Origin of the sequence: Marinococcus sp. PL1-022 (assembly GCF_033845285.1) — a bacterium.
In the GTDB taxonomy this organism is placed as follows: domain Bacteria; phylum Bacillota; class Bacilli; order Bacillales; family Marinococcaceae; genus Marinococcus.
Genome location: NZ_JAWXCX010000001.1, coordinates 858,427 through 915,019 on the forward strand (window position 1 = coordinate 858,427; position 56,593 = coordinate 915,019).

The window sequence follows — 56,593 nt, forward strand, 5'->3', positions numbered from 1 at the left end:
AGAAGCACCGATAGAAGCCGCGATGGAAGGAAGGACGGGGTCCACGACGCCGATACCCATAAAAGCTAAAAATGTGGCGAAGATCGTAATCCACCGTGCCCTGGTTTGAATATTCATAAAGCAGTCACTTCTCCTTATTGAATGAAGATAATACGTTGTCAGCTTGCTTTTTCAGATTTTCCATTTCCGTTTTAAACGTTGTCATCTGATTGATTTTTTGGTCGAGCATATCAATCTGGGCCTGAAGGCTATCAGAAATTTGTTTCAAATCCTCGTGCTGCATCGTCGTTTCCTGTACCGACTGGTAGTGGCTATAGACTGTTTTTACCTGCTCTTTCAAATCGAGATACTGCTGCAGCTCCTGAAGAGAAAACCCAAGAACCTCCTTTGCGGTTACTACATTCTGCAGACGTTCAATGTCCTGGTCATCGTACACTCTGGTTCCTTTTTCTGTACGCTCTGGTGCTGATATAAGACCAATCTGTTCATAATAACGTATTGCACGTTTCGTTAAGCCTGTGGTTTGAGCGGCTTCTTCAATTTTGTACAGCATGCATCACCCTCCTGATAAATTTCATGATATAACCTTAACGTTAACGTTATATTTTGTAAAGGCAAAATGGGACTTTGACTTTCTGAAATAATGTGATACAGTGTAGACAACTTAATAGGGAATCCGCTAGGGGTGCCGGTAACGGCTGAGATAAGGACTATCCTTAATCCCTTTGAACCTGATCTGGTTAAGGCCAGCGTAGGAAAGTGGAGACGGTAGAATACGTCTATATCAGAAGCAGCAGCTTTATAACAGCGGACGTTTATTCGAAGCCACTCCACCAATGGAGTGGCTTTTTTTGCTCCATTGGTCTTTACTGCCCGTAGTGGTTCCCTCCTAATTTAAAGGAGGAAGTAACAATGAATTTTTCAGAGCTGTTATGGCAGGACACAGAGCACATTTTTGAAGCCTGCTGGGAAAATCCATTTGTGCAGGGCATCGGGAAAGGAGATATCCCAAAAGAAGCTCTTATCCATTACGTGAAGCAGGATTTTGAATACTTAAATGCCATGAGCAAGGCAAAAGCAATTGGGATAACAAAATGCACGTCCAGAGAAGACATGATCATGTTTAAAGATACCATTGATTTTGTGTTAAACAGTGAAACGCACCCGCACCATAATTTATGTGCGCAGGCGGGAGTGGCTTATGAAGAATTGCAGGGCTACGCGCTTGCCCCGGCTTCCCAGCATTATGTGCTTCATATGCTGCACCATGCTGAAAGGGGCACACTTGGCGATGTGATTGCGGTAACGCTCGCCTGCCCGTGGGTGTATTTGTATGTGGGTGAAAGGCTGATGAAAGAAGTGAATCCGAACGCGGGCCATCCGTTTAACGACTGGATTCGTTTCTACGGAGACCGTGAGGAGCGGGAAATGTACAAATATATTGACCGCCTTGATGAGCTGGCAGAAACAGCCACAGAAGAAGAAAAGCAGCGTTGGCGGACGTTATTTATGGAAGGGTGCCAGCTCGAGTATATGTTTTTTGAGGACGCGTATCATGCAAAAGACTGGCCCTTTGCCAGAACATTAACAGACGGAAAAAAAGCTTAATGATAAACAAACGCTTAAACCTCAGGGATATCGTCGTTATCTCATTTATTTCAGCTGTTCTTGGTGTCCTTTATCTTCTTTGGGTACTGCTCGGACAAATTGTTACGGGCGTCCTCGGGCCAGTTGGGGGCGGGCTGATGGCAGGCTTCTGGATTCTCGCTCCGGTAATATGCGCCTATATCATTCAAAAACCAGGAGCGGCGCTGCTGGCAGAGCTTATTGCGGCTGGCACTGAAGTTATGGCCGGGTCTGTGAGCGCGGGAGCAGTGCTCGTTCTCGGCTTCACGCAGGGGATTGCCGCAGAAATTATTTTTGCCATGTTTTTCTACCGAATCTTTCGTCTGCCGGTATTAATGCTTGCCGGAATGGCAGGGACGTCTGCTGCATTTTTAACCCAGTATATTCTTTATGGATTCAGTCAGTACGCAGGTTCTGTTGTTGTATTTATGCTGGTAACCATGCTTATAAGCGGTGCTCTTTTAGCCGGGTGGGCAGGGAAAAGCTTTACAGACGCCCTGGTAAAAACAGGCGTTCTCGACCGCTTTGCTCTTGGCCGCCAGCGTCGGGAAGGGCAGCAGAGGGACGCTGTATGATTTATGCAGATAATGTAACCATTGCATATCCTTACGCTGAGCCTTCGATAGAGGGTTTTTCGGCTGAAATATGTACTGGGGAAAACGTGCTGCTGCTCGGACCGAGCGGCTCGGGTAAAAGTACGCTGGCACTGACCCTGCAGGGAATTCTTCCGCGCTCAGTAGAGGCAGAAGTGTCTGGTAAATTGAACGTATTCGGAAAAAATCCAGCGGTGAAATGCATTACAGAGGCTGCCAGAGAGGCGGCTCTGTTGTTCCAGGATCCCGATACCCAATTCTGCATGCCGACAGTGCGGGAAGAGCTTGTATTTACGCTTGAGAACCTGCGCGTACCTGCGGAGGATATCGAAGGCCGGATGCTTGAAGCCTTGCAGTTCACAGGCATGCTTTCTTGTATTGACGCCCGTATTGACACGCTTTCCGGAGGGATGAAGCAAAAAATAGCTGTGTCCTGTATAGCTGCTGTGAATCCGGAGATCTGGATTTTGGATGAACCGCTCTCCCAGCTCGATCCGGTAAGCCGTGAAGCAGTGGCCGCACTTCTTGGCCGTATTGCAGAAGACCCTGATAAAACATTAATTTTGATTGAGCATCAGCTAAATGAAGTAATGGATTGGGTCAACAGGGTGATTGTATTGGACCGCTGCGGCCGGGTGTCGGCAGATGGAAGCCCGGGCCGTATATTCAGCTCCCACACAGCCGTACTCGAAGCGGAGGGTGTCTGGCTGCCGGAACCAGCAGAAGCTGGAAAGAAGCTGTTGAAACACCCGAAAACGTCTAAAGCCCTCCTCCCCGTCACTTTACGGGAATGGGAGACGTTTGCAGCGGAATACTCTGCTGCCGATGTTCGCGCCTCTCTGCCGCAGCCGGCAAAGATGGCTGATCCTTCTCTGGAGCCGCCTGTCCTGGAGGTTAAACAGGCCGGGTTTGCTTATGGAACGCAGCCGGTTTTCGAAAACGTGTCTTTTTCCCTTTATCCTGGAGAAATGGTAGCGCTGGTTGGTGCCAACGGAGCAGGAAAGAGCACACTCGCGCGGGTTCTTACCGGATGGGAGTCTCTTACAAGCGGTGAGGTCTATGTTAACGGACAAAATATTGCCACTCTGAAGCCGCACGAAATTGCCAAAGCCTTCGGGATTGTTTTTCAGCAGCCGGAGCATCAGTTTATAAAGCAAAGCGTTGAAGAAGAAATACGCTACGGAATGGAGATAGAGGGACTGAGCGAGGAAAAAATTATTCAGCAGACAAACGAGCTGCTGATTCAATTTCAGCTCGTGCATCTTCGAAAGAGCCATCCATTTCGGCTCAGCCAGGGGGAAAAAAGGCGTCTCTCAGTAGCGGTCATGGTTACGAACAACCAGTCCATTCTGATTTTGGATGAGCCAACGTTTGGGCTCGATAAGCGAAATACTGCTGCCCTGTTTGAAGTGATTGAGCAGTGCCGGCGATGTGGAAAAGCGGTCCTCTGGCTGACCCATGATATGGATCTGGTTTATACAAAAGCCGTACGGATTCTTGCGCTGGCAGAGCGGACAATCACCTATGATGGGGGCGTAGAACCATTTTTTAATGGAAGCATGAATTTGGAAAAAATCGGCGTCCGGCCTCCAGTGGTACAGCTGATGCGCCATGGGGAAACAGGCAGCTATGCTTGAAGAACTTCAGATTAAAAATGCTTTTTTGCAGCGTGTCCACCCTACGCTGAAGCTGAGCAGTCTTTTCGTCGTATTTATCTGTATGATTTTCGTTTATGATATTTGGCGCCCGCTCGCTGTCCTGCTGCTGACAGTTGCTGCCGTTGCATTTCTGGGAAAAATACCGTTAAAGCTGTTGCTTGTGCTCCTGCTTCCATTTGCTCTCTTTGGTTTCAGCTTTGTATGGCTTCAGGTTGTTTTTCCTGAGGAAAGGGGTTCTACGGTTCTTTTTTATATATTCCAAATGCCGGTCGCTCTTGAGAATATCCAGACAGGGGTCTCGCTCGGCTTAAGGACAATGGTATTTGCCTGCTGGTCGCTTCTTTTTGTTCTTACTACGTCTCCCGTGGGTTTAGTGATGAGCCTGATACAAAAATGGCGCATGCCTCCGAGTATCGGCTACGGGATGATGGCGGCTTACCGTTTTCTTCCACAGCTGCGGGAAGAACTGACTGTCATCCGCAGAGCCCGGCAAATCAGAGGGATGGGCTCGAAGCCCAAAATGAGAGAGTGGAGGGGAATGGCAGTTCCACTGATGGCTGGGGCTGTAAGAAAAGCAGAAAGAACAGCCCTGGCGATGGAATCCAAAGGATTTGACGGGTCCAGAAATAGAACTAGGTACTTGCAGATGAATTATAAAAAAACAGACATGTGGTTTGCTGCTGGATTTATATTGTTTATTACTGTCGTTTTTCTGCTGCCACTGCTGTAGCGGGCATCAAAGCTGGTTAAAAATAACCCCGGGGGCCGTGCCTCCGGGGTTGGTCGTGCTGACTATTATTTTACTAAAAACTTTTCCTCGATGCGGTCCACATAGCTTTTAATATCTGCAGCAATATTATCCATTTCATCCACGTCAACCTTCATAGTGGGAATATCACCTTTATGTCCGCGTTCGCGGAACTGCCCGATCATTTCATCAACAGCTCCGGCGAAGTTTTCATACGCATGGTCTCCGGAGCCAAAGATGGAAATCGAAAGGGTTGAAATATCATAGGCAAAAAGATCTTCCAGAAAGTCCTCTGTTTCTTCGGGGATATCGCCTTCGCCCCACGTGTACGTGCCCATAATGAGCAGGTCGTGCGGGAGGGGATCTTCGTTTGGAAGGCCGTCGGCGATCATGTCCATCAGTTCTACTTCATGTCCGCGGTTGATGAGCTCTTCCTCCGTATCGATCGCCATATCTTCAGTATTTCCAGTCATCGTGGAATAGAACAAAAGTATTCGCATATGTCCATTCCTTTCTTTTATAGTTTCGTGCATAAAATACATATCTAATATACTTATTATATATTTGGCTGCCTGCTTGTGCAATTACTCCGGTAAATAGATGTTCATCCAAATATGTTAAAATATATATCGATAATATATATTAATAATTTTTGTGAAGGGGGAGAAAAATGAAACAGATAGGTATTATCGGCGGCCTTGGTCCGGAATCCACAGTAGAATATTACCAATCCATTATTAAAAAATATCAGTGGAAAAAAGGCAATCTTCAGGTGCTTCCGGAATTGTACATTACCAGTATTAATATGTACAACATTTTTAAGTATATTTCGGAAGAACGAATGGATGATCTGATTGAGTATCTGGGCAATGCAGCCCGGAAGCTTGAACTGCTGGACGTCGACGGCATCATTATTGCAGCGAACACTCCGCACCTTGTATTTGAGGAAGTACAGAAGCAGGTCGACGTCCCGATGCTCAGCATTGTTGATGCAGCGGTGGAAGCAGCAGAAAATCAGGGTGCTGAAAATATTGGCCTGCTGGGCACAAAGTTTACGATGGAGCAGGAATTTTTCAGGAAACCGTTCAAGGAGAAGGGGAAGAATATCTATGTGCCTGAGGAAAGCACACAGCAGTATTTACACGAAAAAATTGTAAGCGAGCTTGAGAATGGTATCGTAAATCCTGGGACGCAAAAAGAATTTGAACGGATCACCAGGGAAATGATCGAACAGCATCAACTTGATACTGTGATTCTTGGCTGCACCGAACTCCCGATGATTCTTTCTGATGAAGATTTTTCGATCCCGTTTTTAAATACGATGCAGGTTCACGTGGATAAGGCCGTAGATTTCATGTTTGAAGAAAAATAAAGCATACGGAGGGCAGCAATGGCCATTCAATTGAAAAGGATTTACGAAGAAGCAGATGAAGGGGAGAGGCACCGGGTTTTAGTCGACGGCGTGTGGCCGCGGGGGATAGCAAAGGATAAAGCTAAAGTGGACGAATGGGCCAGGGATGTTGCTCCTTCAAAGCAGCTGCGGCAATGGTTCTCCCACGATCCGGAAAGGTTTAATGAATTTAAAGAGAAGTATAAGAAGGAGCTCGAGCAGAATGCCGAACAGGCTGAAGCTCTCGATCAGTTAAAGCAGACTGTGCGTGAGCAGAACAAGCAGGTGACGCTCGTGTTTGCTGCAAAGGAAGAAACGTATAATCATGCCCGCGTCTTAAAAGAAATTCTTGACCGCCAGCCGAAGGTTTCTTAAAGAAGAAGGGGTGACAACGATGGAGGAGTATCTGGGCCGGTGCAGTGAGTGCGGTAAAGAAATTTACTGCCGGGACGGGTTTTTGGAAGGGGTTCATGAGAACGGCCGGCTGTACTGCTTTGGATGTGCCAAATAAATATACACCGCTCCGTTTCCAGGTAGAAACGGAGCTATTTTGTATACAAACATTGATTGTGAACGTTTAATGAAGGATTTCTAAAAGTATAGTTTTAAATATGTATTTATAATACACTTTTTATAGAAATTAAAAACGTTTTCACTGGAGGAATTCGATGCTTGCACCACAAACAATTGAAACTGTAAAAGCTACAGCTCCGGCTATTCAGGCTAATGCCTCAGCCATTGGCAACCGTTTTTATGAAATGCTATTTGAAAAAGCTCCCGAGCTGCAGAACATGTTTAACCAGACGAATCAGGAAACAGGTGTACAGCCGGAAGCCCTTGCCTACTCTGTTTACCAGGCGGGAGCGAATATTGACCGGCTGGAAGAGCTTCGGCCGATGATTGAACGTGTGGCAGAGAAGCACCGGGCTCTGGATGTCAGGCCGGAGCACTATGGACTAGTAGGTGAAACACTGCTGGAGGCGGTAGAGGAAGTACTCGGAGACGCTGCGACCCCGGAAATCCTGGGTGCCTGGGGAGAAGCGTATCACGAGCTTGCTGATATTTTCATTCAAAAGGAAGCAGTTAAATATGAAGAAGTAGAAGCCGCCCTCGGCGGATGGACAGGCTACCGCCCGTTTTATGTAGCGGAAAAAGTGCCGGAAAGTGACGTCATCACGTCATTTTACTTAAAGCCACAGGACGGGGAGGCGATTATACCACAGCAGCCGGGCCAGTATTTAACGCTGCAGGCAGATATTGAGGGTGAGCCCTATACACATATGCGCCACTACAGCCTCTCGGATGCTCCGAACGAAGATTATTACCGGATCAGCGTAAAGCGGGAGGATCCCGAGAACGGAAATCCGGCCGGCATTGTGTCGAATTATCTGCACCGGGACGTAAATGAAGGCGATGTGCTGCTGTTTGCAGCACCGGCAGGAGAATTCGTGATGGAAACAGAGGAAATGCCAATTGTGTTAATCAGCGGCGGCGTTGGGGTGACCCCAATGATGAGCATGCTGAATACACTCGTGCAGGAAGATACGAAACGAAATGTGACGTTTGTTCACGCTGCTGACAGCAGCAGGGTGCATGCCATGAAAGCACATGTGGAGCAGCTCGCAGATACGTATTCAAATATTGAGGCCTACACCTGTTATTCCGTCCCGACAGAGGAAGACCGCACGCATAAAATGTTTGATAAAGAAGGGTTTATAGACGCAGATTGGCTGGAAACCGTCCTTTCTGATGAGCAGGCAGATTTTTATTTCTGCGGCCCAATACCTTTTATGAGAGCAGTTAACGAAATGTTAAAGGATAGAGGAGTGCCGGCTGAGCATCGACATTACGAAGTGTTTGGACCGGAAAGCACGATTGAATAATTAAACCCCGGGGCTAAAACTGATTCAGCTGCGGCATCTCCATTTGGATTCTGCCGCAGCTGTTTTGTTCAATTTTCCACCTGGGCAATGCCCCATCATGCATGATCATTCGTTCATTCAAGCATTTATATTAGTTATAAGGGGGAGAGTAATAAATTTATTAGTAAGTAAAGCGTTAAATACTGAAAAACTGCTACTGACGTTCACTGACGCTCACTGGCATCCACTGGCACAGCTTATAGAGCCGGGCGCCTTCTAGAGCGCTTTGTTTATTCCAGGTCCAGTCTGGTACGGTTAGGAAGTAGATGAAAGGAAGGATGCTGATTTATGCAGACTTTAAACAATGAAGCTAAAACTAACCAAACAAAAAAGTACAGCCTGATCGACACTGATATTCATGAACGGGTAATGTATGAAGATTTATTTCCATACTTAGAGCAGCCGTGGAGAAGATATATTGAAGATTGCCATTGGCAGCAGGAAAAACATATGCCGTTCACCCAGCCTGCCGTGGCCGGAGTGGACCGGGCCGACGCAAAAACGCCGGACGGTAAACCAGCGGGAACAAGCCTTCCGTTTATGCAGGAGCAGCTGCTTGACGCCAACAATCACGAATTCGGTATTTTAACCGGAGCGCTTGATCCATCCCCGTCTTCGATGCACGGATGGTATGAAATGGCCACAGCTCTCGCCAGTGCTTATAATGACTGGCAGATTAATGACTGGCTAGATAAAGACAGCCGCCTGTATGGCTCCGTTCACATTGCAGCCCAGGAAGTAGCAAACGCGGTGAAAGAAATTGAACGCGTCGGCTCTCACCCAAAAATGATTCAGGTGCTTTTGCCCATCGATGATATCGCGTGGGGCGACCCGTACTATCATCCGATATTTGAAGCCGCCGAGCGCCATGACCTGATGATCGGCATGCATCATAACGAACCGCCGGCTCCGCTCGGAAAATGGCCGAGATACTTTATTGAATGGCACTCCCTGATCGCAACGTCTCATATGGCACAGATCACGAGCATGATTTTTAACGGGGTATTTGAGAAATATCCAAACCTGAAGCTGATGATGATCGAGGGCGGCTTCACGTATGTGCCATTTTTAATGAAGAAACTTGATCAGCAGTTTAAGGATCTTCGCCACGAAGTGCCGTGGGTAACGACGATGCCGAGTGATACTATCAAAAACCGGATGGCGTTTACGACCCAGCCGCTTGAAGAAATGAGCAGAAAAGAATGGAATCTCCTGGTAGAGCAAATGGGGACCGATGAAATTATCTGCTTTAGTACGGACTATCCACACTGGGATTACGATTCTCCGGATGAAGCTGTGCCAAAAGGACTTGAAGAGGACGTGCTTAAGCGGATCTATGGTGAAAACGCCAGAAAATTCTATCCGAAGCTGCCGGCCCGGGGTGATGTCTGATGGCAGCCGTTATCTGCAGGGAAGAGGAATTGGAAGAACAGGAAATGATCCCGGGAAGCGTCGATAATATTCCGGTTTTTGTGTGCAGGACATCCGAGGGGGAAGTGCGGGCGTTTATCGACCGGTGCCCCCACCAGGGAGCCTGCATGTCGAAGGGGAAAATTGACGGTGCTCCTATGAGTACAGCACCCGGGGAGTATTCCTTTGAGCATGAAGGCGACATTGTCCGGTGCCCTTGGCACGGAAGAGAATACAATCTGCGGGAAAGCGGCAAGCCGCTTGCGCCGGTCAAAGGTAAACTAAAAGAGTTTTCCGCTTATGTGGAAAACAGCTATGTATATGTAGAATTAAAGAGAGGCTCGTAAGCCTCTCTTTTTTTTATTGATATTTAACTGGGGAGTGATTAGCTGTTTAAATTACCGCCGCGGACTTCCTGCAGCTGACGGACAGCTTCAATCTGTTCATCGTTCAATTCAGCGTAGTTGCCGGCAGCATCCAACGTCAATATAACCGACGTTCCGGTCAGGGAGTATTTATTCGTAAGATCCCCGAACTGCTTGGATTCTACTTTGTAATCCGCTTCTTCATACTGATCTTCGTTCGCAAGCGCGTAAACGTCAAGCTCCGGAATCATTTCGAGCATGATGGCGTCATTGCCCATAATACTGTAGATATCATTTTGTCCATCTACTTCGCGGACTTCAATTTCCTCATTAGGCTTACTGATAATAATATTCATCGTGACATTCATCCTTTCTGTTTCCAAATCAATAGTAGTTACCGTACAAAAACGTTCCTCTCCTGCTATAACCGTTTCCTTCTTCCCACAAACATGAAAAAAAGATAAAATCATAATTAAAATAATCAGATTTCTTTAGGCGTATAAGTAGACATACACTGCTGTGGCACATATGATAGAAAAAGATAAAATAGTGGCAAGGGAGATATGTGATTATGATTGATGCAAATCAGCTGACACCAAATGCAACCTATAATTTAATCGAAGAAATGGAACGCTATGATTCTGATCGCCTGGCATTGAAATGGCAGGACGATAAAGGCAGCCGCCGCGAGGTTACATATCATGAACTGATCCAGCAGGCCAATCAGTATGCCAACGTCCTTACGGGCCTTGGACTTTCCAAAGGAGATAAGGTGCTTGTCATGGTTCCCCGGCTTGTGGAAGCCTATGTTGCGTATTACGCTTGCCTGAAAGCAGGACTTGTGATTATTCCTTCTTCAGAAATGCTCCGGGCGGATGATATCAAGTACCGGGCGGACCATTCCGGCTCCCGCGCGATCATTTCGTATGCTCCGTACGCAGAGGAAATCGACCGGATGGATCCTATGCCGGAAACCCTCGAGCATAAGCTGATGATCGGTGGCAGTAAAGAGGGATGGAAAGAGCTTGAATCAATGGCAGCAGAAGAGTCCCAAAGCTTTAACATTGTACAGACTCACCGTGATGACACTGCCTTTCTTCCTTATACTTCGGGAACGACTGGGAAACCAAAAGCTGTCGTGCACAGCCATGGCTGGGCATACGCCCATCTTAGGGTAGCGGCAGACGAGTGGCTCGACATTCATGAAAACGATGTTGTCTGGGCTACCGCCGGACCAGGCTGGCAGAAATGGGTCTGGAGCCCGTTTTTATCTGTTCTGGGCCAGGGTGCCACCGGGTTCGCCTATAACGGCCGTTTTGATCCGGAAACTTATCTGCAGCTGCTTCAGGACGAACAGGTCAATGTGCTTTGCTGCACGCCGACAGAGTACCGGCTGATGGCGAAAATTGACGGTCTCGAAAGATATGATCTTTCAGCGATGCACAGCGCTGTTTCAGCAGGAGAGCCTTTAAATGAAGAGGTCATTCAAGTGTTCCGCGATAAATTTAACCTTCCGGTTCGCGATGGATACGGGCAGACAGAAAGTACGCTGCTTATCGGAACACTGAAGGGTGTCCCTGAAAAAATAGGTTCCATGGGCAAACCAATGATCGAACAGTTTATTGAAATAGTGGATGAAGACGGCCATCCGGCGAAGGCCAATGAAATTGGCAATATCGCTGTACACCGTAATCTTCCATCGCTGTTTCAGGGCTATTACAGAGAGCCCGAACGTACGAATGATTCCTACCAGGGCGATTACTTTTTGACCGGAGACAGGGCGATGAAGGATGAAGATAATTACTACTGGTTCCAGGGGCGCAGTGACGACATTATTATCAGTTCAGGATATACAATTGGGCCGTTTGAAGTAGAGGACGCACTTACAAAGCATCCTTCTGTTAAAGAATGCGCCGCAGTGGCAAGCCCGGACGATATCCGGGGTAACGTCGTGAAGGCTTTTATCGTACCTAACGGCCAGGTGGAAAATGAAGAGGATTTGACGAAGGAACTGCAGAACCATGTAAAGAAAATGACTGCCCCGTATAAATATCCGCGCCGCATTGAGTTTGTGGAATCACTTCCCAAAACAAGCTCTGCAAAAATACGCCGTGTAGAACTCCGTGAACAGGAGCTCGCGAAGGCAAACAAAAATCAATAGCTGAATGAAGCAGCCTGATTGAACTGTCCTGTGCTTGTTGCGCAGGGCAGTTGTATATTTTTGCGAAAATGGTTTCGTAAAAATATAAAGATGAGCAAAGATTAAAAATATTTTTAGGAAAGCGTTTACCTTGCTGATAATTTCAGTTAGAATAAGAACAACCCCGCTGAAGGGGGAGAAATTGAAACAAAATTGAGGTGCTTGTTTCGATTTAAAAAATGTGTGACGGACATAAGACCAAAGGGGGGCTCGTTATTTTATCTCTTATTACATTTGTTATTATCGTCGGGGCTATTTGGCTTTTTGCTTATACCCGCAGCCGCTCAGTTAAAACAGACAGTGCAGAAGGCTACTTTCTGGCCGGCCGAAGTTTAACCGGTATTACGATTGCCGGTACGATTATTATGACGAACTTATCGACCGAGCAGATTGTCGGCCAGAACGGCCAAAGCTACGCTTCGGGTATGGAAGTAATGGCATGGGAAGTAACCTCAGCCATAGCGATTGTACTGCTGGCACTTGTGTTTCTTCCGAAATACTTAAAATATGGTGTGGACACTGTTACTGATTTTATCGAAACCAGGTACGACAAAACGACAAAAAGAATTGCCTCTTTTCTGTTTATTTTCACTTATATGACTTCCTTCTTACCCGTCGTGTTGTACTCCGGTTCACTCGTATTTAATCAAATTTTTGCTGTAGATCAATTACTCGGCGTTGAGCCTTTGACAGCCGTCGCCTTTATCGCTGGATTGACTGGGCTTATCGGTCTTCTTTATCTTTTGATGGGTGGCTTAAGGTTAAGCGCTTTCAGTGATACTGTTTACGGCATTGCTCTTTTGCTCGGCGGACTTACTATTCCGGTCCTTGGACTGATGGCCTTAGGTGATGGGAACTTCTTCCGTGGTATGGAAACGATTCAGGCGAATACTCCTGAAAAATTAAACTCCATTGGCGCCATTGATTCTTCTTATGTACCGTGGCCGACCCTCTTTTTAGGGATGTTTTTTAATAACTTGTTTTTCTGGTGCACAAACCAGATGATCGTACAAAAAGCACTGGCGGGAAGAAACCTGAAGGAAAGCCAGAAGGGTGCTTTGTATGTAGGCTTCTTTAAAATATTCGGCGCTTTGTTTCTCGTATTTCCAGGGATTATTGCGTTTAATCTGTTTGGCGGGGAGCTTAGAACGGCAGATAACGCGTATCCGCGTTTAGTTACAGAAGTACTGCCGCCGTCGGTGGAAGGAATTTTTGCAGCAGTCATTTTCGGGGCTATTTTAAGTTCATTTGTCGGCGCATTGAATGCAACCGCTACGCTGTTTACGCTGGACTTTTATAAGCCGTTAATTAAAAAAGACGCAAGCGACAGACAGGTGGCTCGGGCTGGGAAATTAATTACAGTCATTGTAGCTTTAATTGCTATATTAATTGCTCCGCTCATTTCTTTTGCTCCGTCGGGGCTTTACAACGTCGTACAATCGTTTAATGGATTATACAGCATGCCGCTGCTTGTCATTATTATACTCGGATTTTATTTCAAGTATGGTACTGCCTTTGCTGCAAAGGTGACATTTGTCACTCACGTGGTACTCTACGGTATTTTCTGGCTGTTTATGGATTATCATTATCTGTATGCATTCAGCGTGTTGTTCTTTGTCGACATTTTCGTCCTATGGCTGGTGAGTCGGATGAAACCGATTGATAAGCCGTTTGAGTTCCAGGAAAATATCAACAAAGTGGATATGACTCCGTGGAAGCACAGAAAATGGGTGAGCGCAGTCATCATTATCACTGTCGTAGCTACGTATTTGCTGTTCTCTCCTATCGGTCTTGCCGGGTAAAGGGAAATAGACGTTGAAAGTGCTGGAGTGCCGATGAGGTGCTCTAGCTTTTTTATGGCTGCAGTCCAAGCCATTTTTTAATTTTCTTTCGAAGAAAAAAGCCGGCAGCGCTCAAAATAAAAAGTAAAATAATCGCTATCCAAAGCAGAAGGCGGCTCCCGGAGATGATGCTTTGCCCAAACGTGCCGTACATCAGCATGCCGGGAATGATACCGATCATGGTGGCAGAAATGAAATGCGAATATTTGATTTTCGAGAAACCAGACAAATAGCTCAGCATGCTAAACCCCATCAGTGGGATGAGACGGAGCACTAACACCACAAAAAAACCACGGTTTTCCATCAAATGTTTCATTCTGGGATTCCACGGAATACGGTGCTTGCTGAATATGGTTTTCCCCATAAAACGTCCGATAAAATATCCACTAGTGGCTCCGCCCAGGGCTCCTGTCCATATATAAAGCACACCGGGCCATAAACCATAAGTGATACTGGCAGTGATGGAAAGCAGAGAGGAGGGAAAGTATATAAAAGGACCCAGCGTGTAGGCAAGCAGAAAAACGAACGGTGAAGTCCACCCAAACGAAGTGATGAAGTCCTGAATTTCTGTCGGATGAATGCTCAGTCTGATGTTGAAAAGGTAATACAGTCCGATTAATATGGCAATAAATAAGAATCCTTTGATAATATTTATACGTGAGCGCACGTTTTCCCTCCTTTGACTGCAGAAGCTGGGCAGTATATACCTCTTAATATGTTTAAAACAAGCATGCGCAGCGGGACTGTTTTTACGGGCTTAGACTATTTCAGCTTAACACGCCGGATGCATCCAAACGACAATTAATGAACGGGATCGTATGAATTATTAAAATAACGCATACATGAAGCCGCAGAAGGGAAAACTCACTAACAGCATGCAGATAAACATATGAACAGGAGAGGATGAATGAATATGGTAAATAGTGTAGCAGGAGTAAAAATTCCTGATAGTAAAATAGCAAAAGAAGCAGCTGATCTGCTGCGGGAATACGGATCCGAACTGCTTTGGAATCACTCGAACCGCGCCTATCTTTTCGGGGAAATTCAGGGAAGGGAAGCCGGATTGAAGTATGATTCGGAGCTGTTATATGTGAGTGCATTGTTTCACGATCTCGGGTTGACGTCTCAGTACAGCAGTCCTGATAAACGGTTTGAGGTAGACGGGGCCAATGCAGCCCGCAGCTTCCTGCAGCAGCATAGCATGGAGGATGAGTCTGTTCGTCTTGTATGGGACGCTATCGCCCTGCATACGACAATTGGAGTTGCAGAATACAAAGAGTCTGAGGTTTCCCTTCTTTATTCAGGTGTAGGGCTTGACGTCATGGGAGATGGATACCACCAGTTTCCTGAAAAATTACGGGAGGAGGTAGTGAGCGCGTATCCGCGGAATAACTTTAAAGAAAAAATCCTTCCTGCTTTTTATGAAGGATTCAAGCATAAGCCGGAAACGACATTTGGAAATATTAAAGCGGATGTCTGCGAGCGGTTTATGCCGGATTATAAGAGTCCGGACTTTTGTGAATGCGTGCTGCATTCCCCGTGGAAAGAATAAAAAGAATAAACTAAAGTGCTGCCGTTTCGACGGCGGCACTTTTAAATGTGGCCGGAGCTGCTCTGGGAATAATTATACTGAATGCGGGAAGAACGTTTTTGTACTGACGCTCTGCGGAAAAGCTATTCGAATAATAAATAATTTTTAAAACAAAGTACTTTGGACCCTTGTTGTAAAAGTTTAAGGTCTATTTAAAAAGATATTAATTTTTATTTACCTAATTAATGTATAAAATATTACTTTTATTAAAATGAGATTACAAATGCCCCAATGTCGTTGTTTAACGACGCCGGGTCAGATATACTCGGTCATGTTGAGTCGCTGATTTAACACATATAAAATTTTTAAATTACTTAATGGAGGTGCAGTTTCACTCCGTCGTGACCAGCCGTTGTTACTACAGTCGTGTGGCAAAAGGCAAGTAAACATATAAGAAAAATAAAGAATACCTACTTAATCAAGTTTCGGTGATGGGTGCTTCGACGAGTGAACATTATAATGAAAAAATATCTTTTTGGAACAGCAATTACAGCAGGAGTAATATTTGGTGCCCCGCAGGCAGCAGATGCATCAATCGATGATCACGGATCTTTATCTTACGGCGACACGAATTCGTCGGTAAATGATTTGCAGGAAACCTTAAAGGATGAAGGCTATTTCCACGGATACACCGGCTCACGGTTCGGTCCACGAACGTTAAGCGCGGTAAAAGAATATCAAGCCGATCACGACATCTCATCCCCGGCCGGCAGTTATTACGGCGTAGCCGGTCCAATGACGCAGGGCTCTTTGATGGATGCAGGATCCTCGAGTGAACAGGTAGCCGGCGTATCTACAAGCAGCAACTCTGGTATTACGGGCACCGCTAAGCAATACATCGGGTCACCTTATGTATGGGGCGGCGAGTCTCCAAGCGGCTTTGACTGCAGTGGCTTTATCAATTACGTTTATGAAAAGCATGGGGAAAGCATTCCAAGAACCGTTTCGGGCATGTATAGTGCAAGCTCGAAGGTTTCGAGTCCTTCTCCGGGAGACGTTGTTTTCTTTGACACAAGAGGTGGACCGTCCCACGCGGGTATCTACGTAGGCAATAATGAATTTATTCATTCCGGATCTTCTACAGGCGTGACTACTTCAAGTCTTGACAGCTCCTACTGGGGTCCACGTTATATGGGCGCCGGACAGCTTTAAAGCAAAAATACAAAAACCAGGCATGACGCTTATTAAAGGGTCATGCCTGGTTTTTATATTAGAATATATTCATTATAATCAATCCTCCCAGTCCTGCGAGCACCCCGTAAAGAATGGCCGGACCGAGCGTTTTCCGGATGACGCTGCCTTCTTTTCCCTCCATGCCAACCACGGCACATGCAGCGACTACGTTATGAATACAAATCATGTTCCCGGCGCCAGCGCCTACCAGCTGGGCCCCGAGCACCACCGTAGCGTCTACTCCGGTAGCGTTGGCGATGCTGTATTGCACAGGGGAGAATGTAAGAGTGGAAACGGTGGCGCTTCCGGTAATAAATGATCCAAGCTCTCCGAGAAACGGGGCGACAAGAATCCACATAGGGCCAAAAGCAGCTGCCATGCCGGCTGCGATATATTCTGGCATACTGGTAATATCACTGGTGTTGATCCCGGAGTTACTAAATACATGCACCATCGCAAGCGTGGCAAATAAAGTAATGCCGGTAATTTTGATGGTGGAAAGAGCTTCTTTTGAAGAAGCGGTGAAATTTTTAAACGAACGCCGTTGAATCAGTACGGCCAGCAGGGCAGTAACAGTGAGAATAGTTCCGGGGGAATACAGCAGCTCCCAATTGGAGGTCACACCTTCCACCCCTAAAATATTAGTCCAGGAAAGGTCAAGAAACGAAGTCGTAAACTCCCGCAGCCAGGGAACAATTCTGGTTAAAAGCAGAAGAGCGACTACAATCAAGTACGGAGACCACGCGGTAAGAAGACTCATATCGGATTTTTCTTTATCAACCTCGAAATCGTCCTGCAGGGCTTCTGTCCAGATCTCCTTCGGAAGCAGAATGCCTTTTTTCGCGGTGAATGCTGCCGCAGCGAGTCCGGTGAGTGCTCCTAAAATAGCGACAAATTCCGGCCCGAATAAGAACGCATACAGCAGTGCTGAGGTCGTATACACAGCTCCGATCATTAATGTCCAGGGAAGCATGGGCCATGCGTCTTTCAATCCTTTGCCGTTTCCGAAAAACAGCGTGAGTACCGCAATTAAAATAAAAGGGATAAAAGTGCCGCCGAATAAATCAATTAATGTAACTGTAATGCCAACCTCCTGAAAAAAGGCTAGGTCCGCTGCATCGAGTGTACTGAGTCCGACAATCACAGGCGTGCCTACGGCCCCAAAAGCAACAGCTGAACTATCCGCAATCAGTGCTGTAGCTACTGCAGCCAGCGGCTTGAATCCTAAGGCGAGCATCAGCGGAGCGGTAATCATTGCCGGAGTGCCGAAGCCTGCCGCCCCTTCAAGCAGGGAACCAAAAAGAAAAGCTACAATAATCAACTGCACCCGCATATCCTGTGAAATACTCTGAAAACCCTGGTTAATACGGTCCACAGCTCCATTTCTCCGAAGGGTATTCAGCAGGACGAGAGCTCCAAATAAAATAAGCAGAATCGTTAGTGTTTTATGGGCGCCCTGGAGAATGGAAGAAAAAATAATCTGGCCCCCCATACCCCATACTGTCACGGCAAGCAGAATCACAATAACAGAACTGAGGGTCATTCCTTTAATGGCAGGCATGCGAAGCAGAACAAGAAAAATAAATGGGAAAATGACAGCACTTAGCGCAACGAGCATCAGCATAGACGTATCTCCTTTAGAGGAAGAAATAAGTTAAAATAAAAGTTATTTTCTTTTTTAAGATATGGTCATCAGATGTCTTGATTATATGTTAAACGCTTTCATGGATGTATGCAATAGGGGATTCGGATCCGTAGAGGCGTAGAGTTTTTTGTCGTTATTCAGACATAAATCAGACAATATACTGTCACGGCGGAAGAATGAAAAGTGATAATTAAATAGGTCTGCTATAAATATCTAAAGGTTATTCAGTTTATTTAAGGATAAATTTACCATTTTTATTGCCCTTGAATAGGATTATTAGTATATTGAAAAAAGGTAAAATTATTCATATTACCGACTGCGGGGGAGAGATGCTTTCTTGTCCTTTTTACCATTAATTATGCTCGAAGTAATGCTTCCAATCTTTATTTTACTGCTGCTCGGAGCAGTACTTCATCGAATATACGATTTTCATCTCAGTACGCTTTCAAAGCTGTTAACGGGCCTGTTTCTCCCTGTCGTTATTTTTACAAACATTTCTGCCATGGAGGTGGAGTCGTTTGTTTTGCTTGACGTTGGTACCTTTCTGATTATCCAGTTTTTGCTGCTGGCCCTGCTTGCCGGCGTATGTGCAAAACTGTTCGGGATGGATGCGAAGCTTACGGCGATATTTAAAAACAGTGTAGTACTTATGAATTCAGGGAACTTCGGGCTTCCGGTCAGCCAGCTGGTGTTCGCCTCCAATCCGCTCGGGGTGTCGATCCAAATTATTGTACTGATGTTTCAAAACTTTTTAACATTTACATATGGAATTTTCACTTCTGCAACGACACAGAAATCAGGAATAAAAGAAAATATGGCTCCTTTGTTTAAAACGCCTACGATTTACGCTTTAGCTCTTGGTCTTGTGTTTTACATATTTAATCTATCACTGCCAAAAGCGGCAGAGCAGGTGTTAAATCAGATCGCTGCGGGGTTTACGGCACTGGCACTTCTTGTCCTTGGAGCCCAGATTGCTTACCCGAAGCTGAAATATTTATCTCCTGTCTTCTTTTTTACCATCAGTCTTCGATTAGTGGGAGCTCCACTTATCGCTTTGGGAATTATTTGGCTGCTTCAGCTTGAAGGAACGACTGCCCAGGCGTTATTTATTGCAAGTTCGTTTCCTATGTCCAGAAACAGTGCCCTGTTCGCGCTTGAATATGATAATTATCCGGAATATGCCGCTCAAAGCGTGCTAATTTCTACAATGCTTGGAGGGGTGACGGTTTCCATTGTTATCCTTTTATCGCAGGTATGGTTTGGATGAAACAATAAAGAGCTGTCATAATAACTAAAAATTTTTATAAAAATAGGAAGCCCCTGTTTAATGCTGAGCAGGGGCTTCCTTTGATTACATATCGTTTTTACGTGCCGCAGTAAGTGCGGTAGGGCACAAGCGTAGGCGCGGGCGGTGCTGTATAATCTTCCTGTTCCCTTGTATGGGCATAAGGATCTGCAAGTACATCCAAAAGCTTATTCATGACGCTGTAATCTCCATTTTTCTCGGCAGCTTCAAGTGCTTCTTCCACATGATGGTTCCGTGGAATGACCGCCGGGTTATTGTCACGCATCAGCTGGCGGGAATCTTCTTGGGATTCATTTTGTTTTCTAAGGCGTTCCTGCCAGCGTTCCTGCCAGGAAGCAAACCGATTGTCTGTAAACAGTCCGGTTTTGTCCAGCTTATTAAAGGTGAGGGCCCGGAAGGTATTCGTGTAATCTGCTTCTAGTTCCTGCATAAGGTTGAGCAGGTCGGTAATAAGTGCTTCGTCTTCTGCTTCTTCCGTGAAAAGACCGAGTTTTGCACGCATGCCCTGGAGCCAGTACATATTAAACTTTTCCGGGAAACTGGAGATTTCTGCCTGTGCGAGCTCGACGGCTTTTTCCTGATTTTCGTCAATCAGAGGGACGAGGGCTTCGGCAAATCGGGACAGATTCCATTCTGCCATGATAGGCTGTCTTCCGTAAGCGTAGCGGCCGCGTGCATCAATTGAACTAAAGACGGTTTTCGGATCATAGCTGTTCATAAAAGCACATGGGCCGTAATCGATGGTTTCCCCGCTGAGAGCCATATTATCGCTGTTCATTACTCCGTGGATAAAGCCGGCAAGCTGCCATTTGGCTATTAAGGAAGCCTGACGTGTAACAACTTCCCGGAGCAGCATCAGATACGGATTTTCCGTCTCCCGGACTTCCGGATAGTGCCGGCTGATCGTGTAGTCGGCAAGCGCCCGCAGGTCATTCATCGATCCGCGGTTCAGGGCATATTCAAACGTCCCGACACGCAGATGGCTTGAGGCCGTACGTGTTAACACTGCACCGGTCAGTATACTTTCGCGAAAAACAGGTTCACCGGTTTTGACTACGGCAAGACTCCGGGTAGTTGGTATGCCAAGGGCATGCATCGCTTCACTGATAATATACTCGCGAAGCATAGGTCCAAGAGCAGCCCGTCCGTCCCCGCCGCGTGAATAAGTCGTTCGGCCGGAGCCCTTCAGCTGAATATCAATCCTGCGGCCATCCGGGGTTATTTGTTCCCCGTGAAGCAGGGCGCGCCCGTCCCCAAGCATCGTAAAATGGCCAAACTGATGACCGGCATAAGCCTGGGCAAGCGGCAGGCCGCTATCCGGTGTCCGGCTGCCTGCGAGTATCTGCACGCCTTCCTCCTCTTGTAGCGCCCCGCTGTCGAGACCGAGGGAGTCAGCAAGCTGTTCATTTAATATGATCAGCTCCGGATTCTGGATCGGAGCGGGAGTGATTTTGGAAAAAAAGGTCTGCGGAAGGGCGGCGTAGCTGTGTTCAAGCTGCCAGCCCGCTTGTTTTACAGTATTTTCGTCAGCCATAAAGACTCCTTTAAAATATATTTTTTAAAACGCAGAAAGTTATATTGGATAAAAGCATCATCTTATAGATTGTACATCACTCATTATACAGACCTCCATCCGGGGTCTTCAAATTTTAAGATGTGAAGTATATACATATAAAAACACTTCCTGCTTTCAGCAGAAAGTGTTGGGAAAATATTTAACTGCAGCTGCTCAGGAGCGGTTATACATCTTTATGATGGAAGGGACATTTGCCTTCAATCGGCTTAATATCGTCCCCAATGAAAAACTGCTTCCACTCATTGTGCGTCGGGTCGCCAAAATGGCTGATATCCGGGTGGGTGGGGAGATTGTCCCACTTTTCTACCCGTGCCCGCACTTTTTCCCTCGACATGATGCCGCCTTTTTCTGTCCCCTCGAGCCCCTCAAAAATAGCCCGGGGCTGAAAGCCGAGAATCAAGCTGTTCCCGAGATCTCTTGTTTTTCGCTGCTTATAGGCCGGGGCGTTGCCAAACACGAAAACAGGCTCGCCGGCAAAATGGTAATCCCACAAAAAATGATCGGGATCCTTTGGCTTATCTCCCGGCCAGCTGTACCGGTCCTGTTCATGCAGATGCTGCAAAACGTCCCAGAAATAGGAACGATAATAATCGACGGACTGCGCGCGTGTTTCCGGCTCCACGAAAAGGAACAGGCCATGCCGGGTAAAGGGAGGTTCTTTCATTAAATGCAGAAAGCTTTCGAGTACGCCGCCAAGGTGGTCCCACTGGTCATGAGTGATATAAGAGTAGCGGAGCTCACCCTTGCGTTGCGCTTTCATGCCGAAAAAGCAGGGGAATTCCGGGTTGGTTACAACACGCTTAAAGGTCTGGTATTCCTCCTGCAGCCAGGAGGGGAGCCGGTCGGACGTTTCCATGTCTTCTTTTGTCAGCAGATAAGGGCTAGTCGTTTGTAGCATGCTGCTGCTCCTTTCATTCAGGGAAATCAGGTGAGGATTATTTCTCTCCCGTGGTAAAAAAAGCCTTCAGCCTGTGCAGAGAAAGCTGCGGACTGAAAGCTTTTAAATAAGACATTGATTAACTGTTGCTGTTTTTCACGGCGTTGGTAAGTGTATTAAATTCCTCATCGCTCAGTTTAATGCCGGCTGCAGCGATATTATCCTCGAGGTGGCTTACCGTGGACGTGCCTGGAATTGGCAGAATGACGTCAGAGCGCTTCAACAGCCATGCAAGCGCGAGCTGAGCAGGTTTTGCATTATGCTCTTTTGACAGCTCGGCCAGCGGTCCGCCTTCCTGGGCCAGTTCACCGGTAGCCAGAGGGAACCACGGAATAAATGCAATATTGTTATCGGTACAATAGTCGAGCATTTCTTCAGATTCGCGATTAGCCAGGTTGTAGCGGTTTTGCACAGAAGCAATGGAAGCGGTCTTTTGAGCTTCTTTGAACTGCTCTGTATTCACTTCACTCAGTCCAATATGACGGATTTTTCCTTCCTCCTGCATTTTTTTCAGCTCGCCGACCTGATCTGCAATCGGCACTTCAGGATCTACCCGGTGCAGCTGCATGAGGTCGATCCGTTCAAGGCCTAAGTCCATCAGGTTCAGCTCCACCTGCTGGCGGAGATATTCCGGACGTCCCACTGGGCGCCAGTCATTTGGGCCTGCACGGGTGAGTCCTACCTTTGTAGCAACTGTCATATCATCATTATAAGGATGAAGGGCTTCTTTGATAAGACGGTTGGCCGTGAACGGGCCGTAGGCGTCTGCAGTATCGATAAAGTTTACCCCGAGCTCTGATGCCCGGCGGAGCACACGGACGGCTTCATCGGGATTGGATGGTTCTTTCCATACTCCTTCCCCGGTCAACTGCATCGCTCCGTACCCTAAACGATTTACTTCTATATCGCCGCCGATCCGGAACGTGCCGGCCTGATCTGCGGTAATGTCTGAATTGCTCATATATGATCCTCCTTCAATAAAAACAAAAGTTTGTACACCTTGTTTATGATACCCGCGTTAGGGCTTTTTTAATCAAATGCTTTTCTCCCGAAGAATAAAAGCTGGGAGGAAATGTGTTCATATTAAAGAAGATATATAGAAAGGTAGTTTCCGGGCGGGCACGTAAAGGTATAGAACAGAAGACGCATGAAATTATTCTTAGGTATAAGGAGTAATATTCAGCAGAGAAGGGCGTGTAACGGATGAATTCTTCATGGATTGAAATTAACGTAAAGGCTGTACGCAACAATATTCATCAGATTAAAAGCCGGATGCCGGATAAATTTTTTGCAGGGATCGTTAAAAGTAATGCCTATGGCCATGGCCTGGTTCCGATGGCCAAGTACATTGAAAACGAAGTTGATTATTTAGCTGTAGGGGTGGAGGAAGAAGGTATTGAACTGCGAAACAACGGTGTGAAAGCCCCTATATTGATCTTAGGTCCTTATTTTGACGCGGAACGTACCATTGATTACAACTTAACGCCTACCGTTGATACGGTTGAAAAAATGAAAAAATTAAATAAGGCAGCAGGGAAGAAAAACGCTGGGCAGTATCCCTTTCATTTAAAAATTAATATTTCTTTAAATCGTTTCGGTCTGGACGAAAAAGATTTAGGTTCATTTATGGAAGCGTATCAAGCATTAAAATCAGTGGAAATGGAAGGCGTTTATTCTCATTTTGCCGCCAACAGGCACGCGGAAAAAATTACTGTTCAGAGTGACCGTTTAAAGCAGTGCGTAGAAATTATAACGAAAATTTATGGTGTTCATCCTGCGTACGTGCATATGGCCAACAGCGCGATAGCCGTTAAATATCCGGACCTTGGCTTTAATATGATTCGTATCGGCAATGCCATGTTCGGCCAGGCAGCGAGCAGAAACGGCCTGCATTTTGAGGAAACGTTTGAGCTGAAAACACCTCTTCTTGAAAAGCGGGAAATAAAAACAGGGAGCACGGCGGGGTACGGAGATACCAAGCCGCTCAATGAGCCGATAACTATCGGACTCATTCCGCTCGGAGAAGCCCACGGCTTTAACTTTGCCCGGGAGAACCAATCCGATACGCTAAAAAAGCTGGCCTTCAACATTCTCCGGAATGTGCGCTCCTATGTGCGGCCGCCGGCGAAAATATTCTGGGGGGAAGAGCCGGTTTCGATCGTCGGGAAGCCCAGCTCGCAGTTTTCTCTAGTAGACGTGACTGGAAAATCGGTCACTGAAGGAGACGCTTTAACAGCAAGAGTTTCAATCATGAATGTGCAGGAATCCATTGAACGAAAGTATATAGAATAATAATAAAAACGGCCCGCTGCCTCATTTTTTGGAGACAGCGGGCCATTTTTTATGAATTTATAAGCTGCTCAAGCACGACAGCATTTTCCGCGAGTCCATCAGAAGGCCAGCTTCTTCCCTCCAGCAAACCGAGGGAAAGCGACTGCATGCCGGTAATGTAATAGTTATCTGCGATGGTTTCGCTGTAGGATTCCCCGCTTTCCATTTCGATAGAAACTCTGCACGGATGTTCTGTCGGTACAAACGCCTGGTGGGCTTTCAATACGCCTTTCGTGCCTACCACCTCGTATTCGTTGCGAAGAGCAGCGTTCATGCCCGAATCAAAGTGGGCGAGCCGGCCGTCGGAAAAAGTAAGGACACCTGCCGCAGCCCAGTCACTGCGTTCGTTTTCGTGAAATGAATAAAAAGCGCCCGCATGCTCCGGTTCTCCCATAATCTGACGAATGGCATGAATGCAGTAGCATCCGACATCATACAGGCTTCCACCACCGTCAGTCTGCGAATGAAGCCGGATGTTGCCTTCGGTATGCTTCAGCGGGAAAGTAAACGATGAGCGCATCGTCACCACGTCTCCGATCGCATTTCCTGCAAGCATTTTTTGTACAAGCTGGTGCTGGGGGTGGAACCGGTACATGAATGCTTCCATAAATTGAACGCCGTGTTCTGCGCAGGCGTTTTTTATTTCCTCTGCCTCCGCCTGAGTCAGGGCTGCCGGCTTTTCGCATAACACATGCTTCTGCTTGCGGGCAGCCTTGATGCTCCATTCCTTGTGGAGGTGGTTGGGAAGAGGAATGTAGACCGCATCGATGTCCGGGTCTTCAAGCAGAGCATCGTAGCTTTGGTACACCTTTGGAATATGAAAGGCTTCGGCTAGTTCCTCTGCTTTGTCGCTGCCGCTTGCGATCGCATACGCCTCGGCATTTTCCGTATGCTGCAGTGCAGGCAGCATCTTTCTTCTGGCAATATCGGCCGTGCCTAAAATTCCCCATCGAATAGTTTTCATCAAAAAGCCTCCTAATTAATTACAAAATGCAGTCTCGTGCACACATTGTACACTATTGTGATAAAAGCTGCCTGCCAGTTAAAAACAGGCGTATGAACATGTGACTAAAATATTCCCTGCAGCAGAAGAGCTGCTGCCAGGAAAAAACCACACAGGACGGTGCTTTTAATCGACGCCCCCATGAGCGGTCCGTAGGATTCAGAAGGGTTGGCATCTTCAAGGGCATTATAGGCCTTTACGAGCGGCCAGGCAGAAACAATGGCAATCAGCGCGTACCACGGAAGTGCCCCGACGAGAATACCTAAGGGGATCGTAAGCATGGCAATCAGGGTGAAGGCTTTTGAAAGAAGCAGCCCCTTCCTTTCCCCGAGAACGACGACGAGCGTATTTTTTCCGGAATCACGATCGGCCCTCCAGTGAAGAAAATGATGATTATAAAGCACCATCGTAGTTAATATGCCGATCGGAAGAGAAAGAAAAAATGCCCGAACGTCAAAATATCCAGTCTGCACGTAGTAGCTGCCCATGACAGGAAGCACTCCGAATGAAAGCAGAATAGCGACTTCCCCGTATCCTTTACCCCGGTAACCGAACTTAAAGGGTGGGGCCACATAAAAATAAGCAAGCAGCCCGCCGGCAGCCGCAAGCATTAAAAGCGGCCACCCTTTGGCAATGCTCAAAATGACACCGCATAAAAGAGCCAGGGCCAAAAACGCCCACGTAACAAACGCGAATGTTTCTTCAGACACCCGGCCTCCTGTCAGCATGCCGGAATTGGTGGAAACGTCGTTTGCTGTATCCTGTGCCTTTGTATCAACACCGTTGCGGTAATCCCACAAATCATTCACCATGTTGGAAAACAGGTGGGCGCTGAATGCACCGATCAATGTAATAACAAACCAGAGTGGCTCAAGGACTCCGTTCCATGCAAAAGCCCCAAGTGTCCCTAACAGGACAGGCATAAGCATGACAGACAAAAAGCTTGCCCGTGCGGCCTCCAGCCAGAAAGAAATTGTATGTTTCATAAGCATCGTCCTTTCTACGTGAAATAAACATAGAGAAATGAAATAAAACTGCTTATGAATTATATCAAAAAGAAAAACCGAACACCTGATCAGTGTTTTAAGGAGCCGCCAGAACCAGAAGTGTTACTGTTTAAAAGCCTCTTCTACAAACGCGATCCACGCCTGGGCGGCCTGGGTCTGATAGCTTTGCCTGCGCCAGATGAGCGCTAGCCTCCAGTGCAGTAAATCATCGTCCACTGCGAGCACAGAAACATTTCTTGTATCTGCTTTATGAACGACTGTTTCGGGGAGGAGGGCGAAACCAAGGCCCGCTACGGCACTCTCAAACAAAAAATCCCACTGGGAGCTTTCATAAAGAATATCAGGCTCAAAGCCGGCCTGGATGCATGACTCGAAGACCCGGTCGTACAGGGAAAACCCCTGCTGAAACATTAAAAAGGATTCATGCTTTAAATCCCGCATTTGTATACTTTTGCGGCCGGCAAGCGGATGGTTCACCGAGGTGACGGCAAGGATTTTCCGGTCGATAATCTGGCGAACCTCAAACTGTTCGTCATCGACGGGAAGAATGGCTACACCTACATCGATATTTCCTTCAAGCAGGGACTGCTCCATAATTTTCGCGCCTTCTTCAACAATGTGTATGCCGGCTTCAGGGTAGGACCTGCGGAAGCCGGCAATAATTTCGGGGAAAAAGCTGGAGCCAATGACGGGAGGCAGCCCGAATGTAAAGCTGCCTTTTTTATGAAGCTTGATTTCTTCTGCTTCCTGCCACAAATCCTCTGCGCTGCGGAGCACCTTCCGGGCATGCTGGCGGATGATTTCCCCTTCCTTCGTTACAAAAAGATGACGGGTGGAGCGGTCGAGCAGACGGAGGCCGATTTCTTCCTCAAGCTGATGAATCGTTTTGCTTAAAGCGGGCTGGGAAATGTGAAGCTTCTCGCTGGCCCGGGAAAAGCTTAGTTCTTTGCATACCTCGAGGAAAAAACGAAGCTGTTTAATATCCATGCGTCACCTCTTATTCTATTTAGTAATAAATTTATATTATTTATCTATTTTACTTATGAAAGCGCTATTAGTAAAGTGGAAGTACCAATTAAAGAACTGAAAGGGGTTCATACAATGACGAAGGTACAAACGTCTTTTGAAGAGAGCGTAGCCCGCATTCAGGACGGGGACACCCTGATCGTCGGGGGATTCGGCCTGTGCGGTATTCCGGAAAAAGCCATTCAGGCACTGGCTGAAAAGGGCACAAAAAATTTAACAGTAGTCAGTAATAATTGCGGCGTCAACGACTGGGGTCTTGGACTGCTGCTTGAAAATAAACAGATTGACAAAATGATGGCTTCCTACGTAGGGGAAAATAAGATTTTTGAAGAGCAGTACCTGAGCGGAGAGCTAGAAGTGGAGCTCGTTCCCCAGGGAACGCTTGCAGAGCGTATCCGGGCAGGCGGCGCCGGTATTCCCGGCTTTTACACGCCGACTGGTGTAGGAACCCCGATTGCTGAAGGAAAAGAGCATAAAGTGATCGGCGGCAGACAGTGCATTCTTGAAGAGGCCATTCAGGGGGATGCGGCTCTTGTGAAGGCATGGAAGGGCGATGCCTACGGGAATCTTATTTACCGGAAAACAGCCCGGAATTTTAATCCGCTGGCAGCAGCGGCAGGGAAATTTACGATCGCAGAGGTGGAAGAGCTGGTTGACGTCGGTGAACTCGACCCGGACTTTATCCATACACCGAGTTTGTACGTTCAGCATCTTCTTGTCGGCACCTCGTATGAAAAGCGCATCGAACGAAAAACGGTCCAGCAGGCATAAAAGGAGGAAAACAATGAGCAGTCAAAGAGAAAACATTATCCAGCGGGCGGTCCAGGAAGTCGAAGACGGCACGATTGTGAATCTGGGCATTGGCATGCCGACAATGATTGCCAACTACATTCCGGCAGAGAAAAATATCTTTCTGCATTCCGAAAACGGTCTGCTCGGCATCGGTCCGTATCCGGAGGAGGAAGACGTGGATGCAGATCTGATTAATGCCGGTAAAGAGACAGTAACCGTGAAGCAGGGAGGTTCATTCTTTGATAACGCGGAATCCTTTGCCATGATTCGCGGTGGTCATATTGATCTTGCGATTCTCGGTGGCATGGAGGTGTCCGGGCAGGGAGATCTTGCGAACTGGATGATTCCCGGAAAAATGGTTAAAGGCATGGGCGGTGCGATGGATATCGTGCAGGGAGCGCAAAAAGTAGTTATCATCATGACTCACACGAATAAAGAAGGAGAATCGAAAATCCGTACCGAATGCGCTCTGCCACTGACCGGCGAAAGGGTAGTGGACCGGTTGATTACAGATATGGCCGTTTTTGATTTCACGCCGTCTGGCATGGTACTAAGAGAAGTACTGAACGGAGCAGATGTAAAAACCGTGGAGCAGTATACAGAGGCTCCTTTTACAATTGATGAAGCACTGACAGACCGGGAGGGGAAACAATGAAGATGGAAGAGGTTCTGCTAGGCGGAGCGGTACGGACGCCAGTCGGCGGCTTTATGGGCAGCTTAAAGGACGTACCGGCAGTGGATCTGGGGGCGCTTGTGATTGAAGAAGCGCTTGAACGTGCCGGTGTCCCGAAGGAAGAAGTGGATGAAGTTATTATGGGAAACGTGCTGCAGGCGGGGCTTGGGCAGAATCCTGCCCGTGTAGCCTCTTTAAAGGCCGGTCTTTCTGAAAACGTACCTGCGATGACCATAAATAAAGTATGCGGCTCCGGCTTGAAGGCTGTCCACCTGGCGGCTCAGGCCGTACTAACGGGCGATGCGGAGATCGTCGTTGCCGGCGGGATGGAAAACATGAGCCAGGCTCCTTATCTGCAGATGAACGCTCGCAGCGGCTTTGGCATGGGAGACCAGAAGCTGGTCGACAGCATGCTCCATGACGGACTGATGTGTGCGGTGGAAAACTATCATATGGGTGTGACAGCTGAAAACATTAACCATGAGTACGGCTTTACACGCGAAGAACAGGATACATTCGCCGCAGCCAGTCAGCAGAAGGCCACGGCAGCACGGGATAACGGGGTATTTAAAGAAGAAATCGTGGCTGTGCGCGTGCCTCAGCGAAAGGGAGATGCTCTTGAGGTATCGCAGGACGAACACATCCGAAGTGGCACTACGGTGGAAAAGCTCAAAAAATTAAAGCCGGCGTTTCAAAAGGATGGAAGCGTGACCGCAGGCAACGCCTCCGGCATCAATGACGGGGCTGCAGCGGTTATTGTCATGAGCGGGAAGAAAGCGAAGGAGCTGGGCATTACAGGTATGGCTCGTATTGCCGGCAACGCGAGTGCTGCCGTGGATCCGAGCGTGATGGGGCTGGGGCCGGTCCCGGCCATCCGAAAGGCTTTAGATAAAGCTTCTGTCTCGATGGAGGATATCGATCTGATTGAAGCAAACGAAGCGTTCGCCGCTCAGTCGCTTGCTGTACAGAGAGATTTGAATATTGATTCAGAAAAGCTGAACGTAAACGGGGGGGCAATCGCGTTAGGGCATCCTATCGGAGCAAGCGGCACAAGAATTTTTGTGACCCTGCTTCATCAGATGAAGCGCCAGCAGGCAGATGTTGGACTGGCGGCGTTATGCATTGGAGGCGGCCAGGGCGTTGCCACCGTTGTAGAAAGAATTTAAGCAAGCGCTGAATATAAGTAAAGAGAAACATCTCCGGGCCGTGACCGCTGAGCGGCTGCCGGAGGTGTTTTCTTTTGATAAAGGTTCCTGAACTATTGAAAAAATCCGCGGGCGCGTTACTATTTAATCAGTAACGTCAGCCGTAATAATGGGGTGGGAGTCATGAAACATTTAGAGGGCATGGAGCATATTTGCAGCATATTGTTCGGCAGCCTGCATCATTGTGTGGTTATTGTCGATGAACAGGGGATCATCACGTATATGAATGAACGCTATTATGAATTTCTCGGCACCAGCGCTGCCAGAACGCTCGGGCGTCATGTGACAGAGGTGATAGAAAACACACGCATGCATCTTGTAGTGGCTTCAGGAGAAGCAGAAAAAGCGAACATGCAGTACATCAGAGGCAGTTATATGATTGCCGACCGCGTACCTTTGTACAATAATGGGCATATAATTGGGGCGCTTGGACTGGTTATGTTTCGGGACAGAAAAGAATGGGCGGAAATGAACCAGCACATTAAAACACTAATGCTGGAGCTTGAATCGTATCAAAAGCAGGTGGAGGAGCTGAACGGAACGTCTTATTCCCTGCACGATGCGCTCAGCGTGTCCCCGGAAATGGAAGAGGTAAAACGAAACGTGCGTAAAGTGGCTTCAAGTGACGTATCCGTACTTCTGCGCGGAGAAACGGGAACCGGGAAGGAATTATTTGCCCAGGGTCTGCATAAGCTGAGCGAGAGAAGCATGAAGCCTTTCGTAAAAGTGAACTGCGCTGCGATACCTGGTGATTTGCTGGAGTCTGAGCTGTTTGGCTACGAGGAAGGAGCATTTACCGGGGCGAAAAAGGGAGGAAAGCCGGGGAAATTCCAGCTGGCTGACCAGGGAACCATTTTTCTGGATGAGATAGGCGATATGCCGCTGAACACCCAGGTGAAAATTCTGCGTGTACTCCAGGAGGACGAGATTGAGCCGCTCGGAGCCCGCGGTCCGAGACAGGTGGACGTCCGGGTAGTGGCGGCCACGAATCAGCCACTCGAGCAGTTGATGGGTACGCAGCAGTTCCGGGAGGATCTGTACTACCGGATTAACGTTATTTCCTTTACGATTCCTGCGCTGCGGAATCGCCCGGAGGATATCCCGCTGCTCAGCAGGTTCATGCTTCAAAAAGCTACGAAAAGACTGGGCAAACGAATTACGGCGTTCGATCAGCAGGTGCTTGACCACTTTTTGGGTTACTCCTGGCCGGGGAATGTACGGGAACTCGAAAATACAATTGAGGCCGCCGTGCATCTTACCGAAGGAGAAACAATTCAGCTGAGTGATCTTCCTGAACGCATGACGGATAAGAGAGTGACAGGCGGCGAACGGGAAACGAAGCCGTTAAAGCAGGTGTTGGCCGAAGCAGAGAAGCAAGCGGTGAAGCAGGCCCTAAAGGAAGCGGAGGGAGATAAGCGGACAGCCTGTGAGCTGCTCGGAATAGGAAAATCCAATCTTTATAATAAAATCATGAAATACGGACTGGAATAACATATAAATATTCCATGTTTACGGAAGCCATTCCATCACTTTGGAATGGTTTTCTTTTTTTAAATTTATTTTCACGAAAAGGGGCAGTAACGGTGGGGTTCAAGGCAGGGACAGGAAAAATAATTTTGGCATGGTTCTTGCAAATATATAAAAAGAGAACGCTTTCAGCATATGTTCATTTTTGAAAGCGATTACTTAAAATTTATCAGGAGTGATACGCATATGGTTCAAGGAAGAGTTGTATTCATCACAGGGGCAGCCAGCGGTATAGGGCTTGCCATTGGAAAAGCCTTTGCCCGTCAGCAGGCAAAGGTGGTACTGACAGATATTGATAAAGACAAAGTGCAGAAGGCCGCTGCTGAAATTGCTGATGAGGGCCTATCCTGCATCGGCCTGGCCTGCAACGTTACCAACGAAGATGCGGTGGACGAGGCTTTTGCAGAAACACTGCGAGTGTTCGGCCGGCTGGATATTCTCATTAATAACGCCGGGATGCAGTACGTGGCAAAGCTCGAAGATTTTCCTACAGAAACCTTTGAAAAAATGACCAGAATTATGCTGACAGCGCCTTTCTCCATGATCAAAAAAGCAGTTCCGATCATGAAGGAACAAAAGCACGGCCGCATCATTAACATGTCTTCGATCAATGGGGTGATCGGCTTTGCCGGAAAAGCGGGATACAACAGTGCCAAGCACGGATTAATCGGTCTCACAAAAGTAGCGGCTTTAGAGGGGGCAGAGCATGGAATCACGGTAAATGCTCTCTGTCCGGGATACGTGGATACACCGCTCGTCCGTAATCAGCTGGAGGATCTGGCGGCAGACCGGGGTGTTACTTTGGAAAAAGTACTGGAGGAGGTTATCTATCCGCTCGTACCGCAGAAACGCCTGCTCGATCCCCAGGAAGTAGCAGACTATGCTTTATTTTTAGCCGGGGACCAGGCGAAAAGCGTAACCGGGCAGAGCGTATTAATTGATGGAGGCTATACGGCGCAGTAGTCTGCGTTTATTTAAGATAGAAAAGGAGGAAAAATAATGCTTGGAATATTGTTAGGCTTAATAACATTAATGGTTCTCGCTTATTTAGGCTGGTCCATCATCTGGGTGGCACCGGTGGCAGCAGGCATTGTAGCGCTGACCGGAGGACTCAATCTGCTTGATGCATATACAGGTACCTACATGAGCGGCTTCGTTGATTTCGCACAAAGCTGGTTTCCGGTATTTATGCTCGGCGCCATCTTCGGAAAGCTGATGGAGGACACCGGGATGGCACGCTCTGTTGCTGGGGCACTGACAAAGCTGATTGGCACGAATCGTGCGATTTTGGGTGTCCTGGTGGCTTCTGCAGTGCTTACTTACGGCGGTGTCAGTCTGTTTGTTGTTATTTTCGCTGTCTATCCACTTGCTCTTTCTTTATTCAGAGAAGCAGATATCAGCCGCCGGCTGCTTCCGCCGACAGTGGCATTAGGGGCGTTTACGTTTACAATGACGGCGCTGCCGGGGACGCCGCAGATTCAAAATCTGATCCCTATCGAGTATTTTCGTACAAGCGCCACAGCCGCACCGTTAATGGGCATCATTGCGGCCCTGGTGATGGCAGTGGGGGGCTACCTTTATTTGCGGTGGCGTGAAAGGCAGATGACAGCAAAGGGAGAGCAATTTACTGAACCGAAGGACAAGAGCATGATGGAAAAAGAAGAACAGGTCCCGCCATTTATGCTCTCGATTCTGCCGTTGATTACAGTGCTTTTAACGCTGAATCTTTTCGGATGGGATATTGTGGTGGCGCTTTTGACAGGCATCGTACTTATAATGCTTCTTAACCTGACTAAATTTAAAAAGTTCGTACCTGCCGTTAATGGAGGAGCGAGCGGTTCCGTACTAGCCATCATTAATACGAGCGCTGCTGTAGGATTTGGGAGCGTAGTAAGGGAGGTGCCGGGGTTTGACCAGCTGACTTCATTATTAATGGGAGTCCGCGGCAATCCGTTAATTTCCGAAGCTATAGCCGTTAACATCCTGGCAGGGTCGACAGGGTCAGCTTCCGGTGGTATGGGAATTGCGCTCGAAGCACTTGGTGAAGAATACTACCAGATAGCAATGAATACAGGAATTGACCCCGAGGCATTTCACCGTATTGCTTCGCTTTCTTCAGGGGGGCTCGATGCTCTTCCACACAACGGGGCGGTACTTACCTTGCTGACGATTACAGGCATGAGCCATAAAGACAGCTATAAGGATATTTTCGTTGTCGCTGTATTGATTCCAATTATCTCCGTGATTATCGTTATTCTGCTGAACACGATCGGGATTCTGTAACCAAAGAAAAAATAATTTTTACGGAGAATTTAGACATTTAAATATATGTATATTGAAGATTTTAGGTTTCAAAATATTAGGCCGCTTGCCACTGCTGGATAAAAGGTTAAGTAAGCATAAAATCCCTCTGTTTTTCGCGCAGAGGGATTTTTCTACCGTGCATTAATTTTTATGCCTTCATCGTATTTCCTTCCGGTGGGATAGGGTGGGCCTTGAAAAACGAAGCCAGATGCCATGTGTTGTAGGCAAGCATCTCCACGTGTTTTTTTGTAAAAGCGTTCTCTTTTCCGTGGCCATCCATATAGGAGGGACCCGGGCCGGCTTCACCCACCCAGTAAGCATCCACGTTTGGAGGAATAGTGAAGCCAATGTGGGAGAGCCCGTATAAAATTGAAGCCGAGGCGTGCTTTGCACCGTCTTCATTTCCTGTAACGACAACGCCGCCAACTTTGTTGTAGTAAATGGCCTGGCCGGAAGCGTTGGTTTCACCGCTGCTGCCATAAAGACGTTCAATGGTAAGTGTGGCCAGACTGCTTTTTTCACCCAGCCATAGAGGTGTTCCGATAATAACAATGTCTGCCTTTTGCACTTCTTCAAAGATTTTCGGCCACTCGTCTCCATTTCCCATATTGCCGCTGATGCCATACGGAATATAATAATCAGCAAGGCGAATGGTTTTTGTTTCCACACCTTTGCTTTTTAAAATACCTAGCACTTCATCCGAAAGAGCTTCAGTGTGGGACGGCTCCTGGGAACCCTTCAGGGAAGCGTTTAGCACCAGGGCATAAAGACGGCTCATAAAACATCTCTCCTTATTATTCATCACGTGGATGAAATATAGGCCGGCAAATGAACGCTGCTTTTGAGGATTATGTATAGATTATACCCGTTATATAAGAAAAAATCCGCCCAGTTCGTGTTCGCTGCGAGCCGGGCGGATTTTGTGTGTTGATATTTGTTTAAAGCAACTCAGCTTTCAATCAATGGAGTGAGCGTGGTGTAGTGATAATCAGGAGGCAGTTGCAGCTCTTCGGTTGGCTGCTCACTGCGATTGATCCAGGCTGTAGTGAATCCAAACGCTTTAGCACCGCTGATGTCCCACCCATTGCTCGATAGAAAGGTGATTTCATGACGCGGTACGCGGGCGGTATCTAATACGAGCTGATACGATGCCGGAGAGGGTTTAAACTGTTTAATGTCATCGACACTGATGACGTGGTCGAGATAGTCGTTCAGCCCGGCCTGTTCCAGCAGTGGCTCGAGCATGTCTCTTGACCCGTTACTAAAAACGATCAGGGTGGCGGACTGCTCTTTTAACTTCTTCAAAACGTGCAGGCTTTCTTCAAATAGCGTTAAATGATTGTATGCCTTCATCAGCTTTTGTTCGGTTTCCTCTGTCCAGTCGGCGTGATGGGCAGCTAAAGAGAACCGCAGCGCGTCTTTTGTAACAGAGGAAAAGGGAACGTATTTCCCCATCGCCTGGCGGAGAAAGGAGTACTGGATCTGCTTTTGTCTCCAAAGCTGGCCAATGCTTTCTCCCTGACCGGGAAAATGCTCTTCACAAATAGCGTCGACCGACTGAATATTAAACAGTGTTCCATAAACATCAAAGGCAAAAATAGAATTGGAGGACATAGAAAAGCTCCTTTTTTAATTTATATTTTCGGCATAGACATATTTAAAAGCGTATGGACATGTCACAGCCCAAATGAAGTCATGCCGCCGTCAACGTAAATGTTTTGGCCGTTGACATAGCTTGATCCGGGAGCCGCTAGATACAGAACAGAGGTTTTGAGCTCATCGAGACGGCCGGTACGCTGGACCGGGGTGCGCTGTTCAACGGCATGCCGGAAATCGTCGTCTTCAAGGGAGCCGGCATTAAAATCTGTTTTAAAGAACCATGGGCTGATCGCATTCACTGTAATTCCGTACGGGGCAAGCTCGCCCGACAATTGTTTGGTAAAGTGGATAAGGCCTGCCTTGCTTGGGCCATAAACAGAGCTGAAGAACAAGCTTACACCGCCGGCAACCGAAGCCGTATTCACAATGCGGCCGTAATTAGCTTTTTTCATGTGGGGGACGACGGCCTTGGTCATGAGGAACGCAGACTTCAGATTCGTATTGAACACATGCTCCCAGTCCTCTTCGCTTATATCCTCTACTTTGCCATAAGCGGCGGTACCGGCGTTATTAACAAGCACATCGATCCGGCCAAAGTCGTTCATAATACGTGAAACCGTCTGGGAGACCTGGTCTTTGTCCGTCACGTCACAGACAAGCGGAGTCACTTCCGCGTTTGTTTCACTCCTGATGTCGCCAGCTGCATCTTCGATTTTGCTTTGGGTACGACCAAGAATAACCACGTGGGCTTCAGCGCCAGCCAGTGTTTCGGCCATTGTTTTTCCAATGCCGCTGCCTCCACCGGTTACAACTGCGACCTGTTGGGAAAGAGAAAATAAATTCATAGACATACTATCGATCCTTTCATTTTTGATTCTAAAGAAAATACTGAAAGAGAAAACAGGAATACCCTGTACGGATACCTCTGTTGCTATTCATTCAATCATCCTTTAATGCTTGTCCGGAGAGAGGCCGAGCCATCGTTTGACGGGCTCCCGGAAGTAATATGTGATGCCGATTAACAGCAAAAATAAAGCTGCAGCAAGGATGAATATAAAAATATTGCCTGAAGCGATACTGGCTCCAAGAAAGCTGTAGGCAAATGTTCCAGGGATCATTCCAAGAATGGTGGCAAGAATAAATGAAGTAAAACGCACCCTGGCAATACCGCCTGCGTAACTGAGCAGATCAAAGCTCACAATGGGAATAAGACGCAGGACGAAAATATATAAAAATCCGCGTTTTTCCATCTGATGGAACAGCTTTTCCGACCAGGAGAAGCTGTCCATTTTTAATACGGACCTGCCAAACAGCCTGGCCATGACATAGCCTGTGGACGCGGCGCCAGTAGCCCCGATAATGATATAAAGGACACCGGGCCAGACGCCAAAGGCCAGGCCTGCTCCAAGCGACAGTACTGAAGTGGGAAAGAAGACAAACGGCCCGATCATGTAAATAATGAAGAAAATAACCGGCCCCCACCAGCCAAACGACAATATGAAGTCACGAATATCGGTTGGACGGATCTCTAAATAAAAATGAGTAAAGTAAGAAATGGTGCCGAATGCTAATAAAACCAAAGTGATTTTTAACCAGCGGGGAAGTGGGAGCACAAGTCTTCATTCCTTTCAAAACACAGGCGTACCAAGTGTTATCCGTTGTAAAAACATTTATACCGTTAGTGAGCCGGGCACACTATTGTTGGAACAATGTATCACGGGGGAAAGTAATTATTCAAAGCATACGTACCGCAGTATAAGGTAGCTTACATGTCGTTTGAAGATGGAGCAATATGTAGAGTAATCTGGATTACATTAATATTTATACATAAGGAATACAATTGCAGTAACAAAAAAGGAGGGATTCGAAATGGGAAGAACGGCTCTCTTTGGCAGTATCGGGGTATCGCGGGTGGAATTTTGTTTGGAATTATGATGCAGACAATGGGGCAAATGGAAATGCTGTCAGCAATGGTGGGTTCGTCAGGACTTCTAGCAGGCTGGAAAATTCATTTAATGGGAATCGCCACTCATTTCTTTTATACGGCTGTTGTAGCGGTGGTATATACACTTCTTGTAAAGACACTCAAAGAACAATAATGAAAACGACTGCGAGTTCAAAATAACAGGTAGTCATAACGAGAATGAAAAGAGCCCTGGCGGGGCCCCGCCAGGGCTTCTAGTGATGGATGCTGAGTTATGCAGAACTGTTTTTAAGTGTATTGATTATATTAGCTGCGTTTTCCTTAATTTCCTCCAAATCATTTTTGTACAATATACTACCTACACTTAATGCAACTGCTCCTTGATCGATCCACTCTTTAGCATTTTTCTCCGTTACTCCTCCAGAAGGCATAAGGCTAGCTTGAGGAAGTGGTCCTTGAATGGACTTTAAAAAGGAGGGTGAAACCGTATTCCCAGGAAAAACCTTTATAATATCTGCTCCGTATTTCAAGGCAGTAACCATCTCGCTTACAGTGTAGCAACCTGGTAGGTAAGGAACCCTGTACAAATTACATATTTTAGCGATAGCTTTATCAAAATGGGGAGAGACGATAAAAGAAGCACCATAGGAAATTGCTAAACTAGCAGTTGTGGCATCCAGGACAGTCCCTGCCCCTATTAAGGCCCGTTCTCCGTATTCTTTGCTTAAAGATTCAATGAGACTTGAAGCCCTGGGCACTGTATAAGTGATTTCAAGACAAGTTATTCCACCTTCGAAGGCCCCAATAGCTACTTTTTCTGCCTGCTCATGTGTATCCCCCCGAATTACCGCTACAACTTGATAATCAAATATTTTGGACAAGATAGACCATTTTTGATCTTCCATAGCATGCTCCTTTAAGGCTAGACTGTTAGTAGTCTAATTAATTTAGATTCAAATATTCACCGCTTCATATCGGTGCCGTATTGTTTTTCAAGGTATGCTTCTACATCCTCTTGCTTCAAAATAAAAGAGTCGCCTTTCAAAGTATGGGCTAAAACACCTGTAGCAGTTGCAAAATTAATTGTTTCCTGCATCATAGTATGTTGTTGCAGGTTTATTTTGTGTAACACTCCCGCAGCAAAAGCATCACCGCCACCTATACGATCACAAACATGCACACAATAAGCAGGGGACGAAAAAGCATCTCCGTCCTGATGGATTAATGAGCCCTGCAAGTAATGTAGTTCGTTTGTTTCTGCTTTTCGATTTGAGGAAGCAAACCACTTTATATTATATTCTTTCAAAAAACTAATGATTGTATCTCTCTCTTTAGTAGTTGGGGAATCTTGATATGCTTTTTTTAAAATATTTGTAAGGTCTGAAACATTTCCAAAACAGATAGAAACGTAAGGGAGCACTTCTTCGAACGCTGCTCTTGCTTCATCAATACTCCAAAGTTTACTTCTATAATTAAAGTCAAAACTAATATTTATATTGCGTTTTTTAGCTTCCTCCAAGATTATTTTCGTGTTATGACGGCAGTTTTCACCTAAAGCGAGAGTAATGCCTGTAATGTGTAGAATGTCTATGTCCTCTAATATAAAATCCCAATTTTTACTAGGGAGACTCCAGGTCGAAAAAGAAGAAAACATGCGGTCATAAGTGACATTGGAAGGTCTCTCAGCAGTACCACTTTCAACAAGATATGTACCGAGCCTCGCTCCCTGAATATCAATATAGGAGGTATCAATTCCTTCTTTATTCAAAAAAGCTGTAGCAGCTTCTCCGAATGGATTATCGGGAAGAGCTGTTAATACTGTGCTCTGACTCCCCAAGTTACTTAATGCAACAGCTACATTTATCTCGGCACCGCCATAATAAAAATTCAAGTGGTCTGATTGCTTTATTGTCTTAATAGAAGGAGGGGAGAGGCGCATCAAGAGCTCTCCCACTGTAACTACTTTTTTCATGTGAACACCCCACGTAGTTTTAAACGAAACATATATTTATACACCTGAATAAGCCATAAATCCGCCATCAACAGGAATAGTGATGCCTGTCACAAAACGGGACATAGAAGAGTCAACAAGCCAGACTAACGGTCCTGTTAAATCTTCAGGTTTGCCAAAGCGTTCCATCGGGGTCTGGCTGATAATTTTTTCCGCCCGGTTTGTCATTTCTCCTTGAGCATCAAGCAGCATGTTTCGATTTTGGGACGTTAGAAAAAAGCCGGGAGCAATGGCATTACAGCGAATGTTTTCTTTAGCCATATGGACCGCGAGCCATTGAGTGAAATTATCGATACCGGCTTTGGCAGCACTGTAGGAAATTACTTTAGTCATCGGAGTCGGTGCACTCATGGAGGAAATGTTGATAATGCTGGCATCTTCTTTTCCAAGCATATGTTTCATGAATACCTGAGTAGAGAGGACGGTACCTACGTAATTCAGGTCAAAAACATGTTTAATTCCTTCCTCAGTTAAGTCGAAAAATGTCTTAACATCTTCGTTATCTAAATGGCTGTTCCGGAAAAACTCTTCAGACGTTGCGGCGTCAGGATGATTGCCGCCAGCTCCGTTAACCAAAATATCATAGGATCCGTACTGCTGGTGGATAGCATGGTCCGCTGCTTCAATACTTTCTTTGTCCAGGACATCACAAGCAAGAGCGATGGCTTCCCCGCCGTCCCTGGTAATATCATCAGCTACCTTTTGGGCATTGTCTTTCTTACGGCTGAGTACGGCCACTTTCACCCCCTGACGTGCCAGCTCTTTGGCCATTTCTCCGCACAAAACGCCTCCTCCGCCTGTAATAACGGCCACTTTTCCTTTTAGATTCGAATGCAATGAAAGCATATTATTTCTCCTCCTTGTGTAATGTGTCCCATATGCCAAGCAAATACATAATCCCGAGCGCCCGATCGTAAAGGCCATAGCCGGGACGACAGTTTTCGTTCCATATTTGTCTGCCGTGATCGGGGCGGATAGCTCCTTCAAATTGAATATCATGGTAAGCTTTCATAATTTCGCCAATATCAATAGAACCGTCGGAAGATCGATGGGAGGTTTCGATAAAATCCCCATTAGGAAAACGATAAAGATTGCGTACATGTCCAAAAGCAATTCTATCTTTGAATTCCCGGATCATTGCCGGTATATTATTTGCTTCATTGGCCCCCAGGGACCCGCTGCAAAGAGCAATGCCATTGGAAGGACTGTCGACCAGATGTAATAGCTTCTGGATGTCTTCATGACTGGAGAGAATTCTCGGTAACCCAAAGACCGGCCATGGTGGATCATCCGGGTGTGCAGCCATCTGAATGTCATACTTTTCGCACACAGGGATAATAGCGGATAAAAAATAATGCAAGTTTTCACGCAGAGTGTCGGCGGTAATGCTTTCATATTGATGAATAATATGCTTGATATCTTTTAGACGTTCAGGCTCCCAGCCAGGCATAGTGAACTCCGGGTTGGATGTTATGGTGCGGACCATTTCTTCAGGATCTACGTTATTGATAAGGTCGTATTGATAGAACATCGCATACGAATTATCATTTAATGGCCTATTCAAGTCCGTACGAATCCAGTCAAAGACAGGCATGAAATTATAACAGATAACTTTCACACCAGCCTCCGCCAGGTTTTCAATGGTGTTTTTGTAATTCTCAATATAACTATCGCGGGACGGAAGTCCAAGTTTAATATCCTCGTGGATATTAACGCTTTCCACTACGTCTGCACGAAAACCATGGGAAGTAATGGCAGAGGTGACCTCATCTATCTCGTGCTTCGGCCACACCTCTCCAGGCTGCCTTTGATGTAATGCCCATACGATGCTCTCGACTCCGGGAATTTGTTTTATTTGCTTCAAAGAAATTGTATCGTTATGTTCTCCGAACCAACGGAAGGCTATACGCATCGCTCCAACTCCATTCTAAAAATTTGGTATTTATTAACGCATTAATACTTCTGGCAAAAATAATGATATTTGAGGGAAAAGAACTAAAATAATGATAAAAACCACAACCATGCAGATGTAAGGTATTGACTCTTTCATATAATCTGTGACAGAAATATTTGATAAAGAACAAACGGTATACATGGTGACGCCTATTGGCGGTGTCATGCCACCCATGGTAACAATGGTCATCATTAAAATTCCAAAGTGTACAGGATCCATTCCGATGTTTGTCATAATTGGAAGAAGAATAGGAGTGAGTAAAAGCGTATTAACTGTACTCTCCATAAACATGCCCGCTACCAACAGGAAAACCAGAACAATAGTAATAATTAAAAAAGGATTTTCAGTCAAAGACAAAAGAAATGTTGTAGCGCTTTGTGGCAGCTGGGCAGACGTAATAGCATACCCTAAGATAGAAGCACAGGCAATGATCAACATAATAATCGCATTGTCTTCAACAGTGTTTTTTAATACCAGATTTAATTTTTTCCAGTCGAGTTCTTTATAGATAAACCATCCGACTACAAGAGCATACACTACAGCAAAGGCTCCGGCCTCAGAAGCTGTAAATACACCGAAACGAATACCTACAATTAAAATAACTGGGAATAGAAGGCCCCAAAAGCTAGCTTTAAAAGTGGAAACCACTTCTTTAAATGTGGCTCTCTTGATACGTGCGGGTTCATAGTGACGTTTTTTTGCAATAAGGCTTGAAGTAATCATAAGCATGATGGTCATAAGAATGCCGGGTACGATGCCAGCCATAAATAACTGTCCTATAGAAACCTCGCCCACAAAGCCGTAAAGGATGAGGCCGATACTTGGGGGGATGGTGGCAGTAATTAAAGCACTGAAAGCGATAACGGATCCAGTGAACCCTCCCGAATAGCCTTTGTTCATCATCTGTGGTGATAAGATTCTGCTCTGCATGGCAGCATCTGCGTTTGCTGAACCAGAAATCCCGCCCATCATGGCGCTTAAAATTATCGAGACATGAGCCAGTCCGCCAACCAAATGACCGGTCAAGGCGTTTGCAAAATCGATAAGCCTTTTTGTGATACCGGTTTCATTTAATAAATTACCAGCCAGTACAAAAAAAGGGACAGCTAGCAGTGGAAAAGACTGCGTTCCTTCAGCGAAACGCTGAATGGCTAGGTTTATAGGCAGGTTCGGTTCTGTAATAAAAAACACCAAACCCGAAATACCAATAGCAAAAGCAATGGGGACATTTACGACAATTAATACTACAAATGAAATTAAAACCCAGATCATGGTTTTATCTCCTTTGCCGGACTCTCTTGAACAGATTCAGAATTAAGAGGTTTATCTTTGTTGGTAAAATATAGAACCCATTTAGAGATAAGAGTAATAAACATTAAACTACAGCCTATTGGTACAGAAGCTGTAATATAGGAATAACTAAACGGTAAATTTTGAATACTTCTCAAGGTGAACTGACTGGTTTGAACAAATCCGAAATAAATACAGTAGAGAAGAAAGCCCCCAATTAAAATATTTGTAAATACTTGAATGATAAGCTGCCCTTTTGGAGGTAATTTGGATGTAAAAAAGTCAACGCCAATGTGGCGGTTTTTACGGAGAGCTTGATTAGCTCCGATAAAAACGAGCCAGATAAAAAGCAGTTGAGCCATTTCCACGGACCAGGCGATAGGAAACCCAGCCCAGCGGACCATGGCAGAATAAAATACCAATAATACAATACTGGCTAACAGCAATTTCGTAAGCGTTTCTTCGATCTTATTTAAAGCGAAAGCGAGCCTGCTCATCACGAGTGCCTCCTCAAAATCTTATGCTAAGATTCAATAATTTCCAAAATTTCTTCCCGAAGTTCTGGATAACCATCAAATTCTTCATATACATCTTCCGTGGCTTGTTGAAAAGGTTCCAGTTCAGGTTCCACAATTGTCATGCCTTCGTCTTCCATTTGGCTTTCATATTCCTCAGACGTATCGATTACCTGCTCAGAAGCATAAGTGCCTCCTTGCTTAGCTTCTTCGAGTACAATATCCTGATATTCCTCTGGTAAGCCTTCGAACCAGTCGGCGCTCACTACTAATCCGGTTATAAGCTGAATGTGCTTCGTTTTAGAATAATGATCGGAGACTTCATAGAGACTGGCCTCATAGGCAGCGGACTGTTGGGCCTCAGCCCCATCTATAGCTCCCTGTTGAATACCAGTATATACTTCAGCCCAGTCAAGTCCGGTAGGGTTGGCTCCCATCGCCTTCATTGTTTCTAAGAAAATATCTGATCCAATAGTACGTATGCTTTGCCCATTTAAATCTTCAGGAGTTTCAATTGCGTTGTCAGTTACCATATTGCGAGTCCCCTGATACCAGTTAAAGGACAAAATTTGCAAATTCTCATTTTCAGCCAGATCGTCAGACCATCCCTGAAACAAATCCGAGTTTGTCACTTTTTGAATCTCGTCATAATTTTCAAAAAGGTAGGGCCCCTGGAGAATTCCGATTTCCTCCTGGTAGTCACCGAGAATAGCCGCATCTGAGAGAGTGCCTACGTTAGATCCTGCTTTAGCTTGTTCCTGAATACCGGGTGTATCACCTAAAGAGGAATTCGGGAAAAGCTCAACTTCGAGATCACCGTCAGTTTCTTCTTCCACATTTTCTTTAAACTGCTCTAATCCTGCATACATTGGGTCATTCTCTGAAACGACAATTCCTACCTGCAACGTATAGGAAGCATCGCCTCCTCCTGAATTTGAACCAGAACCAGAATCAGAGTCTGAGTTCTCGTTTTCAGAACTTCCGTAGTTACCTCCACAGGCACTGAGAACCAATAAACTCGCCGCGCTTACAACAGTGAAACTTTTTTTCATCATACTTCACTCCTTGATAGATTAGTAAAATTAATAAAATTCCCCTGAAATAACTGCTCCACATCGTTTTGTATGGTTTCTTTCGTAATAATGACCCCCTGGTTTTCTAACCGTTGATAACGTTGGGCTAAAATGGGGGAGAATGTCTGGCGAAAATGGCTCCATTTATATAGCAATTGCTCAAAAACCCGGCAGTCCGAATGCTGCGGTATGAAGTGCAGGCCAAGCTGGTCCATTCTCATTGTGGTAATTTCTTCAATTAACTGGGGTGTATTTAAAAACCACCAGCATCCAAAAAGCATGACGTTTTTAAATTTTTGGGCAATAACAGTTAATTCGTATTGATTTTCGCGTGCAAGTACAGTAATTAAAAACTTTTGTTCTGGTAAGCGCATACATAATTGTTCTAAATAAGCAAACGATGTTTGGCCCACGCCATCACCAGCGATACCTAGATCTGGATTTAACTGTCGTTTCGTGCCAAGCATTAAAGACATAGGCAGATTGTATTCTTCACAGACAGGAAGGACACACTCTTCTAAAAGAAGGGTTTCATAATCTTTTTTTGGAAAATCCCAAGGAAGAGAGGCTGCCATGTAAACTGGCTTCATTTTTTCCACCCAAAAGCGTAGAAATTGTTTTGTTTCTTCGATGGTGGAAGTATCGATTTCTTCAGAAATAGAATAACCATCCTGATGTATTGTTTTAGAGGCATTTTCCCAATCATTAATTAATGGGTCGACCCGTAAAGCAGGAATGAAATTTTTCGAAGAGAAGGAGACCCCCTGGTCCCAATATTTTCTTTCTTCTTCATCAAAAGGGTTATTAGTCATGACAAAAGAAGAAACATTGGCTTTGTTCATAATATAAGTAACGTAATCATCGTTGTTGATTTTCGAAAAGTATTCGCGAATATCATTTAAATCTTTGGAAAAGGGAATATCGAGTTCCTTTAGAACCGTAAGTACGCCCAATGAAGCTTCACTGATGGGGGAGCGTTTTACAAATAGCTCTTCCCATACAAATTCAGCCTGCGTTTTTTGGGGACGCATCAAAAATTTCTGGTAATCGATGTCAGCCCAAAGGGTCGCTTCCGAAATTAAATAGTGATAGGTTAATAATTCATCAATACCGTGTAAACATAGCTGGGAAAAAGAGTCAGGAAATAGGTGTGTATGCATATCAATGACCGGAATTTCGTTTATGGTATCGCTTACAATTTTTTCAATACTATTATTCATTATTTCACCTCCATGTGTTATTCAAAGTAATTGCTGTAATTTGTTTTTAAACTGGCCATATCAATGTTTACGAGGGCCATATGCTCCCGCATGATTCGCTCTGCTTCTGTTTCATTTTGGTTTTTAATAGCTTCTACGATTTCTTTGTGTTGAGTCACAATTTTTTCCCAATTAAGCTCGGAAGCCAGACTAAGCATCCTGGTACGATTTAGGTGGACCATCATGTTTTGTACTGATTGCCACGTTCGTTCTTTATTACAGCCTATAAAGATCGTGTGGTGAAATTCTTCATCTAGCTGAAACAATCTTTGATGATTTTTTTCTGAAATACTATTATCCTGCAACAGAAGATTTTCCGATAAATGTTGGAGAAAAGTACTGTTGATATTTTGGCAGGCGAGTTTTACTACAGCGATCTCCATATGTTCACGCATAAAGCGTCCTTCTTCTACATCTTCTTCTTTAATAAGAGAAATAAAAGAACCACGCTGGGGGTATACGTCAATTAACCCCTCCTGAGATAGACGTACAAATGATTCACGCACTGGCGTTCTGCTTACTTCGAGTGTTTCAGCAATCTTGTTTTCAGAGACTCGTTCTCCTGGTTTAAGCTCCAACTTAATAATTTTATCTTTAATAGTTTTATAAGTATTACTTCGCGCTGTTTGCTGCATCATTCTGAACACCTCCTTGGTATTCTAGTATACAAGTATACTAGCATGGTAATTGTTGAAGTGCAATAGTTTATCGGATTTAAAATACGCCAAAATCCTAGAAGAATGATTTAGATAAGACTAGAATGCCTTAGAAGAGGGATTTTGCTATATTAAATTTAAAGTTTGAAAAGTTTTAGTCGTGAAGGAGGAAGTGAAAATTGAGTTCTAGCTTTGAACCACAAAGAAGAATAAAAGAATTGGAAGATAATTTTTTAGTACAGGACTGGATGGACTCTGCGCCTTTGACCGCGCAGGCAGATAACAGTGTGCAGGAGCTGGCAGAATTGATGGCAGATTCCCAAAAAGAAAGTGCAGTCATTGTAAGCAGTGATAATAAACCAATTGGACTCGTTACGCCGCGACTTATGCTGCCGTATCTCTTATCTGGTGCAGGAAGCAGTCCGGTTGCTGATTTTTTAGGTAAGGAAGATTTTATTATCATTCAGCAAAATGAGCCACTGCTGAATGTTTATAGAAGTAATGTGGCATGGTTTATCGTTAGAGACGAGAACAATAAATTATTAGGTTTGCTAAATAGAAATAATATTTCGGATGGACTATCAGATTTATTGCAAAAAGCAGATAAACTCGAACATACAGCTGAAATTTTGGACATTGTCTTAGAAAGAGCTTACGAAGGGGTTGCAGTAGTAGATCATAATGGGATTATTATTCAATTTAATGATGCTTACAGCCGATTTATTGGGATTGATAAACATTATGCGTTAGGAAAACAAGTGGAAGAAATCATAGAGAATACAAAGTTACATCAAACGATCCGAACCGGCCTTCCAGAGCGCGGGGCTATTCAGTATATTAATGGCCAGGCTATGGTTGTTCACCGGCTGCCACTATGGAAAAACGGCAAAGTGGTGGGTGCTGTGGGAATGCTTATCTTTGAAGGGTTAAACGAATTGTATAAAATTTATGAAAATATGCAGAAAAGCTATAGAAATGAGCAGTTAACAAACGAAACTGTGAATGTAAGTACAGAACGAAGTGCCCGGTTCACGCTCGATGAAATTATTGGACAAAGTGAAAGTACCATGCATTCAAAATCGTTGTCACGGAAAGTGGCTAAAAAACATATAACTGTGCTTATAACTGGGGAAAGTGGAACTGGGAAGGAAATGTTTGCTCAAAGCATCCATGAATTAAGCCCTTTTTCAACTGGTCGGTTTGTAAGCGTCAATTGCGGCGCAGTACCAGAGCAGTTAATTGAATCCGAGCTTTTTGGCTACGAGGAAGGGGCTTTTACTGGAGCGAAAAAAGGAGGAAAACCAGGGAAGTTTGAATTGGCTCAAAAGGGAACATTATTTTTAGATGAAATTGGCGAGATGCCCTTATATATGCAGACGAAACTGCTCCGCGTGCTGCAGGAGAGAGAATTCGAACGGGTGGGCGGACTGGAGTCGATTCAAACAGACGCCCGTATTATAGCTGCATCGAACCGGAATCTATATGACGAAGTGAAGAAGGGAAACTTCCGGGAGGATTTGTACTATAGAATTAACATCGTAGAAATTCCCGTTGCCCCTCTTCGGGAAAGAAAGGAAGATATCCCTTCTCTCGTTTCCCACTATTTAACGTCAATATGCAGTAAGCATAAGGTGCGGGAAAAATCTATTTCCTCCGAAGCCCTTCAAGTCTTTATTCAATATAAATGGGAAGGAAATATTCGGGAGTTAAGAAACGTCATAGAGAATCTGGTGATCTTATTGGAGGAAGAAGTAATAGAAAAGAAACATATGCCTCCTTATTTATCGGTGGAGCCCGAGGACAGAAATATAAAGGGAGAACTTCCAATTCTGAAAGCCAATGATGAAGAAAAAGAAAAGCAGATTATTAATAATTCTCTTGAAAAAAATCAAGGTAATAAATTAAAAACGGCAAAAGAATTGGGCATTCATCGCACTACTCTATATCAAAAGTTAAAAAAATATAACCTAAAGTAAATGTATAAATTAATAACACTTAAACTGTAGATTGTACAAACAACCTACAGTTTTTATTTTGTAAGCGTTATTATAAAGGGATTTGAAAGTTGGCATGCTTTTTGCAATAAGAATAATATAAAGGAGGAGAAATTTAATGAATATACCTACAGCTTTTCAATCACCAGCAATTATTCACTATGGAAAAGGGTCCTTTCAACAGGTAGGAAAAGAAACCATCCGAAAAGGGAAAAAAGCACTTATTATCAGTGATCAAATGATGGAAAAATTAGGATACATTGAGAAGTGTCGTACTTATTTGCAGGAAGAAAACGTAGAGAGCTTCGTTTATAACGGAGTAGGATCAGAACCCACAGACAAGTTCGTGGAAGAAGCATTACATTTCTTCCACCGGGAGGAGTGTGATGTGATTTTATCCATAGGCGGGGGAAGCTGCATTGATACAGCTAAATCTGTAGCGGTGCTCAGCACCAATGGTGGATATATCGGTGATTATATGGGTGGAAAAAAGCAGGCTTCCCATTTGCCTTCGCCTCATATCGCCATTCCAACCACCGCCGGTACTGGCTCGGAAGCTACAGACGTTACGATAATTACAAACACTGCTAATGAAGTGAAAATGATGATAAAACAGCCGGCATTTTTGCCCGAAGCAGCTATTATCGACCCGGAGCTTTCTAAATCGGCTCCTGCAAAAGTCAAAGCTGCTACCGGAGTAGACGCTTTAAGTCACGCCATTGAAGCATATATTTCTCAAAAAGCACATCCACTGTCAGATATGATGGCACTTTCGGCAATGAAATTAATCGTGCCCAACCTACAAAAAACGTATAACAATTCAGAAGACGTAGAGGCACAGGAAAAAATGGCTTTAGGTGCCCTTCAGGCAGGCTGGGCTTTTTCAAACTCGTCTGTATGCCTGGTTCACGGGATGTCGCGTCCTATTGGAGCTCTTTTTCATGTACCACATGGTTTTTCAAACGCTATGCTGCTGCCAGCTGTAATGGAGTTCAGCCGTGAAGCTGCCATTAAACGTTTAGCAGATTTAGGCAGGATCTTCGAGCCGGAAGCTGAAAAATATACAAATGAAGAAGCGGCGGATATTGCTATTAGTTCCGTGAAAGCACTTTGCCGAAATTTGCAAATACCTAATCTGCAGGAATGGGGAATTGAACAAAAAGAATTTGAAAGCGCTATCGATAAAATGGCGAAGGATGCATTTGAAAGCGGAAGTCCTGAAAAAAACCCTAAAGTACCTTCTAAGGAAGAAATGAAAGAGTTATACCGGATTTGCTATAACTATAATTATGCTGAAGAAATCGTTAGGTAGCCGGGAGGGGAAAAAATGAATATTGTCGGAATGTTAGGGCTGATTGCTTCTCTTGCGCTGTTAATATATCTTACGATGAAAGGCATTAACATTATCGTAGCAGCGCTGCTTAGTTCTATTGTTGTTGCATTAACAGGAGGGTTAAATCTTCAAAATGCCCTCTTGGATAACTATATGACCGGTTTTACTGATTACTTTGCTTCGTGGTTTTTAGTATTTCTTCTTGGAGCAATTTTTGGGAAAATCATTCAGGAAACCAAAGCGGCAGACAGTATTGCCCATTGGACGAAAGAAAAGCTTGGAGCGAAACGGGCAGTTTTTGCAGTTGTAGCTGCTGCTGCGATTATGACATACGGTGGTGTTAGTTTATTTGTAGTCGGCTTTGCGGTTTATCCTATTGCTGTTTCATTGTTCCAGGCCGCAAATCTTCCCCATAGGTTTATCCCGGCAGCGTTAGTGTTTGGTTCTATTTCGTTTACGATGACAGCTCCGGGATCTCCGGAGATCCAAAATATTATACCAACAGAATTTTTTGACACGGCTCCTACAGCGGGAGGAGTCATAGGTGTACTCAGTGCTCTGCTGGTGATGGTAACCGGTGGTTGGTGGCTTGGGAGAATGGTTAAAAAGGCCAGCGATAATGGAGAGGAATTTTCTCTCCCTTATGGACCTTCTAACGAGGCTAAAGAGGAAACTGCTGCAGCAGTTGAAGCAGAAGAGAGCGAGCCGGAGCACGATCCGGACCCGGAGCATCAGCAAAAACTGCCGAATATTTTCCTGGCTTTCGCTCCTTTAGTGTTAGTAATTATTATCCTGAACGTGTTATCTCAGTTTATCGATCCTACATCTTCTTTGTTGATAGCTTTAACTGCAGGAATCGCATTAGCGTGTGTCAGTATGAGTAAATATCTGCAGGCTTTTTGGGATTACCTGGCTACCGGTACACAGAATGCTTTAGTAGCTTTAGCAAATACATGTGCTGTGGTTGGCTTTGGAAGCGTAGCAGCTCAAGTAGCAGCATTTGATACCGTAGTTGATGGACTGGTAAATATGCCAGGCCCGCCATTATTAGGTTTAGCTATAGGTGTAACAGTTATTTGTGGCATTACAGGCTCGGCCTCCGGAGGGTTGGGTATTGCACTCCCTATCCTGGCGCCTATTTACATGGCTCAAGGATTGAACCCGGGGGACATGCACAGAATTTCTGCGCTGGCTTCCGGGGGCATCGACTCCCTTCCGCATAATGGTTATGTTGTCACTACAATAAGGGTTATATCTGGAGAAACGCATAAAAGGTCTTATAAACCTATATTTTTTGTAAGCGTTATCGTGCCTTGTATTGTTCTATTCCTGGCTGTCATGGCTTATTCAATTTTTTAAAACAGTTTACTATATTAAAGGAGGAATTTTATTATGAAGGAACAAGCAGTAACAACCTTAAAGAATTTTATCGGCGGCGAATGGGTGGCGTCCCGGTCCGCCACCGACAAGGTATACAACCCGGCCACCAGTGAGGTGATCGCGCACGTGCCGCTCTCCTCGAAGGACGAAGTGGACGAGGCGGTGAAGGCGTCCAAAGCGGCGTACCGCGACTGGTCGAAAAAGCCCGTCCCGCAGCGCGCCCGTATCCTGTTTGCCTACCAGCAGCTGCTCATCAGCCACTGGGACGAGCTCGCCGGGATCATTACGCTTGAAAACGGCAAAAACCTGAAGGAGGCCAAAGGGGAAGTGCAGCGTGGCATCGAGTGCGTGGAATTTGCCGCCGGGGCCCCGACGCTCATGATGGGCGACCAGCTGCCGGACATTGCCACCAACATCGAGTCCGGGATGTACCGCTACCCGATTGGCGTGGTCGGCGGGATCACCCCGTTCAACTTCCCGATGATGGTGCCGTGCTGGATGTTTCCGCTCGCGATTGCCTGCGGCAACACGTTCGTGATGAAGCCGTCCGAGCGGACCCCAATGCTCGCGAACCGGCTCGCGGAGCTGTTTGAGGAAGCGGGGCTTCCGAAGGGCGTATTGTCCGTGGTGCACGGCGCGCACGACGTGGTGAACGGCCTGCTGGAGCACGACGATGTGCCGGCGATTTCCTTTGTCGGCTCCCAGCCGGTCGCGGACTATGTGTATAAAAACGGCACGGCGCACGGCAAGCGCGTCCAGGCCCTCGCCGGGGCAAAAAACCATACCCTCGTGATGGAGGATGCGGATCTTGATAACGCGGCCTGGCAGATTTTAAACGCCGCCTTCGGCTCCGCCGGCGAACGGTGCATGGCCGCCTCCGTCGTCGCCGTGCAGGAAAGCGTCGCCGATCAGCTGGTGGCAAAGATCCAGGCGTATGCCGACGACGTCACTATCGGCAACGGCCGCGAAAAGGACGTGTTCCTCGGGCCGGTAATCCGCGAAGGCCACCTCGAGAAAACGAAGGCCTACATTGACAAAGGCGTGGAAGAAGGCGCGACGCTCGTGCGCGACGGCCGCCAGGACGAGGTCGCCAAAGAGGGCTACTTTATCGGGCCGACGATCTTTGACCACGTGCAGCAGACGATGACGATCTGGCAGGACGAAATCTTCGCGCCGGTGTTATCCATTGTCCGGGTGCCGGACCTCGCGGCCGGCATTGCCTGGGCGAACGAATCGCGGTTTGCGAACGGCGCCTGCCTGTTTACGAGCTCCGGGCACAGCGTCCGCGAATTCCGGGAAACGATTGACGCCGGGATGCTCGGCATCAACGTCGGCGTGCCGGCCCCGATGGCGTTCTTCCCGTTTTCCGGCTGGAAGGATTCCTTCTACGGCGACCTGCATGCGAACGGCAAGGACGGGGTGGAATTCTACACCCGCAAAAAAGTGGTGACTGCCCGCTGGTGACTGTATATAAAAAGAGTAACCCCTTGTTAAATACGCGGGGTTACTCTTTTTTATTTCCTTATCGTTATCGTTAAAAATTATAAAGCAGGAAGCTTCGGGTGTAAAAAATTGCCGCCTCTGTTTATTTCTTATCCATGTCTGGAAGGGTGTTGTGCATATAGTCAGGAGCAGGCTTCAGCTCGGGCTTGCCACCATGAGCCTTTGGTTCAGAGACATATTCAAAGGAGTGGCCGTCCGGTGCTTTATCCTTCAGCCAGCTGAGATCCGCGCTCTGCTCGCCTTCTGAGAAGTTCATCAGCTGATGGGAAAACTCGGTTGCTTCCCATTGCTCCGGTACGGTGGATGGTGCCGTGAAGCCTTCTTTTTGCTCGAGTTCTTTAATCGCTGCGGCCCACTGGTTCTGGTGCATCGTGTCCCGGGCGAGTAAGAAGGAAAGCATCTGGCGGACGCCTTTGTCTTCGGTCATTTCGTACAGGCGGGCCACCTGGAGGCGTCCCTGTGATTCCGCGTTAAGGTTGGCCCGGAAATCACTGAGAACATTGCCGCTCGCAATAATATAGCCGGCGTTCCAAGGGACACCGTTGCTGTCTTTAGGCACAGCACCAAGACCGGAAACAATCGCATGCTGCGGGTTCATGTCGCCCATGATGGATTCGACGATTGGATTTTTAGCTGCTTCTTCCTGTTCTTCCACAGGTGCGTCGTCAAGCAGCTGGGCGATCATGGTCGCGATCATTTCGATATGGCCGAATTCTTCCGTACCAGTATCCATTAACATGTCTTTATACTGCTCGTTGCCACGGGTGTTCCAGCCCTGAAACATGTACTGCATCGCTACAGAGATTTCTCCGAACTGGCCGCCGAGAATCTCCTGCAGCTTTTTGGCATAGACGGGATCCGGGCGATCTGGCTTCGCGTGAAATTGCAGCTCTTTACGGTGAAAAAACATAAATGAATAACCCCTTTTTGTAATAAATAGTTAGTTTATCTAGTTGAATTTGTATCGTCCATTTCGTAAATAAAACAACATATCGCCCTGGCGTTCGGGTAAGCCGCCCTCCTTTCCAAAAATCATAAAAAAAGAGCCAGAAAAAGGAGGCATCTCCCTTCTCTGGCTCATAACTCAGCTTTTTATCTGGTTATTCCCGCCACGCAATATGTTGTACTGCTTATGTTATAGCCAATAATTGAAATATTTAAACGTAGAGCCTCTATTATTTTAAAAGCTTGCAGCATTTTTAGGAATACGAAGATTTTTATAAGCCGGTTGAAAGTGTGCTAATATAAATATGCTGCTTTCGTACGTGATTTCACATGAAAGACAAGGGAGGAAGAAGCAAAATGAAGCTTGATAGGTTTACTTTGGGACAGGTATTTGAAACGAATACATACAGTGTAACAAAGGAGGATGTCCTGCGGTTCGCGCGCGAATTTGACCCGCAGTATATGCATATAGATGAAGAAAAAGCTGCTGCAGGAAGATTCAACGGTATTATTGCCTCGGGTATTCATACGATCAGCATCACGTTTAAGCTCTGGGTGGAAACAGGGATGTACGGCGACGATGTCATAGCAGGTACGGAAATGAATCATATTAAATTCATGAAGCCGGTGTACCCGGACGACGAGCTGCGGGCGTATGCTGAAGTAACAAGGATAGAAGCTAAAAAGGAAACGGAAGGAATTCTTACGGTTATGCTGAGAACATACAATCAGACGGATACAAAGGTATTTGAAAGCGAATTGTCGGCTCTGATTAAACGTTAATCTCATATAGAAAAAGCCAGCCGTGTATGAACAACGGGCTGGCTTTTTCGTATTATTATGAGCTGCCGCCTTCGGCAAATTCACGAAGCCGCTTCAGGTGAATTGGGGCGTCCATCTGGTCATCAACCTTCATTTCAATGAAATGAAGTGTCTCCTTCCGGTCGATCCGTGCAACAGCCTCCTCGAAGTCAGCAGAGGTGGAAACGCTTATCGTTTCAGCGTCCGGGTAAAAGCTTTTCACAAGCTGAATGTAATCCCAGCGTGGGATGTCATTGTAGCGGGCATGTGTATTTTCTGTATTCAAATAACGCTCTACAGTGTAGCCGTCATTGTTTAAAAAGAAAATCACCGGCTTAAGATTCTGTTCGGCCATAGCGCTCAGCTCCTGGGCAGTCAGCTGAAATGACCCGTCACCGATAAATAAAAGCACACGCCGCTCCGGAGCTGCAAGCTGGGCCCCAAAGGCTGCCGGCAGGGCGTAACCAATACTCTGCCACGAGCCCTGGGAAATAAACAGCGTATTCTCCGGAAGACGTACATGCGGCAGACCGTAGGAAAAGGTGCCGGTTTCAGCGACAACAATATCCTCAGGACGGAGCATTTTTTGGATAATAGGATAGTAGGTTTCCGCCAGCAGCCGTTCGGAATAGTTTTCAGATGGAAAATCATAGAAGGACGGAAAATATTCCGGCCCTTCAAATGTACGGCATTCCATCAGAGTAAGAGCATCAATTACTTCATCGACCGCCGTATTGTAACGGGCTTTGTTTTGGATGGAAATATTCTGCGGCTGGATGTCAATCCGCTTCTCCACGGGTAGATCGGCGGTGAATTTCGCCATATTAAAGTCGGATTCAAGCAGGCCGGCAGTGATAATTAAATCGGCGTTTTCTACATAATCACGCACCTGCTGGCTGCCAAAGGCACCACCGTATATGCCGATATAGAGCGGGTGCTGCTCATTAAAACCGCTTTTTCCCTGCATCATCTGGGCTGTTGGAATATTTAAGTGTTCCGCCAGCTGTAAAATAGTGTTCTCCATATGGTAGCGGGACGTAAAAATATCCACTAGCAGCACTGCATTTTCTGCCTGATTGATTGTTTCTTTCATCAGCTGTGCTGTTTCCTGCACGACGAGCTCGTCGCTCGTATAGGAGAGCTCCTGCTGCACTCCAGGCATTTCGATGGAAGTCGCTGCCACGTCCTGGGGGACGTCAATGTAGACCGGCTTTCGTTCGCGGACAGCGGAGGCGATCGCTTTCGGAATTTCAGCGGTGGCGTTTTCAGCGGTGATTTTTACTGCATAGCACGTGATTTCCTGATGCATACGCAGAAATACCGAGTAGTCGCCGTCCATCAGGGTATGATGGGCTTTAACACCATTTTCCTGCATGGATGAGGCCGGAGATCCGACAATTTGGATTAACGGTATGTGTTCACTGTAGGCGCCGGCGACAGCGTTTGAAGCGCTCAATTCCCCGACACCAAATGTAGTGATTAAGGCGCTTAGCCCTTTGACATGGGCGTATCCATCAGCGGCGTAGCCGGCATTCAACTCATTCCGGTTATCGACAAAGCGTATGCCGCTGTAGCTTTCAAGTTCATCAAGCAGGGCGAAGTTATAGTCGCCCGGTACGCCGAATATTTCTGTGACGCCTTCTTTTTCAAGGCAGTCGTATAAAAAAGAACTGACTGTTTGTTGTGCTGCCATAATGTACCTCCTGAACTGGATAATAGTAGGCTGTTCCCGTATTAGCAGGAATTTAGACATAAACCAGGAGGGGAATTGCCTGCAGCAGTAAATAATTACAAAAATACCTGTTCCTACAGGGTAGTAATAATCGGTCCGTCCTTAGTGAGAATAATAGTATGCTCATACTGAGCCACATAGCTGTCATCAGTCAAAAGGGTCCATTCGTCGTCAGACTGGAAAACCTCCTCTTCCGAAGTAGAGATAAACGGCTCAAAGGCAATGACCGTGCCATCCTTTAAAATTTCATCGTCCCAGCGGGAGAAATAGCTGAAAATATGCTCCGGCGGCTCATGAATCGAGCGCCCAATACCGTGGCCGGTGAGATTTTTGATAACAGTTAATCCGTGCTTTTTAGCCACATTGTGCACAGCTTTTCCGAGCGCGCTTTTTTTCGCCCCGGGTTTAGCTTTCTCAAGGCCGACGTCAAACGCTTCTTTCGCAGCATCGCATATTTTCTGTAACACGGGGTCGGCTTTACCGACCACAAAGGAGACCCCGGTATCGGCGAAATAACCATTTTTCGAGCCGGAAACATCAATATTGACCAGGTCGCCCTCCTGAATGGTCCTCTCGCCCGGAATTCCGTGCGCGACTTCCTCATTGATGCTGATGCACGTCTGCCCGGGAAAATCGTACACGCCCTTTGGGGCAGACTGAGCCCCTGATTGGTTGAAAAGCTCTTCTGCCATGTCATCAAGTTCCTTTGTTGTGATCCCCGGTTCGGCTGCCTGGACTAATTTGTCGCGAATCGTTCCGCAAATTTCGCCAATTT

General features: G+C 46.2%; 55 protein-coding genes and 1 riboswitch (2 of these 56 running past the window's edge). Of the genes, 27 read left to right on the forward strand and 28 right to left on the reverse strand.

Going from position 1 to position 56,593, the window contains the following annotated elements; genetic code table 11:
- Positions 1–117, reverse strand: partial view of an MFS transporter gene (locus SIC45_RS04375; RefSeq protein ID WP_319631200.1) — the 5' portion only. It extends 1,047 nt beyond the left edge of the window; 117 of the gene's 1,164 nt are visible here — the first part of the coding sequence; the start codon lies at positions 115–117; its stop codon lies off the left edge, out of view.
- A gap of 7 nt (positions 118–124) precedes the next feature.
- Positions 125–553, reverse strand: coding sequence for a MerR family transcriptional regulator (locus SIC45_RS04380; RefSeq protein ID WP_298783848.1), 429 nt, complete (start codon positions 551–553; stop codon positions 125–127).
- A gap of 118 nt (positions 554–671) precedes the next feature.
- Positions 672–775, forward strand: a riboswitch (TPP riboswitch).
- Between the two features lie 137 nt (positions 776–912).
- On the opposite strand from SIC45_RS04380, the gene tenA reads away from it, so the two are divergent.
- Genes tenA through SIC45_RS04400 form a run of 4 tightly spaced genes read left to right on the forward strand, consistent with a single transcriptional unit; the run spans position 913 to position 4,607 of the window.
- Complete coding sequence (gene tenA / locus SIC45_RS04385; protein WP_319631201.1) at positions 913–1,608, forward strand: thiaminase II; 696 nt, start codon at positions 913–915, stop codon at positions 1,606–1,608.
- A complete protein-coding gene (locus SIC45_RS04390) occupies positions 1,608–2,201 on the forward strand; it encodes an ECF transporter S component (RefSeq protein WP_319631202.1) in 594 nt (197 codons plus the stop codon). Before tenA ends, SIC45_RS04390 begins: the two co-directional genes overlap by 1 nt.
- Complete coding sequence (locus SIC45_RS04395) at positions 2,198–3,856, forward strand: ABC transporter ATP-binding protein (protein ID WP_319631203.1); 1,659 nt, start codon at positions 2,198–2,200, stop codon at positions 3,854–3,856. Before SIC45_RS04390 ends, SIC45_RS04395 begins: the two co-directional genes overlap by 4 nt.
- Positions 3,831–4,607, forward strand: coding sequence for an energy-coupling factor transporter transmembrane component T (locus SIC45_RS04400; protein ID WP_319631204.1), 777 nt, complete (start codon positions 3,831–3,833; stop codon positions 4,605–4,607). The genes SIC45_RS04395 and SIC45_RS04400 overlap by 26 nt, the downstream gene beginning before the upstream one ends.
- Before the next feature lie 65 nt (positions 4,608–4,672).
- On the opposite strand, the gene SIC45_RS04405 is transcribed toward SIC45_RS04400, so the two are convergent.
- Positions 4,673–5,125, reverse strand: coding sequence for a flavodoxin domain-containing protein (locus SIC45_RS04405; protein ID WP_319631205.1), 453 nt, complete (start codon positions 5,123–5,125; stop codon positions 4,673–4,675).
- 170 nt (positions 5,126–5,295) lie between these two features.
- Between SIC45_RS04405 and SIC45_RS04410 the strand changes: the two genes are divergently transcribed.
- From SIC45_RS04410 to SIC45_RS04430, 5 genes are all read left to right on the forward strand, one after another.
- On the forward strand, positions 5,296–5,997 hold the full coding sequence (locus SIC45_RS04410) for an aspartate/glutamate racemase family protein (protein ID WP_319631206.1): 702 nt from the start codon (positions 5,296–5,298) through the stop codon (positions 5,995–5,997).
- An 18-nt stretch (positions 5,998–6,015) separates the two neighbouring features.
- A complete protein-coding gene (locus tag SIC45_RS04415) occupies positions 6,016–6,390 on the forward strand; it encodes a DUF488 domain-containing protein (RefSeq protein ID WP_319631207.1) in 375 nt (124 codons plus the stop codon).
- A gap of 293 nt (positions 6,391–6,683) precedes the next feature.
- Positions 6,684–7,898 carry an NO-inducible flavohemoprotein gene (gene hmpA / locus SIC45_RS04420; RefSeq protein WP_319631208.1) on the forward strand — a complete coding sequence of 405 codons (1,215 nt, stop codon included), beginning with the start codon at positions 6,684–6,686 and terminating at the stop codon, positions 7,896–7,898.
- 327 nt (positions 7,899–8,225) lie between these two features.
- Positions 8,226–9,329, forward strand: coding sequence for an amidohydrolase family protein (locus tag SIC45_RS04425; protein ID WP_319631209.1), 1,104 nt, complete (start codon positions 8,226–8,228; stop codon positions 9,327–9,329).
- Complete coding sequence (locus tag SIC45_RS04430) at positions 9,329–9,694, forward strand: Rieske (2Fe-2S) protein (protein WP_319631210.1); 366 nt, start codon at positions 9,329–9,331, stop codon at positions 9,692–9,694. The genes SIC45_RS04425 and SIC45_RS04430 overlap by 1 nt, the downstream gene beginning before the upstream one ends.
- Before the next feature lie 38 nt (positions 9,695–9,732).
- On the opposite strand, the gene SIC45_RS04435 is transcribed toward SIC45_RS04430, so the two are convergent.
- A complete protein-coding gene (locus tag SIC45_RS04435; protein ID WP_319631211.1) occupies positions 9,733–10,068 on the reverse strand; it encodes a hypothetical protein in 336 nt (111 codons plus the stop codon).
- 215 nt (positions 10,069–10,283) lie between these two features.
- Between SIC45_RS04435 and mbcS the strand changes: the two genes are divergently transcribed.
- A complete protein-coding gene (mbcS, locus tag SIC45_RS04440; RefSeq protein ID WP_319631212.1) occupies positions 10,284–11,873 on the forward strand; it encodes an acyl-CoA synthetase MbcS in 1,590 nt (529 codons plus the stop codon).
- A gap of 218 nt (positions 11,874–12,091) precedes the next feature.
- Positions 12,092–13,714 (forward strand): solute:sodium symporter family transporter, encoded by a 1,623-nt coding sequence (locus SIC45_RS04445; protein ID WP_319631213.1) that lies wholly within the window; start codon positions 12,092–12,094, stop codon positions 13,712–13,714.
- Positions 13,715–13,766: 52 nt separating this feature from the next.
- Here the strand turns inward: SIC45_RS04445 and SIC45_RS04450 are convergent, their stop codons facing one another.
- Positions 13,767–14,420: a TVP38/TMEM64 family protein gene (locus SIC45_RS04450; RefSeq protein WP_319631214.1), complete on the reverse strand. Its 654-nt coding sequence runs from the start codon at positions 14,418–14,420 to the stop codon at positions 13,767–13,769.
- A gap of 246 nt (positions 14,421–14,666) precedes the next feature.
- On the opposite strand from SIC45_RS04450, the gene SIC45_RS04455 reads away from it, so the two are divergent.
- Positions 14,667–15,305: an HD domain-containing protein gene (locus tag SIC45_RS04455; protein ID WP_319632926.1), complete on the forward strand. Its 639-nt coding sequence runs from the start codon at positions 14,667–14,669 to the stop codon at positions 15,303–15,305.
- Positions 15,306–15,803: 498 nt separating this feature from the next.
- Positions 15,804–16,496, forward strand: a complete 693-nt coding sequence (locus SIC45_RS04460; RefSeq protein WP_319631215.1) for a C40 family peptidase — start codon at positions 15,804–15,806, stop codon at positions 16,494–16,496.
- Between the two features lie 58 nt (positions 16,497–16,554).
- On the opposite strand, the gene SIC45_RS04465 is transcribed toward SIC45_RS04460, so the two are convergent.
- Entirely contained in the window at positions 16,555–18,141 is a 1,587-nt protein-coding gene (locus SIC45_RS04465) for an L-lactate permease (RefSeq protein WP_319631216.1), read from the reverse strand.
- A gap of 358 nt (positions 18,142–18,499) precedes the next feature.
- Here SIC45_RS04465 and SIC45_RS04470 point away from each other — a divergent pair, with 358 nt between their 5' ends.
- Positions 18,500–19,429: an AEC family transporter gene (locus SIC45_RS04470; RefSeq protein ID WP_319631217.1), complete on the forward strand. Its 930-nt coding sequence runs from the start codon at positions 18,500–18,502 to the stop codon at positions 19,427–19,429.
- Positions 19,430–19,526: 97 nt separating this feature from the next.
- Here SIC45_RS04470 and SIC45_RS04475 read toward each other — a convergent pair whose 3' ends face one another.
- The 3 genes from SIC45_RS04475 to SIC45_RS04485 all read right to left on the reverse strand — a co-directional run bounded on the left by SIC45_RS04475 (position 19,527) and on the right by SIC45_RS04485 (position 22,942).
- Positions 19,527–21,002: a protein adenylyltransferase SelO gene (locus SIC45_RS04475; protein ID WP_319631218.1), complete on the reverse strand. Its 1,476-nt coding sequence runs from the start codon at positions 21,000–21,002 to the stop codon at positions 19,527–19,529.
- A gap of 205 nt (positions 21,003–21,207) precedes the next feature.
- Entirely contained in the window at positions 21,208–21,942 is a 735-nt protein-coding gene (locus SIC45_RS04480; RefSeq protein WP_319631219.1) for a YqcI/YcgG family protein, read from the reverse strand.
- Positions 21,943–22,060: 118 nt separating this feature from the next.
- The gene (locus tag SIC45_RS04485) at positions 22,061–22,942 is read right to left on the reverse strand and encodes an aldo/keto reductase (protein WP_319631220.1); all 882 of its coding nucleotides are present in this window, start codon (positions 22,940–22,942) and stop codon (positions 22,061–22,063) included.
- A 242-nt stretch (positions 22,943–23,184) separates the two neighbouring features.
- Between SIC45_RS04485 and alr the strand changes: the two genes are divergently transcribed.
- Positions 23,185–24,273 (forward strand): alanine racemase, encoded by a 1,089-nt coding sequence (alr, locus tag SIC45_RS04490; RefSeq protein WP_319631221.1) that lies wholly within the window; start codon positions 23,185–23,187, stop codon positions 24,271–24,273.
- 49 nt (positions 24,274–24,322) lie between these two features.
- Here alr and SIC45_RS04495 read toward each other — a convergent pair whose 3' ends face one another.
- From SIC45_RS04495 to SIC45_RS04505, 3 genes are all read right to left on the reverse strand, one after another.
- On the reverse strand, positions 24,323–25,276 hold the full coding sequence (locus tag SIC45_RS04495; protein ID WP_319631222.1) for a Gfo/Idh/MocA family oxidoreductase: 954 nt from the start codon (positions 25,274–25,276) through the stop codon (positions 24,323–24,325).
- A gap of 104 nt (positions 25,277–25,380) precedes the next feature.
- On the reverse strand, positions 25,381–26,301 hold the full coding sequence (locus SIC45_RS04500; RefSeq protein WP_319631223.1) for a prenyltransferase: 921 nt from the start codon (positions 26,299–26,301) through the stop codon (positions 25,381–25,383).
- 123 nt (positions 26,302–26,424) lie between these two features.
- Positions 26,425–27,309: a LysR family transcriptional regulator gene (locus SIC45_RS04505; RefSeq protein WP_319631224.1), complete on the reverse strand. Its 885-nt coding sequence runs from the start codon at positions 27,307–27,309 to the stop codon at positions 26,425–26,427.
- Positions 27,310–27,423: 114 nt separating this feature from the next.
- On the opposite strand from SIC45_RS04505, the gene SIC45_RS04510 reads away from it, so the two are divergent.
- The 6 genes from SIC45_RS04510 to SIC45_RS04535 all read left to right on the forward strand — a co-directional run bounded on the left by SIC45_RS04510 (position 27,424) and on the right by SIC45_RS04535 (position 33,828).
- Positions 27,424–28,119, forward strand: a complete 696-nt coding sequence (locus tag SIC45_RS04510; protein ID WP_319631225.1) for a CoA transferase subunit A — start codon at positions 27,424–27,426, stop codon at positions 28,117–28,119.
- 13 nt (positions 28,120–28,132) lie between these two features.
- Positions 28,133–28,795 carry a 3-oxoacid CoA-transferase subunit B gene (locus SIC45_RS04515; RefSeq protein ID WP_298783904.1) on the forward strand — a complete coding sequence of 221 codons (663 nt, stop codon included), beginning with the start codon at positions 28,133–28,135 and terminating at the stop codon, positions 28,793–28,795.
- The gene (locus SIC45_RS04520; protein ID WP_298783906.1) at positions 28,792–29,979 is read left to right on the forward strand and encodes an acetyl-CoA C-acetyltransferase; all 1,188 of its coding nucleotides are present in this window, start codon (positions 28,792–28,794) and stop codon (positions 29,977–29,979) included. Before SIC45_RS04515 ends, SIC45_RS04520 begins: the two co-directional genes overlap by 4 nt.
- 162 nt (positions 29,980–30,141) lie before the next feature.
- Positions 30,142–31,509: a sigma-54 interaction domain-containing protein gene (locus SIC45_RS04525; protein ID WP_319631226.1), complete on the forward strand. Its 1,368-nt coding sequence runs from the start codon at positions 30,142–30,144 to the stop codon at positions 31,507–31,509.
- 222 nt (positions 31,510–31,731) lie between these two features.
- Complete coding sequence (locus tag SIC45_RS04530) at positions 31,732–32,508, forward strand: 3-hydroxybutyrate dehydrogenase (protein WP_298783910.1); 777 nt, start codon at positions 31,732–31,734, stop codon at positions 32,506–32,508.
- A 36-nt stretch (positions 32,509–32,544) separates the two neighbouring features.
- On the forward strand, positions 32,545–33,828 hold the full coding sequence (locus SIC45_RS04535; RefSeq protein ID WP_319631227.1) for a GntP family permease: 1,284 nt from the start codon (positions 32,545–32,547) through the stop codon (positions 33,826–33,828).
- Positions 33,829–33,997: 169 nt separating this feature from the next.
- Here SIC45_RS04535 and SIC45_RS04540 read toward each other — a convergent pair whose 3' ends face one another.
- The 4 genes from SIC45_RS04540 to SIC45_RS04555 all read right to left on the reverse strand — a co-directional run bounded on the left by SIC45_RS04540 (position 33,998) and on the right by SIC45_RS04555 (position 37,061).
- Positions 33,998–34,627, reverse strand: a complete 630-nt coding sequence (locus tag SIC45_RS04540) for a flavodoxin family protein (protein WP_319631228.1) — start codon at positions 34,625–34,627, stop codon at positions 33,998–34,000.
- Between the two features lie 170 nt (positions 34,628–34,797).
- Entirely contained in the window at positions 34,798–35,463 is a 666-nt protein-coding gene (locus tag SIC45_RS04545; protein ID WP_319631229.1) for a haloacid dehalogenase type II, read from the reverse strand.
- Between the two features lie 62 nt (positions 35,464–35,525).
- Positions 35,526–36,299 carry an SDR family oxidoreductase gene (locus SIC45_RS04550; RefSeq protein ID WP_319631230.1) on the reverse strand — a complete coding sequence of 258 codons (774 nt, stop codon included), beginning with the start codon at positions 36,297–36,299 and terminating at the stop codon, positions 35,526–35,528.
- A gap of 99 nt (positions 36,300–36,398) precedes the next feature.
- Positions 36,399–37,061: a TVP38/TMEM64 family protein gene (locus tag SIC45_RS04555; protein WP_319631231.1), complete on the reverse strand. Its 663-nt coding sequence runs from the start codon at positions 37,059–37,061 to the stop codon at positions 36,399–36,401.
- Between the two features lie 156 nt (positions 37,062–37,217).
- Between SIC45_RS04555 and SIC45_RS04560 the strand changes: the two genes are divergently transcribed.
- Entirely contained in the window at positions 37,218–37,547 is a 330-nt protein-coding gene (locus tag SIC45_RS04560) for a hypothetical protein (protein WP_319631232.1), read from the forward strand.
- A 97-nt stretch (positions 37,548–37,644) separates the two neighbouring features.
- Here SIC45_RS04560 and SIC45_RS04565 read toward each other — a convergent pair whose 3' ends face one another.
- The 9 genes from SIC45_RS04565 to SIC45_RS04605 are packed head-to-tail and all read right to left on the reverse strand — an operon-like array spanning position 37,645 to position 46,112.
- Entirely contained in the window at positions 37,645–38,277 is a 633-nt protein-coding gene (locus SIC45_RS04565; RefSeq protein ID WP_319631233.1) for a bifunctional 2-keto-4-hydroxyglutarate aldolase/2-keto-3-deoxy-6-phosphogluconate aldolase, read from the reverse strand.
- A gap of 56 nt (positions 38,278–38,333) precedes the next feature.
- Positions 38,334–39,344: a sugar kinase gene (locus SIC45_RS04570; RefSeq protein WP_319631234.1), complete on the reverse strand. Its 1,011-nt coding sequence runs from the start codon at positions 39,342–39,344 to the stop codon at positions 38,334–38,336.
- Positions 39,345–39,380: 36 nt separating this feature from the next.
- The gene (locus SIC45_RS04575) at positions 39,381–40,229 is read right to left on the reverse strand and encodes an SDR family oxidoreductase (protein ID WP_319631235.1); all 849 of its coding nucleotides are present in this window, start codon (positions 40,227–40,229) and stop codon (positions 39,381–39,383) included.
- 1 nt (position 40,230) lies between these two features.
- Positions 40,231–41,295 (reverse strand): mannonate dehydratase, encoded by a 1,065-nt coding sequence (uxuA, locus tag SIC45_RS04580; protein ID WP_319631236.1) that lies wholly within the window; start codon positions 41,293–41,295, stop codon positions 40,231–40,233.
- Positions 41,296–41,328: 33 nt separating this feature from the next.
- Complete coding sequence (locus SIC45_RS04585; RefSeq protein WP_298783930.1) at positions 41,329–42,609, reverse strand: TRAP transporter large permease; 1,281 nt, start codon at positions 42,607–42,609, stop codon at positions 41,329–41,331.
- Positions 42,606–43,124, reverse strand: coding sequence for a TRAP transporter small permease (locus SIC45_RS04590; protein ID WP_319631237.1), 519 nt, complete (start codon positions 43,122–43,124; stop codon positions 42,606–42,608). Before SIC45_RS04590 ends, SIC45_RS04585 begins: the two co-directional genes overlap by 4 nt.
- A 26-nt stretch (positions 43,125–43,150) precedes the next feature.
- Complete coding sequence (locus SIC45_RS04595; protein WP_298783934.1) at positions 43,151–44,194, reverse strand: C4-dicarboxylate TRAP transporter substrate-binding protein; 1,044 nt, start codon at positions 44,192–44,194, stop codon at positions 43,151–43,153.
- Positions 44,194–45,435 carry a glucuronate isomerase gene (locus SIC45_RS04600; RefSeq protein ID WP_319631238.1) on the reverse strand — a complete coding sequence of 414 codons (1,242 nt, stop codon included), beginning with the start codon at positions 45,433–45,435 and terminating at the stop codon, positions 44,194–44,196. The genes SIC45_RS04595 and SIC45_RS04600 overlap by 1 nt, the downstream gene beginning before the upstream one ends.
- Before the next feature lie 17 nt (positions 45,436–45,452).
- Positions 45,453–46,112, reverse strand: a complete 660-nt coding sequence (locus tag SIC45_RS04605) for a GntR family transcriptional regulator (protein ID WP_319631239.1) — start codon at positions 46,110–46,112, stop codon at positions 45,453–45,455.
- Positions 46,113–46,309: 197 nt separating this feature from the next.
- On the opposite strand from SIC45_RS04605, the gene SIC45_RS04610 reads away from it, so the two are divergent.
- The 4 genes from SIC45_RS04610 (at position 46,310) to SIC45_RS04625 (ending at position 52,301) form a co-directional block, all read left to right on the forward strand.
- Positions 46,310–48,106 carry a sigma 54-interacting transcriptional regulator gene (locus tag SIC45_RS04610; RefSeq protein ID WP_319631240.1) on the forward strand — a complete coding sequence of 599 codons (1,797 nt, stop codon included), beginning with the start codon at positions 46,310–46,312 and terminating at the stop codon, positions 48,104–48,106.
- Positions 48,107–48,242: 136 nt separating this feature from the next.
- On the forward strand, positions 48,243–49,436 hold the full coding sequence (locus tag SIC45_RS04615) for an iron-containing alcohol dehydrogenase (RefSeq protein WP_319631241.1): 1,194 nt from the start codon (positions 48,243–48,245) through the stop codon (positions 49,434–49,436).
- Between the two features lie 15 nt (positions 49,437–49,451).
- Positions 49,452–50,816: a GntP family permease gene (locus SIC45_RS04620; protein ID WP_298783944.1), complete on the forward strand. Its 1,365-nt coding sequence runs from the start codon at positions 49,452–49,454 to the stop codon at positions 50,814–50,816.
- Between the two features lie 33 nt (positions 50,817–50,849).
- A complete protein-coding gene (locus tag SIC45_RS04625) occupies positions 50,850–52,301 on the forward strand; it encodes a CoA-acylating methylmalonate-semialdehyde dehydrogenase (RefSeq protein ID WP_319631242.1) in 1,452 nt (483 codons plus the stop codon).
- A gap of 121 nt (positions 52,302–52,422) precedes the next feature.
- Here the strand turns inward: SIC45_RS04625 and SIC45_RS04630 are convergent, their stop codons facing one another.
- Entirely contained in the window at positions 52,423–53,250 is an 828-nt protein-coding gene (locus tag SIC45_RS04630) for a manganese catalase family protein (RefSeq protein ID WP_319631243.1), read from the reverse strand.
- Between the two features lie 392 nt (positions 53,251–53,642).
- Between SIC45_RS04630 and SIC45_RS04635 the strand changes: the two genes are divergently transcribed.
- Positions 53,643–54,068 (forward strand): MaoC family dehydratase, encoded by a 426-nt coding sequence (locus SIC45_RS04635; protein WP_319631244.1) that lies wholly within the window; start codon positions 53,643–53,645, stop codon positions 54,066–54,068.
- Positions 54,069–54,123: 55 nt separating this feature from the next.
- Here SIC45_RS04635 and SIC45_RS04640 read toward each other — a convergent pair whose 3' ends face one another.
- Both SIC45_RS04640 and map read right to left on the reverse strand, forming a co-directional pair.
- Positions 54,124–55,779: an alpha-keto acid decarboxylase family protein gene (locus tag SIC45_RS04640; RefSeq protein WP_319631245.1), complete on the reverse strand. Its 1,656-nt coding sequence runs from the start codon at positions 55,777–55,779 to the stop codon at positions 54,124–54,126.
- Between the two features lie 113 nt (positions 55,780–55,892).
- Positions 55,893–56,593: the 3' portion of a type I methionyl aminopeptidase gene (map, locus tag SIC45_RS04645; RefSeq protein WP_319631246.1), read on the reverse strand. Its footprint extends 40 nt past the window's final position; only the last 701 of its 741 coding nucleotides appear in the window; its start codon lies off the right edge, out of view — the gene reads right to left on this strand; it ends in the stop codon at positions 55,893–55,895.

What these genes read in the sequence shown, in the direction of transcription:
- SIC45_RS04380 (WP_298783848.1), bottom strand. Translation starts at nt 553, where the DNA reads ATGCTGTACAAAATTGAAGAAGCCGCTCAAACCACAGGCTTAACGAAA.
- tenA (WP_319631201.1), top strand. Translation starts at nt 913, where the DNA reads ATGAATTTTTCAGAGCTGTTATGGCAGGACACAGAGCACATTTTTGAA.
- SIC45_RS04390 (WP_319631202.1), top strand. Translation starts at nt 1,608, where the DNA reads ATGATAAACAAACGCTTAAACCTCAGGGATATCGTCGTTATCTCATTT.
- SIC45_RS04395 (WP_319631203.1), top strand. Translation starts at nt 2,198, where the DNA reads ATGATTTATGCAGATAATGTAACCATTGCATATCCTTACGCTGAGCCT.
- SIC45_RS04400 (WP_319631204.1), top strand. Translation starts at nt 3,831, where the DNA reads ATGGGGAAACAGGCAGCTATGCTTGAAGAACTTCAGATTAAAAATGCT.
- SIC45_RS04405 (WP_319631205.1), bottom strand. Translation starts at nt 5,125, where the DNA reads ATGCGAATACTTTTGTTCTATTCCACGATGACTGGAAATACTGAAGAT.
- SIC45_RS04410 (WP_319631206.1), top strand. Translation starts at nt 5,296, where the DNA reads ATGAAACAGATAGGTATTATCGGCGGCCTTGGTCCGGAATCCACAGTA.
- SIC45_RS04415 (WP_319631207.1), top strand. Translation starts at nt 6,016, where the DNA reads ATGGCCATTCAATTGAAAAGGATTTACGAAGAAGCAGATGAAGGGGAG.
- hmpA (WP_319631208.1), top strand. Translation starts at nt 6,684, where the DNA reads ATGCTTGCACCACAAACAATTGAAACTGTAAAAGCTACAGCTCCGGCT.
- SIC45_RS04425 (WP_319631209.1), top strand. Translation starts at nt 8,226, where the DNA reads ATGCAGACTTTAAACAATGAAGCTAAAACTAACCAAACAAAAAAGTAC.
- SIC45_RS04430 (WP_319631210.1), top strand. Translation starts at nt 9,329, where the DNA reads ATGGCAGCCGTTATCTGCAGGGAAGAGGAATTGGAAGAACAGGAAATG.
- SIC45_RS04435 (WP_319631211.1), bottom strand. Translation starts at nt 10,068, where the DNA reads ATGAATATTATTATCAGTAAGCCTAATGAGGAAATTGAAGTCCGCGAA.
- mbcS (WP_319631212.1), top strand. Translation starts at nt 10,284, where the DNA reads ATGATTGATGCAAATCAGCTGACACCAAATGCAACCTATAATTTAATC.
- SIC45_RS04445 (WP_319631213.1), top strand. Translation starts at nt 12,092, where the DNA reads ATGTGTGACGGACATAAGACCAAAGGGGGGCTCGTTATTTTATCTCTT.
- SIC45_RS04455 (WP_319632926.1), top strand. Translation starts at nt 14,667, where the DNA reads ATGGTAAATAGTGTAGCAGGAGTAAAAATTCCTGATAGTAAAATAGCA.
- SIC45_RS04460 (WP_319631215.1), top strand. Translation starts at nt 15,804, where the DNA reads ATGAAAAAATATCTTTTTGGAACAGCAATTACAGCAGGAGTAATATTT.
- SIC45_RS04465 (WP_319631216.1), bottom strand. Translation starts at nt 18,141, where the DNA reads ATGCTGATGCTCGTTGCGCTAAGTGCTGTCATTTTCCCATTTATTTTT.
- SIC45_RS04475 (WP_319631218.1), bottom strand. Translation starts at nt 21,002, where the DNA reads ATGGCTGACGAAAATACTGTAAAACAAGCGGGCTGGCAGCTTGAACAC.
- SIC45_RS04480 (WP_319631219.1), bottom strand. Translation starts at nt 21,942, where the DNA reads ATGCTACAAACGACTAGCCCTTATCTGCTGACAAAAGAAGACATGGAA.
- SIC45_RS04485 (WP_319631220.1), bottom strand. Translation starts at nt 22,942, where the DNA reads ATGAGCAATTCAGACATTACCGCAGATCAGGCCGGCACGTTCCGGATC.
- alr (WP_319631221.1), top strand. Translation starts at nt 23,185, where the DNA reads ATGAATTCTTCATGGATTGAAATTAACGTAAAGGCTGTACGCAACAAT.
- SIC45_RS04495 (WP_319631222.1), bottom strand. Translation starts at nt 25,276, where the DNA reads ATGAAAACTATTCGATGGGGAATTTTAGGCACGGCCGATATTGCCAGA.
- SIC45_RS04500 (WP_319631223.1), bottom strand. Translation starts at nt 26,301, where the DNA reads ATGAAACATACAATTTCTTTCTGGCTGGAGGCCGCACGGGCAAGCTTT.
- SIC45_RS04505 (WP_319631224.1), bottom strand. Translation starts at nt 27,309, where the DNA reads ATGGATATTAAACAGCTTCGTTTTTTCCTCGAGGTATGCAAAGAACTA.
- SIC45_RS04510 (WP_319631225.1), top strand. Translation starts at nt 27,424, where the DNA reads ATGACGAAGGTACAAACGTCTTTTGAAGAGAGCGTAGCCCGCATTCAG.
- SIC45_RS04515 (WP_298783904.1), top strand. Translation starts at nt 28,133, where the DNA reads ATGAGCAGTCAAAGAGAAAACATTATCCAGCGGGCGGTCCAGGAAGTC.
- SIC45_RS04520 (WP_298783906.1), top strand. Translation starts at nt 28,792, where the DNA reads ATGAAGATGGAAGAGGTTCTGCTAGGCGGAGCGGTACGGACGCCAGTC.
- SIC45_RS04525 (WP_319631226.1), top strand. Translation starts at nt 30,142, where the DNA reads ATGAAACATTTAGAGGGCATGGAGCATATTTGCAGCATATTGTTCGGC.
- SIC45_RS04530 (WP_298783910.1), top strand. Translation starts at nt 31,732, where the DNA reads ATGGTTCAAGGAAGAGTTGTATTCATCACAGGGGCAGCCAGCGGTATA.
- SIC45_RS04535 (WP_319631227.1), top strand. Translation starts at nt 32,545, where the DNA reads ATGCTTGGAATATTGTTAGGCTTAATAACATTAATGGTTCTCGCTTAT.
- SIC45_RS04540 (WP_319631228.1), bottom strand. Translation starts at nt 34,627, where the DNA reads ATGAGCCGTCTTTATGCCCTGGTGCTAAACGCTTCCCTGAAGGGTTCC.
- SIC45_RS04545 (WP_319631229.1), bottom strand. Translation starts at nt 35,463, where the DNA reads ATGTCCTCCAATTCTATTTTTGCCTTTGATGTTTATGGAACACTGTTT.
- SIC45_RS04550 (WP_319631230.1), bottom strand. Translation starts at nt 36,299, where the DNA reads ATGTCTATGAATTTATTTTCTCTTTCCCAACAGGTCGCAGTTGTAACC.
- SIC45_RS04560 (WP_319631232.1), top strand. Translation starts at nt 37,218, where the DNA reads ATGTCGTTTGAAGATGGAGCAATATGTAGAGTAATCTGGATTACATTA.
- SIC45_RS04565 (WP_319631233.1), bottom strand. Translation starts at nt 38,277, where the DNA reads ATGGAAGATCAAAAATGGTCTATCTTGTCCAAAATATTTGATTATCAA.
- SIC45_RS04570 (WP_319631234.1), bottom strand. Translation starts at nt 39,344, where the DNA reads ATGAAAAAAGTAGTTACAGTGGGAGAGCTCTTGATGCGCCTCTCCCCT.
- SIC45_RS04575 (WP_319631235.1), bottom strand. Translation starts at nt 40,229, where the DNA reads ATGCTTTCATTGCATTCGAATCTAAAAGGAAAAGTGGCCGTTATTACA.
- uxuA (WP_319631236.1), bottom strand. Translation starts at nt 41,295, where the DNA reads ATGCGTATAGCCTTCCGTTGGTTCGGAGAACATAACGATACAATTTCT.
- SIC45_RS04585 (WP_298783930.1), bottom strand. Translation starts at nt 42,609, where the DNA reads ATGATCTGGGTTTTAATTTCATTTGTAGTATTAATTGTCGTAAATGTC.
- SIC45_RS04590 (WP_319631237.1), bottom strand. Translation starts at nt 43,124, where the DNA reads ATGAGCAGGCTCGCTTTCGCTTTAAATAAGATCGAAGAAACGCTTACG.
- SIC45_RS04595 (WP_298783934.1), bottom strand. Translation starts at nt 44,194, where the DNA reads ATGAAAAAAAGTTTCACTGTTGTAAGCGCGGCGAGTTTATTGGTTCTC.
- SIC45_RS04600 (WP_319631238.1), bottom strand. Translation starts at nt 45,435, where the DNA reads ATGAATAATAGTATTGAAAAAATTGTAAGCGATACCATAAACGAAATT.
- SIC45_RS04605 (WP_319631239.1), bottom strand. Translation starts at nt 46,112, where the DNA reads ATGATGCAGCAAACAGCGCGAAGTAATACTTATAAAACTATTAAAGAT.
- SIC45_RS04615 (WP_319631241.1), top strand. Translation starts at nt 48,243, where the DNA reads ATGAATATACCTACAGCTTTTCAATCACCAGCAATTATTCACTATGGA.
- SIC45_RS04620 (WP_298783944.1), top strand. Translation starts at nt 49,452, where the DNA reads ATGAATATTGTCGGAATGTTAGGGCTGATTGCTTCTCTTGCGCTGTTA.
- SIC45_RS04625 (WP_319631242.1), top strand. Translation starts at nt 50,850, where the DNA reads ATGAAGGAACAAGCAGTAACAACCTTAAAGAATTTTATCGGCGGCGAA.
- SIC45_RS04630 (WP_319631243.1), bottom strand. Translation starts at nt 53,250, where the DNA reads ATGTTTTTTCACCGTAAAGAGCTGCAATTTCACGCGAAGCCAGATCGC.
- SIC45_RS04635 (WP_319631244.1), top strand. Translation starts at nt 53,643, where the DNA reads ATGAAGCTTGATAGGTTTACTTTGGGACAGGTATTTGAAACGAATACA.
- SIC45_RS04640 (WP_319631245.1), bottom strand. Translation starts at nt 55,779, where the DNA reads ATGGCAGCACAACAAACAGTCAGTTCTTTTTTATACGACTGCCTTGAA.